The sequence below is a fragment of the Actinoplanes cyaneus genome (assembly GCF_016862095.1).
In the GTDB taxonomy this organism is placed as follows: domain Bacteria; phylum Actinomycetota; class Actinomycetes; order Mycobacteriales; family Micromonosporaceae; genus Actinoplanes; species Actinoplanes cyaneus.
Genome location: NZ_BOMH01000048.1, coordinates 56,026 through 112,857 on the forward strand (window position 1 = coordinate 56,026; position 56,832 = coordinate 112,857).

Genomic DNA, 56,832 nt, shown 5'->3' on the forward strand with positions numbered 1-56,832 from the left:
GCTCGGCGAGAGCATGGAGGACTGCGCCGTTCGCGAGCTCTGGGAGGAGACCGGGCTCAAGGCGACGTCCCTCACGCCGTACGCGTTCTACACCGCCTACACGTACACCAACGACTACGGCCACACGTACCAGCAGGTCCTGATGTCGTTCGTGGTGCACACCTGGGAGGGCGAGCTGCTCCGGCAGACCGACGAGAGCGTGGACGCCGGCTGGTTCGCCCTCGACGACCTGCCCGGCCCGAAATCGTTCGTGCTGGACGAGGCGCTGGCCGACCTGGAGACGTTCAACACAACCGGTCGCCTGGTGATGAAGTAGCCGCCTTCGGCAGGATTGCTGATCATGGCCGACCGTAAACGCCGACTGAGCGTGGATCTCACCCCGTTACGTACGTCCCGGGACTTCCGGCTCGTCTTCCTCAGTGGCGCGGTGACCAGTTTCGGGTCGTTCATCAGTTACGTCACCATTCCGTACCAGGTGGCGAAGCTGACCGACGACCCGCTGATGGTCGGCCTGATCGGGGTCTGCGAGCTGGCCCCGATCCTGATCATGGCGTTCGTCGGTGGCGCGCTCGCCGATTACCTCGACCGGCGCCTGCTGGTCCGGGGCAGCGAGGCAGCGCTCGCGCTGATCTGCGGGCTGCTGCTGATCAACTCGCTCTCCGACGAGCCGCACCTGTGGCTGCTCTACGTCTGCGCATTCCTCACCGCCGCGTTCGCCGGCCTGCAACAGCCGGCCATGGGCGCGATGCTGCCCCGGCTGGTGAAACCCGAGGAACTGCCGGCCGCGATGGCGCTGAAGTCGCTGAGCATGCAGTTCTCCCAGCTCATCGGGCCTTCCCTGGCCGGCATTCTGATCGCCACCATGGACCTGGCCTGGGTCTACACGTTCGACCTGCTCACGTTCGCGGTCTCGCTGGTCCTGCTGACCATGGTCAAGGCCGTGCCGCCGCCCCCGGCCGCCGATCGCCCATCGCTGAGCAGCGTGGTCACCGGCCTCAAGTACGCCAAGTCGCGCCCCGAGTTGCTCGGCACGTACCTGGTCGACATCAACGCGATGTTCTTCGGCATGCCCTCCGCGCTCTACCCGTTCCTGGCCGACCGGCTCGGCGGCCCCGAGGTGCTCGGCCTGCTCTACGCCGCGCCGGCGGTCGGCTCGATGCTGGCCACCGTCGGTTCCGGCTGGACCGAACGGGTGCACCGGCACGGCCTCATGGTGATCATCGCGGCAGCGTTCTGGGGCGTCGGGATCGTCGGCGTCGGCCTGTCCCACATGCTCTGGCTGACCCTGTTCTGCCTGGCCTTCGCGGGTGCCGCCGACATGGTCTCGGGCCTGTTCCGCATGATCATCTGGAACCAGACCATCCCCGACCACCTGCGCGGACGCCTCGCCGGGATCGAGATGCTCTCCTACACCACCGGCCCGCTGCTGGGTCAGCTCCGTTCGGGCCTGATGGCCCGCACGTCACTGGGCGTCGGCGGGTCCATCTGGGTCGGCGGCGCGCTCTGCGTGGCCGGCAGTCTCGCGCTGGCCGCCGTGCTGCCGAAGTTCGTCCGCTACGACGGCGAGCACGGCCTGGCCCTCAAACAGGCCGCCGACGCGGAGTGGGCGGCCTCGGCGGAAGCTCGGGCGGCCTCCGCCGGATAGCGCGCGGGAGCTCAGCCCAGAGCGGGCACCAGCACCTGCTCGCACCACGTGCGGAACGTCGTCGGCGTCGTGGTGCGCGGTGTCCGCGGCTCGGCGCTGTCCAGGCCGGCCGCCTTGGCCGCCATCATCTCGGCCATCCCGCGCGCGACCGCCTCGGACATCCCCGCCTGGGCGACCAGACTCTCCCGGAACGCGTCCATCGGCACGTGCTGGAAGCGGATCGGCCGCCCGAGCACCTCGGTGAGGATGCGCGCCTGGTCCTCGTTCGACAGGTCCTCCGGCCCGAGCACCGGAACCTCCTCGAACCCGGTCCAGCCGTCGTCGAGCAGCTCACGCGCGGCCACCGCGGCGATGTCGCGGGTGGCGCACGTCGGCAGCCGGAGGTCACCGGGGATCGGCGAGAAGAACATCCCGTTCCGCAGCGCGCCGACCTGCCCGAGCAGGTTGTCCATGAAGGACGGCATGGTCAGCGCGCGGTAGGCCACACCGCCGGCCGCGATCCGGTCGTCCATCTCCAGCGAGTAGGTGACGTGCCCGGCGTTCGCCGCCCACGGCGTGCCGCGGCCGAGCGCGGAGACCCCGACGACCCGGGACACACCCCGCTTGGTGAACGCGGCCAGCGCCGGCGCCACGAAGTCGAGGTAGACGCTGCGCAGGTCGTCGGTCCGGTCGTTCGGCGGCGCCAGCCAGAAGACCGCCTCGGCTCCGTCGAACGCGCTGTTCACGACGTCCGCGTCGCCGTGCGAGCCGCGCACGACCTCGACGCGGTCACGGACCTCCGGCCGGATCCGGCTCGGGTCACGGGCGATCACGCGGACCTCGGCGCCACCGTCGAGCAGCCGGTCGAGCAATTGCGATCCGATGGTGCTGGTGGGCGCGGTGACAACGATCATGACGATTTACCCCAATTTCCCGGTACGGGTGACTTGCTGATCAGTCAACCGCTGAGCTCGCCGATCGTGAAGGACCGATTCGGGCGCGATTGATACCGTGGCGGTATGAGTGACCTGGAAGTGCGGCAGCTCCGGTACTTCGTCGCCGTCGCCGAGGAGTTGCATTTCGGCCGTGCCGCCGCGCGCCTCGGCATGGCCCAGCCCCCGCTGTCGCGGGCGATCAAGGAGCTGGAGCGGCAACTCGGCGTCCCGTTGCTGGAGCGCACGACCCGTCAGGTCACCCTCACCCCGGCCGGCGAGTCCCTGCTCCACGACGCCCGCGTCGCGCTGGACGCGATCACGGCAGCCGCCCGCCGGGCCCGCAACCTCGGCCACCCCCGACCGGCGCTGCGCGTGGCCCTGAAGGCGGACTACGACGCCGGCATGCTCCCCCGGATCCTCGAGGAGTTCCGCCGCGATCCGGCCGCACTCCCGGCCGAGGTGCTGCTCGGCGGCCGTGGCGACCAGGTGGCCGCGCTGCGCGACGGGCGGGCTGACGTGGCGTTGCTGCCGGCCCCGTTCGACGATCGCGGCCTGGATGCCGAGCCGCTGCTGACCGAGCCCCGATTGGCCGCGCTGCCGGCGAACGATCCGCTCGCCGCGCACACCGAGTTGCGCCTGGCCGACTTCGCCGGGCGCACCCTGCCGAACGGCGCGCCCGCCGACCGGCCGGACGCCGGCGACGTCACGCCGGCCCGCCAGCTCGACCTGTCACAGATCTTCAACCTGATCGAGATCGGCAGCATGGTGCTGTTCACGCCGGGCTCGGTGGCCCGCCGGCATCAGCGTTCGACGATCGCCTACCGCCCGGTGCGTGACCTGACGCCGAGCACCCTGATGGTGGCCTGGCCGCAGGAGAGTCACTCCCCCGCGGTCGCCGCTTTCGTCCGGATCTGCGCCTTGGTGGCCGCCTCCACCTCGGATCAGCCGACAGGCAACCTGCAGCATGGCACTCTGTCTGCTGGCGATCAGCCGGATGGCGTGCTTGACTTGTTTCACAGAGCTACGCGGGCGGATGCGGCTACACGAGCAGATGCGTAGTGGGGAGCAGTTCGGCACCCGGCGGCAACCGGGTGCCGGTTCCATTTCCGGGGTCCATTCGATCAGGGCGCGTTCGGGTGCGGGCGGCAAACCGCACCCGGCGTGCGGTTGTCACTACCGTGCGCTTGCATCGGCTGTTCTGATAGGACAGTAATAGGAGTTGACCCCTGCGGGCGCCCGCCCGCCGATCACCACGATGAAGGACACATGCCTGAGGGCGATTCACCCACCGTCGCACGCCGGCGCGTCCGGCTCGCGATCCGCGTGGCGCGCGAGCAGGCCGACCTGACCCAGGCCCAGGTCGCCGAGGAGATGGAATGGTCCCTCAGCAAGGTCATCCGGATCGAGAACGGCGATGTGTCGATCTCTCCGAACGATCTGCGGCCGCTGCTGTCCTACCTCGGCGTCAAGGACAAGTCCGCCGTCGCCGCGCTGGTCGCCGACGCGCGCATCGCCCGCACCCGGCAGCGGCAGGCCTGGTTCCAGACCCCCGAGTTCCGGGAGAACCTGACCGACGCCACGCGCAAGCTGATCGAGTATGAGCACGAGGCGTCACGGATCAAGTCGTACGCGATCTACTACGTCCCCGGGCCGCTGCAAACTCCGGACTACGCGAAAGCGCTGATGACCCGGTTCGAGGAGGAGTTGACCCCCGACCAGATCAGCCGCCGCATCGAGGCCCGCAAGCTGCGCCGGGAGTCGCTGCTCAGCCGGGCCGAGTCCGGCGAGGTGACCATCCTGGTGATGCTGGACGAGTCAGTGCTGCGGCGCACCATCGGCGGCCCCACGATCTTCGCGGCACAACTTCGTGAGCTGCGCGAGCTGATCGCCAAGGGCACGATCACCGTGCGGATGGTGCCGTTCTCCCTGGACGCCGCGGTCACCAACAACGCCAGCTTCGACCTGCTCACCCTGGGCGAGGGTGAGGTCCTCTACCGGGAGACCGGGCTCGGCGACGAGATGCTGGAGGACCGGGACGCCACCGGCAAGCACCGCGCGCGTTACGCGCGGGTGTGGGAGGAGGTGGCCGACGAGGCGACCACGCTCGCCTTCATCGACCGCCAGATCGGCCTGCTCGAGAATCCGGCGTGAGCCGCCGTCTTCGCTGTCAGTACTCGCGGGCTCCGGTGGCAGCGCGGGCGAACGCCGGGGTGTGGCCGTTGGCGAGCTGACCGGCGAACCAGGCGCCGAAGATCGCGAGGGCGAGAGCGAGGACCTCGATCAGGAACACGCCACCGCCGGCGACCCGATCGGTCGCCCGCACCCGGACCATCATGATCACCGCGAACGCGACGAGCACCCCGAGGTTGATCAGCGTGCGCAGCGCGCCCAGCCGGCGGGCCTGGGGGCGGCGCAGGAACATCACGTCGGCCGCGCTTGCCACGGCCACCAGTGTGCCGATGACCAGACCCGCGACGATGTTCCAGTAGGCCAGCGCGCCAAGAATGGTAGGACCACCGAGCAAATCGGCGAGATCGAACAAAACGGCCATCGCGAACAGGCCCAGCGGGAACATGATCAGCACGGGTTGCACCGTCTGCCCCGCGACACTCAATCGGCTCTCCATCCGGATTCGCCCTTCCTACCTGCGAAAACGCAGGATTGTCGCGGCTTCATCGGTTGGCTTGCCCGGTACTTCCAGCGATGAAACTCCATCGACGGTGCCGAGTGCCACACGTCCGGTCCGTCGCCGGGTTCCCCGTAATCTGCAACATGGCAGTTAGCCCTGTGGCGGAGCGATACGTGGCGTGCTTCACTGAGCGTAGAGCACCAAGGGCGGAGTTGGAGGGAGAGACAAAACAACGGCACCCGGCGGCAAACGGGTGCCGTTGTCCTCTCTCTTCAACACCTATCCCACTGTCCGACGTTCCCATCGCGACCGTTCAGTGCTTCATGAGCGAGTCCAGTGCTTCACGAGCGAGGCGGGTTGGCTCCAGCGCCAATGGTGTCCCGGTCTTCTCCTCCTCGCAAGGTAACGCGAGAAGGAGTGCGCCATGAGCACACGCGGCCTACGCACCTACTACCTCGGGTCGGACGCTGAAGTCACCGAAGCGCTCTTCACCTGGCACACGTCCCCGGAATCACTGAGCTTCGCCGTCGCCGAACTCCGGCACGTCGGGCTGGTGCAGACCCCGGCGCGGACCCGCCCCTACGCTCCCCACCTCGCCGCCGGCGCGCTGCTCTCGGTCGCCGCCGGATGGACCCTGCTGGCGAATCCGACACTCTATGTAATCGCTTTCCTGGCGATCGCCGGTCCGGTCCTGGCCTACTTCTGGCGTCTGCCACGGCGCTGGGAACTCCACGCGCAGTACCACGGCACCGCTGTCGTGCTCTATTCGTCCGCCGACGTGCGCGTCTTCAATCAGGTCGGCCGGGCGTTGCGCCGGGCCATGGAAGACGGCCGTCGTACTCCTTGGGGTTATGGATTGGCCGCGGCCTGACCGCTTCGGATGGAATTTCCTAACGGGTGACCCCGGCAAATCCAGCCAAAACCCCACCCGCCGACTTTCGTTCTGATAAGACGGTACTAGGATGTCCGCGACCTCGCTGGTTGCCACTTCGCACTCAGCGAGGTAGCAAAGTGACTAGGGCTCCATCGCAGACTCGGTTCGACCACTTCAACGATGAAGGTCCCATGGCTGAGGGTGACACACCCACTGTCGCGCGTCGGCGCGGCCGGCTCGCGTTCCGCGGAACGCGTGACCGAGCCGCTCTCCCGTCGTTCCGGGACACATCGTCGGCCGGCGCCTCGGTCGCGGAGATCCGAAACGTCCCGTCCGATTGCGACGCGACGGTCACCAGCAATGCCAGTTCCGGCCCTCTCGCCGCAGGCGGGAGGGCAACGCTGTGCCGGGAGACCCGAATCGGTGACGGAATGAATCAAGACCGAGAAGCCATCGCGAAACAACGCGCACGTGCCAATGCGGTCTGGCACGAAGCCGCTGACGATAAAGACATCATCTTGATGCGGCAGCAGCGAACGGCCCGGGAGCACGGGAACCACAACCGGCCGCCTCGGGCCCATAGACAACCAATGAGCCCGCCCACTCACGGGCGCGGCGAGAAAACCGTGGAGAGTCCCCAGATGGAGAACATGAACGCGCCCGCATGGCGGAAGAGCAGCCGCTGCGGCACGTCGACCTGCGTCGAGGTCGCGAAGATCGACGACACCTACCTGGTCCGCGATTCCAAGAACCCCGAAGCCGCCGCCCTGTCCTTCACGAAGGCCGAATGGGACGCGTTCGTCGAGGGCGTCAGCGCGGGCGAGTTCCGTTTCTGAAGACTTCTGAGCGGCCCGCTCCGACAAGGAGCGGGTCCGTCAAAGTACTCGCAAATTACATATTTATATACTAATCCACGCCGCATAGCTCACAATTAGTGAGATAAGCGGCGTCCTTTCTTTTTCACTCATGCCGGTGACCTTCCGCATTCTTCGTCATCACTTACCGTGGAACCGAACCGTCACGGAGGTGCACAGACATGATCAAGATGACCGGTGAATCGATCTGGCGACGGAGCAGACGCTGCGCCAGCGGGGCCTGCGTCGAGGTCGCGAGGAACGGCGAGCGTTTCCTGATGCGGGACTCCAAGAATCCCGAGGGCGTTCCGCTGGACTTCGATCGGGACGCGTGGGAAGCCTTCCTGGCCGCAGTCAAGTCCGACGAGTTCAGCAACGCGTGAAACCGGCGCCACCGGAGCGCCTGGGTGCCGCGGGCCGAGCGCGGCATACTGCTCTGGTGGACGTCAACCGGCACGCCACCGAACCCGACCGCGTCACCACGTTGCACGAGGCGGCCGACACCCTGCTGGACGAGCTGACCGAGCGCTACCAGGTGGAGCGCCGGGAAAGCAAGGAGCCGCCCGGGCTCGACGAGGCGCTCGCGCGGACCGTCCGGCTCATCCCCCGCACCCCGGCGGCCGCGCCGCTGGGCATCCGGTTCACCGACTCCGGCCTGCACCTGCACTTCGGCCGGTGGTGGCGGGAAAGCCTGCCGCTGTGCGGGTGCGACGCCTGTGACGACGAACCCGGACAACTCGCCGAGCAACTGCGCAGCCACACGTCCGCGCTGGTCGAGGGCGGTCTGTGGGAGCGGGTCCGGCGCGGGCTGACCGGGTCCTGGTTCGAGGCCAGACTGATCGGCGCGGGCGTGCGCGCCGATCAGGAAGGCCCGCTCTCACAGGCCGGGGCCCGCGAGGCACGGCGGGGCGGATTCGCTGCCCCGGTGCAGTGGGGCCCATGGCAGGTGCGGGCCTGACCCCTTCCGTCGACCGGCAGCCGGCTCGACCTGCGCCGGCCGCCCCACCGGCAGCCGGCCGGGCCTGCGGCGGCCGTCAACCAGTAGCCGGCTGGGCCTGCGCCGGTCGGCTGCCGAGCAGACGCAGCGCCGCCTTCACCGCCGGCCGTCCCAGGGCGCCGGCCATCGAGAAGTCACCCCGGCAGAAGCCGCTGAACGCGCGCCAGCCGACCCCGCTGGACATCACGGTGTGCACCATCGACGGGTGCCGGGCGAAGACGCCGAGCAGGCGACGGCCGGCGACCATCTCGGGCTGGAGCTCGGCGGCGATCCTCAGGTCGTACGCGCAAAGCTCCTGATTGCCGGCAGCGACCTCGCCCGCCCACGACCCGGACCGGATCGCATAGCTGATGCCCTCGCGGGTCCACGGCTCGAGCAGGCCCGCGGCGTCACCGGCGACCAGCACGCGCCCCTTGCGCACCGGTGACGTGGCAGCACGGCAGCGCGTCAGGTGCCCGGAGTCGCGGAGCACCGTGCGGCCGGACAGTCCCAGGCGCTCGACGAAGTCGTGCAGGTAGCGCTTGGTGTCCGCGCCGCGGCCCTTCTCCATGATCACGCCGACGGTCAGCTCGTCACCCTTCGGGAAGAGCCAGCCGTACGACCCCGGGAACGGCCCCCAGTCCAGCAGCACCCGTCCCCGCCAGCGCTCCTGATCCTCCGGCGTGGCCGCCAGCTCGACCTCCAGGCCGAGGTCCTGCTGCTCGAAGACGACACCGACGTGCCGGCTGGTGACACCGGCCGAACCATCGGCGCCGATCGCGACCCGCGCGGTCACCGTCGCGCCGCTCGCCAGCGTGATCGTGACCCCGTCCTCGTCCTGCGACAGCGCGCGGACCTGGGTGTTCTGCCGGACGACAGCGCCCGCCCGCTTCGCCGCCTCGGCCCAGGCGTGATCGAAGTCGTCGCGGCGGACCAGCGAGAGCAGCGGCTGCGCCGAGCTCCGGGTGAACTCGCGGCGCCCGTCCAGGGTGAACGTCAAGCTCGTGATGGTGTCCCGCACCGGCACCGTGGCCAGGCGTTCCGTGCTCAGCCGCAGCGAACTGCCGAGCAGACCGCCCCCACACGTCTTGTAGCGCGGATGCTCGGCCCGCTCCAGCACCACGACCCGCGCGCCCTCGGACGCGGCGGCGTGCGCGGCCGCGAGCCCGGCGGGACCCGCCCCGATCACCGCGACGTCCCACTCCGGCTCCACCAGCACGGAAGGATTCTAGAGCCCGGTAGCCTCGGGGCAGTGATCACCACCAGCGACGGCGATCTGCGCGCCACCACCCGTGCGGTCTACCTCGCCTTCATCTTCCTGGGTGTGGCGATGGCCAGCTTCGCCGCCCGCATCCCGCAGATCCGCGACTCGCTCGGGCTCAGCCCCTCCCGGCTCGGTCTGGTGCTGCTGGCCACGGCGGTCGGCTCGATCACCTCCCTGCCGCTGGCCGGGCACATCGTCGGACGGTTCGGCTCGCGGCGGACGGTCACCGTGATGGCGCTGGTCCTCGGGGTGGCGATGAGCGCGGTCGGGGTCGGCTACCAGTTCGGGGTGCTGCCGGTCGTGATCGGGCTCTACGTCTACGGGTTCGCCACCGGCGCGTGGGACGTCGCGATGAACGTGCAGGGCGCGGTCGTCGAGCAGCGGCTCGGGCGGGCGATCATGCCGCGGTTCCATGCCGGGTACAGCGTCGGCACCGTGGCCGGGGCCCTCATCGGAGCCGGGGCGGTGGCCGTGGGGATCTCGGTCACCGTGCACATGGTGATCATGATTGCCGCGTCCGCGGTGATCGTCGCCGTCGCCGTGCAGCGATTCGGCCCGGACAGCACCGCCGAGGCCCCCGTCGAGGACAAGTCCGGCTTCATGCGGTTCTGGCGGGAGCCGCGCACGCTGCTGATCGGGGTGTTCGTGCTGGCCTTCGCGTTCACCGAGGGCGCCGGCATCGACTGGATCAGCATCGCGCTGATCGACGACTACGGAACCTCGGCATCGCTCGGGACGCTCGCCTTCGCCGTCTTCCTGGCCGCGATGACTATCGGCCGGTGGTACGGCCCGGGGCTGCTCGACCGGCACGGCCGGGTCCCGGTCGTCCGCGTGCTCGCCGTGATCGGGCTCGGCGGGCTGCTGCTCTTCGCGTTCGGCTCACACCCGGTGGCGGCGTTCGCCGGGGCGTTGCTCTGGGGTGTCGGCGCCTCGCTCGGCTTTCCCGTCGGCGTGAGCGCGGCGGCCGACGACCCGGCCAAGGCGGCGCCCCGGGTCAGCGTGGTCGCGTCGATCGGCTACATCGCGTTCCTCGGCGGGCCGCCACTGATCGGTTTCCTCGGTGACCACGTCACGGTGAGCCGGGGTCTGCTCGCCGTCGGCGTGCTGCTGATCCTCTCGATCCTGCTGTCGCCGGCGCTCGCCCCGATGCGCGCAGCGGCGGCGGCACCAGCCGGGTCACCGCCTCCGCCGGTCGCGAGCAGCTAAGTGGAAGTCGTATTCAACTTGGAATTCCTCTTCCGCTTGGCTACGGTCGTGACGTGACCGATGCCGTCCCTCCGCTGCGGCGCGACGCCGAACGCAACCGTCAGCTGCTGCTTCGTGCCGCGTACGAGCTCATGGCGGTCAACGGCCTGAACGTGCCGTACGAGGACATCGCCCGCGCCGCCGGCACCGGTATGGGCACGATGTACCGCCGCTTCCCTCAGCGGCAGGACCTGCTGGACGCCCTGTTCAGCGAACACATCGACACCGTCATCCAGCTGGCCGAGCAGGCCGCGGGGAACGAGGACGCCTGGGCCGGGCTCGCCTGGTTCCTCGAGCGGCAGCTCGAGATCGAGGCGCAGAGCCGTGGGCTGGGCGAGCTGCTCCGCAGCCGGAGCCAGGCCACCGCACTGGTGCAGCGGGCCCACGAGCGGATGACCCCGCTGGTCGCCGGCCTCATCGCCCGGGCCGTCCGCGCCGGCCAGCTCCCGCCCGGCGCGACCCCGGCCGACTTCGCCGCGGCGCACGTCATGGTCGGCAGCGTGATGGACGCCTCCCGGGATCACGCACCCCGGTTGTGGCGCCGCGCCTTGGCGGTCGCCCTGGCCGGTCTGCGCCATGCCGATCTGCCCGGCGACCCGCCGGACGAGACAGCCATCGACCTCCTCTACAACGACCACAGATGAAGGATCAGCTCCCCATGGCCCTGCCCGACGCACTGCTCGAAGTTCTCCACGCCAAGCCGATCTGCTTCGTGACCACCCTCATGCCCGACGGTTCGCCACAGATCTCCCAGACCTGGGCCGGCACGGACGGCGAACACGTCCTGATCAACACGGTCGACACGCACCAGAAAACCCGCAACATCAAGCGCGACCCCCGGATCGCCATCGGCGTCGCCGACCCGGCGGCGCCGTCGCGATACTGGGCGTTGCGCGGCCGGGTCGTGGACGCCACCACCGAGGGCGCCCGGGAGAGCATCGACGAGCTCTCCCAGAAGTACCTCGGCCGCCCCTACCCCGGCTTCGGCGGCAGCAGCGAGCAGCAGCGGGTCCTGCTCAAGATCGAGATCGACAAGGTGCACACGCCCTGAAGCGTGCGACAAAGGCTCACGGCCGGACGCCGACATGATTGCCGGGCCGGACTCCTCGTTCGGCCCGGCAATCGCTGGTCAGGTTCCGCTGAGCGCCTCGGAGGGCATGAGCCGGGCGGCTCGCATCGCCGGGTAGGCGCCGGCGACCGCCCCGATCAGCGCTGCTCCGCCGAGGCCGGCCAGCGTTGCCGCGGCGGGGATGACCACCGGCCAGTTCTGCGACCACGCGTATCCGGTGGTCGCGGTGATGCCGAGCAGGGTTCCGCCGATGCCGCCCAGCGCGGACAGCACGACCGCCTCGGTGAGGAACTGGGCCCGGATCTGACCGCGGTGGGCACCCAGCGCGCGGCGCAGCCCGATCTCGGCGCGCCGTTCCAGGACCGAGATCACCATGGTGTTGGCGACACCGATGCCGCCGACGAGCAGAGCCACCGCGGCCAGGCCGAGGAACAGCGCCGAGAAGCTGGTCTGGGTGGCCCGCTTGGCGGCCAGCGCGTCGGACGGGGCGGTGACCCGGACGTCGGACGGGTGCTGCGGGTCGACGGTGGCGGGTAGCACGGCCCGGACGGCCTCGATGTAGTCCTCCTGAGCCTGCAAGTAGATCACCGTGGGATGACCGTCGAAATGCAGCAGCGTCTGGGCGGCGTTCCAGCCGATCAGCACCGCGCGGTCGATGTCGGGGTTCAGCGCGACGCTGTGCAGGATGCCGATGACGGTGAACCACTGGTCGCCGATCATCACCTGCGGCTTGGTCGTACCGGCGGGCAGGTCGCTGAAGCCGAGCCGGGTCGCGGCCACCGAGCCGAGCACCACCATGGGCAGTCGTTCGCTGGTGGCGTCGAGGAAACGACCGGTACGGACGGTGCCCTTGAGGGTGGTCAGCAGGTTGCTCTTGCTGGCCAGGACGGTCAGGCCGAGCCCGTCCTGGGCATCGGTACGATCGTTGCGGCGGATCACCGTGTGCGTGTTGGCCACGGCACTGGCGGTGAGGACCGGTCCGATCCGCGCCACCATGGCGGGCGCGCCCTCCGGCAGCGTCACCGGCGGGTCGCGATCGACGGGTGCCGCCTGCAAGGTGTTGGTGCCCAATGCCGACAGGGTCCGCAGCAGATCCGCCTGGCTGGAGGCCGGGATGCCGGTGACCACGACCATCGTCGCGATGCCGATGGAGATTCCCAGCGCCGACAGCAGTGCTCGCATCTTGCGGGTACGGATGCCGATCAGGCCGACACCGAGCAGGTCACGAGGGCCGAGCCGGCTCATGCGGCACTGCCCGGCGAGAGTACGTCCGCGATGAGGCGTCCATCGCGCATGTGTACCTGTCGTGGTGCCCGGGCGGCGATGTCCCGGTCGTGGGTGATGAGCGCGATGGTCGTGCCTTCCGCATTCAGCTCGGTCAGCAGTTTCAGTACGGCCTGGCCGTTGGCCGTGTCGAGGGCACCGGTCGGTTCGTCGGCCAGCACCAGGGCCGGACCGTTCACCAGGGCTCGGGCGATGGCCACCCGCTGCCGTTCCCCGCCGGACAGCTCGTGCGGCCGGTGGGTGATTCGATGGCCGAGCCCGACCCGGTCGAGGGCTTCCTCGGCCATTGCGCGCCGGTTGCGCCGCGGTATGCCGGCGTAAAGCAGGCCGGTGGCGACGTTCTCGGCGGCGCTCAGCCCGGCGGTGAGGTGGAACTGCTGGAAGATGAAGCCGAGCCGTCGGCCGCGAATCTCGGACAGGTCGCGGTCGGAGAGCCGGGTGACGTCCTGACCGAGAATCTCGATCGTGCCGGAGGTGGGCCGGTCGAGCGTGCCCATGATGTTCAGCAGAGTCGACTTGCCGGAGCCGGACGGGCCGACGATGGCCAGCATCTCGCCCTGGTCGATCCGGAGGGACACATCGTCGAGAGCGGTGACCTCCGGGGCGTACCGCATGCTTGCCCGGCACACCGACAGCACCGTGCTCACGACGTCGTCACCACGGTCATGCCCTCCTCGACGCCGGCGCCGCTGACCTCGACCTGGCCGTCGGCGAAGATGCCGGTCTTGACGGCGATCAGGGCGCCGGCCGGTGTCTGCAGCGCGTACCCGCCCTCTTGCAGCGCGAGCAGCGCGCTGATCGGGGCGGTCAGGACCTGTTTGTGGGTCTGCGCCGCGAAGGAGACCTGCAGATCGGCGGAGTCGACCTGCTTGAGCTTCGACGGCTGGTCCAGGACGAGGGTGATGGTGAGTTTCGGGCTCGACGGGTCACCGCCGTCCTGGGTCTGCAACGCCGTGCCCACCGAGGTCACTCTGGCCGGCGTGGTGGTGCCGTCGGAGAGGGCCACCGTGGCGTGATCGCCGTTGTCGATGGCGGCGGCTTCACTCTGGTCGGCCAGCACGGTGATCACTTTGCTCGTCGACGTGGTCGACAGCAGATCTCCCGTGGCGGGGGCGCCGACCTGCGCCGAAAGCGCACTGACGCGGACCGCGGCCGGGAGCACCAGGACCGAACCGACTGTGAGCTCGCCGCTCGCCGGGAGCTCGAGGCGCCGCTGCCAGGCCTTGATCGCCTTGATCAGGGCCGCCGTCAGGACCGCTTCACCGTCGCGGACCGTCCTCCTGACTGCCCTGGTCTGCGGCTGCGTCCAGGTGGTGCTCGCGCCCTCATCCGTCGTGGCAGCCGGCGAAGGAGCGCCCGCGGGCGCCGCGGGCGTGGCAACGGACGAAGGTGATGAGTCCGCCGAGTCTGCGGTGGACGGGACGGGCTCGGTAACGACCGTTCCCGGTGAAGGTTGTCCACCTACCTCGTAGCCCAGGGCGCGCAGGTTGTCGAACACCATCCGCACGTCGCGCCCCACCGTGCCCTTGGTGTCCAGGTCCCGGAACAGGGGGATCTTGCCGTAGAACAGCGGTACGGATCGGTCGTTCACCGCGTACACCCGCTGTCCGCGAGTGATCGTCGTCCCGGCGGCCGGCAGCCACGTGATCACTCCGTTCCCGCTGCCGCTGACGACGTGGGTAGCGCCGTAACCGAGAGTTCCGGAAATGCTGCGGCTGGTGGAGATGTCACCCCTGGTGACCGTCGCGGTCGCCGTCGGGGTGACGATTTCCGCTTTCTGGTCGGCAGCGTCGGCTCGACCGGCCCACCGGGCGAAGCCGAGACCCAGACCCACGACGGACAGGGCCACGATGACACAGACGATGACGACAAGACGGCGTCGGCTGCGGGATCGACCCGGCTGGGGTGCCGCCGGGATGGCCGATCCGGCGGGCACGGATCGAGGGATCATTCGCATACCGGCAGGCTGCCGGGCGATTGTCGGGAAACTGTCAAGGAAAAACCGCACATTTGGCGACGGCGACCGGTGGCGGCTTATAGTCCGCCGGGTATGCGCAAGGCCGACCTGGCTGCTGTCCGTGTACGGCCTCGGATACAAGTTCACCGATCCGTCCGTCGCACCGAAAGACGCCGATGCGCTCTCCTGACCTGCCGTGGCATCGTAGTTTGATCGTTCGGCTGCTGGCGACGTCGATCGTGATCGCCATCGCTGCGATCGCGGCGACCGCGTGGTTCACGGTCAAGACGACGACCCGGGCCATCGCGCAGCAACAAGGTCGCTCGCTCGCCGATGACACGCTGGTCTACGACACTCTGATCGGATTCTCCGCCACCCACTCGAGCTGGGACGGTGTCTCGCCCACCATCGAGGAACTGGGCAGACGTACCGGCCATCGGGTCACCCTGCTCACCGGGGACCGCCAGCCGATCGCCGACTCGTCGGCAGGACCGAGCCTGCAAGGCGCCCGGCCGTCGGCCGTCGTCGACCCGCTCCGGGTCAACCCCGGCAGCAACGATGCGGATAAGGCAGTCATCGATGCTCGCGCGGTCGGGCCGTACCTCCTTCCTGCTCGCGAGCGCGAGGAGCTGGACGACCCTCCTGGTCGGCACCCGTCTGGTCCGGCCGCTGCGGCGGCTCACCGCGTCCGTCCGCCGCCCGGTCGACCAGCAGGGCCGGGTCCCGGTCGGCGCCCGCGACGAGATCGGTTACCTGGCCGTGGCCCTCAACGATCTGTTCGACCGGCGGGAAACCATGGAGGCGCAACGTAAAGCCCTGGTGAGCGACCTGGCCCATGAGCTTCGCACGCCGCTGACCAACATCCGCGGCTCCATCGAGGCCGCCCAGGACGGTATGACACCGACCGACGCCCAGCTGCTGGAGGTGCTGTTCGAGGAGACGTCCCTGCTGCAACGCGTGGTGGACGACCTGCGTGACCTGGCCGCCGCGGACACCGGAAACCTGCGGCTCCATCCCGAGTACGTGTACCTCAACGACGTCCTGACGCAGGTCGCCGACGCACACCGCGGGATCGCCGAGTCTCAGCACGTACGCCTCTCGACCGATTTCACCGTCGACCCGCAGCTGTCGGTGGACCCGGTCCGGCTGCGCCAGGTCGTCGGCAATCTGGTCTCCAACGCCATCCGGCACACCGGCGAAAACGGTGTCATCACCCTCCGGACCGCCGCAACCCACGATCAGTTCACCATCGAGGTCGCGGACACCGGAACGGGCATCGCACCCGCAGACCTGCAACGAATCTTCGACCGTTTCTGGCGCGCCGACTCGTCCCGCAGCCGCACCACCGGCGGCAGCGGCCTCGGCCTGGCAATCGCCCGCAAACTCATCGAGGCCCACGACGGCCGGATAACCGCGACAAGCCGACTCGGCGTCGGCAGCACCTTCACCATCACCCTGCCCCGGGCCCGTCAAGCGCCAACGTAACCCGGTCGCCGGTAGACAGGGACCGCCGAGCGCCGCGAGACGCCGGGCAAGTGCTCGATCAAGGGATCGCGAGACTGACCAGAGCCAACAAGCCTGCCTCGGGATCCCGACAGTTCGCTGACATTGCACCGTGAGAATCCCGGCATGTCCATCATCGGCTTTTCCCGTTCGCGTAGCGCGGCAGTGGTTGTCACCGCCGCCGTCGCCTTGACTCTCGCCGCCGGCTGCAGTGGTGCTGCCAAGACCGACTCCTCGCCCGGCGCCCAGGGCACCACGGGTGTCGCCAGCATCCAGAAGCCGTCCGCCGCCGCCTCCGCTGAGGCCGTCGCAGCGGAGCGTCCCCTCATCCGGCTCGACGCCTCCCCCGAGGAGGCCAAACGCGCGTCGGATGTCTTCGCCGACTGTCTGCTGACGAATGGCCTTCCCAAGGCAGCGGTCATGAAGGGCGGGCGCACGATCGATCCCGCCAACATCTCGGATGTTTGGGGCCCCTTGTCCGACAAGGTGCGGGCTGACCTCAAGAAGAATTGCGCGTCGAAACAACCCGAGATGGCGCGGGACCGTGCCAGGCGGCTCGACCCGGCGTACGCCGATCACATGCAGGCGTTCATCAAGTGCCTGAATGACCACGGCATCAAGGCTGTCCTCGAGGACGGCGAGTTGGGTTCGGTCGACGAAATGCCCAGTGGGAGCAAGGCTCATTGGATGCAGGACTGTGAACAAGAGGGCTTCGCCAGCTATTACTCGACGTTGAAATGATTGCGGGGCCGGACTTCTGGTCCGGCCCAGGAATCCGCCGGCTCGCATCGCCGGGCAGACCGGCCGAGACCGGCCAGCTACAGCGCCGATGACTACCGGCGCCCTCAGGTGAGTCGTCGTGCCCGGCCCGATCCCGAGCCCCTCAGGCTCTCGGTCGCCTCGTCGGGTCCGCCCCCTGCTCGACTGGTACGAGGGTGCGCTGACGACCTGGATCGCATCGGAGACGGTGCGGAGCAAGCGCGCCGGACCGGCCGAAAAACAACGGCCCTGACCAAGATAAACCCTGGTCAGGGCCGTTCTCTGAGCCGCCTGACGGAATCGAACCGTCGACCTACGCATTACGAGTGCGTCGCTCTAGCCGACTGAGCTAAGGCGGCAACGAGATCTAAGTGTACGGCACCCTTCTCCCACCGATCGCTCGGGTCGCACCAATCGGGACTGCCGATGTCACGCCGCGGCACTAGTGTGCCTTTTGTGACGGACGATCAGTCGAAGCCTGTCATTGCCCCATCCCCGCCATCCGGGGCGGAACACACCGTGCCGACCCGCCCGACCAGCCTCGACCCGCAGGAGCTCGGCTTCACCCGGCGCAAACCGATCGGCTGGCTGGCGCCCCTGCTGCTGCTCAGCACCGGTCTGCGCGCGCTGCTCGCTATTCTCTTCGGGGCGTACCTGGACAAGCGCGAGCTGCAGAACGCGATGGACGACGACTACTTCGACCATTCGCGGACAGCCGACGGCGAGATCTGGCTCGACTACGTCGCGGACCTGGGCGACGGCTTCGACGCGACCTACTCGATCGCATGGCTGCTGGCCCAGCCGTCGCTGGCGGTGGACGGCGCGGCGCTGCCCCGTGGGCGGCTGCTGCTCATGGGCGGGGACCAGGTCTATCCGCTGGCCAGCGGGGACGGTTACGAGAGCCGGATGAAAGGGCCGTACCGTGCCGCGCTGCCCGAGGCGCCGGCCGGCGAGCCACGGCCGACACTCTTCGCCCTGCCGGGCAACCATGACTGGTACGACGGCCTGACCGCGTTCCTGCGCCTGTTCGCGCGCCGGAAGGACGGGCACATCGGTGGCTGGCGTACCGAACAGCAGCGGTCGTACTTCGCGGTGAAACTGCCGAACAACTGGTGGCTGTTCGCGGTGGACGAGCAGTTCGGGGCGTACATCGACGACCCCCAGCTGCTCTACTTCGAGAAAGCCGCCGGCGGGATCGGCGCCGACGATCGGGTCATTTTGATGACGCCGTCGCCCACGTGGGTGAAGGCGAAGGACGATCCCGAGGTCTACGACGCGGTCGACTACTTCATCCGTACGATCCTGGCACCCACCCAGGCGCAGGTCCGGGTGCTCGTCTCCGGCGACCTGCACCACTACGCGCGCTACACCGGCGAGGAGCGCGAGCTGATCACCTGCGGGGGCGGTGGGGCGTACCTGCTGGGCACGCAGAATCTGCCGCCCACGCTGACCGTTCCGCCGAAGGAGACGCTGACCCGCAGTCGCAGCCTCAGCCGCGAATACCGGCTGGCCGCCCGCTTCCCCGATGCTCCGGCGTCCCGCAAGCTGAGCTGGGGCGTCTTCCACCGGGTGCCGCGGCGCAACGCCGGGTTCGCCACCATGCTCGGCATCATCCACACGCTGACCATGCTGCCGATGGCCAGCGCCGTCCGGCAGCCCGACGACATCAAACGCCTGTTCAGCATCCCGCTGCTGCTGATGGTCACGCTGATCCTGGTCGGCACGGTCCTGTTCGCGAGACCACCCGGCGCGGCCTCCTCGAAACACGCCCGGCACTGGATCCTCGGGCTGTCGCACGGCGTGGCGCAGATCGCCCTGGCTGCCGGCGGAGCCTGGGTGTGGCTACACCTGTGGTTCCACCACTGGCCGTTCCCGGCGCCGTTCGTGGCCGCGGCCGTCATCTACGGCCCGGTGATCGCCATCCTGGCGACGCAGTTGGTCGCGCTGTATCTGCTGGTGGCGGGCAACTTCGACGTCAATCTCAACGAGCTGTACGCGGGTCAGGGCATCGAGGACGCGAAAAGCTTCCTGCGGATCCACATCGCGGCGGACGGCACCCTGACCATCCACCCGCTCGGCGTGGACCGGGTCTGCCATCAGTGGTCCGCCGACCCGGACAGGGAGCCGCACGCCCCGTGGGTGCGCCCGGAGACGCCGTTGTCGGTTCGCCGCATCGAGCCCCCGATCGTCCTCACCGACCTGCCCGCTCCGCGTTTCTGATCAGATTGGGTCGCACGGCTCTGGTTTGGGGCTGACCGCGCCCACCCACGGACATCGCCCTTCCGGGCTTTGCGCTCTGGGCCGGCCACGGCCCTGCAACGCCCGGGAGGGTCCCCGCGGGAGCGACGATCTGGACCACAGCGGAGATCGGCAAAGAAGAATTTGATCTTCGGGATGGGTGTTCTCAGGCCGTCGGGTCCGGGTTGTACTGGGCGTCGTGGGCCTGGCGGGGGCCGCAGACCGAAGCCCGGGAGCAGGAGCAACGCGAGCCGTCGGCGTCGAGGCGGACGACGACCGAGTCTTTCGGGACGCTGTGGGCGACCACCCGGCCGTCGCCTTCCGGGGTGGTGACGCGGCTGCCGATGGCCGGGGCCGTGGCCTGGAATTGCTGGTACAGCGGGTGTTCGTATTTGAGGCAGCACATCAGGCGGCCGCACGCTCCGGAGATGCGCAGCGGGTTCAGCGGCAGGTCCTGGTCTTTTGCCATGCGGATGGTGACCGGCTCGAAATCGGTCAGGAACGTGGCGCAGCACAGGTCGCGGCCGCAGGAGCCGATGCCGCCCTGGACACGGGCCGAGTCGCGGGCGGAGAGCTGGCGCAGCTCGACCCGGCAGTGCAGGGTGGCGCCCAGGTCGCGAACCAGGGAGCGGAAGTCGACGCGGTGCGGAGCGGTGAAGTAGATCGTGGTGCGGTCGCCGCTGCCGCTGTCCTGGTCGAGCACGTGGTCCACGGCGACGACCTTCATCGGCAGTTCGTGCGCCTTGATCAGTTTCTTGGCGGCGACCTTGGCCTCGGCTTTGCGTTTGCGGAGCGTCTCGTCGCGGCGCAGATCGTCGTCGACGGCCATGCCAGCGATCTTGGGGAAGCCGTCGGTGTCCTCGCTGACCCATTGCGGCGCCCAGACGCACTCCGCCACCTCGGGACCGTCGTCGGTCGGGACCAGCACCCGGTCGCCGACGGACGGGGTGAACTCACCCGGGTCGAGGTAGTAGAGACGGCCATACCGGTTGAAGCTGACCGCACACAGCATGCCCATGGGAACAACCCTACGACCCAGCGGCGGTCCTGACGAGCCGTACCAAATGCCGGTTTTGAACTACCCGCGCGGGTTGTCGCATAGATGCTGCGCAACCGCCCTAATCGACCTTCGTTGGCTAGTCCCGTAGACGCCGCCGCGGCGGCCCGCGTCGAAAGGAACCGCCATGACACCTGTTCGGTCGCTGGCCGCCGGCATCGCTGCGCTCGGATTCGCGAGCACGCTCACCGTCTCGCTGCCCGCCCAGGCCGCCTCGCCGTTGCACCGGGCGCCGGCACCCTGCGAGCGGACCGGGCGGTACGCGGCCCAGTCGGAAGCGGAGTTCCTGCGGATCGAGCGGCTCGACCTTCGGGGCGCCCGGAAGCGGGAGCACGGGGCCGGGGTGACGAAGCGGGACAGCGGGGAGCGGCCATCGGTCTCGGCCCCCGGCTCTCCCGAGCGGGCCGGCGGAGACGCCCCGGCGGACGAATCAGACATTGCTGTGGGTGGGAGTGGGTCGGCCCCGGCTGCGGGTGGGAGCGCAGCCGGGGCCGCCCCGGATACCGGCGGAGACGACGGCCGGGCCGGCGGGCAGACCGGCAGCCAGAACACCGACGACCAGAGCCCGGCTGGTACGGGTCCTCACAGCGGGACGAAGGCGCCGGAGTCGGCCACCCGACCGCGGGGCCTGTTGAGCGGCGTCGGTGATCTTCTGGGCGGCCTCGTTCCGGCCGCATACCGGGCCCGTGACGACGACCGGACGGAGCCCGCCGAACCGAGCGCCACCAGCGACGGGGACGGCACCCGGGTGATCAGCGGCGTCGGCGTCGGCGACTCCCGCAGCGTCATGATCGCGGACGGGCCGGTCAAGTCGGCGGCTGCGGGACTCCTGCTGGACGGGCGCGTCGCCGGAGCGCCCGCGGCCGAGCAGGTGTTGCAGCAGGCGCCGCCGTCGCACGGCACGCCGCTCGAGCAGCACACCGGATCGAAGCGGTTCGGGCCGATCCAAGTCGGCGCCGGGGCGATGTCCGCGCACGCGCGCTGGAATCCGGCGATGCGATGCGCGGCCGCCGACGGGGAGACCTCGCGTTCGGTCACCCGGGCCGAGCGGATGACGCTGGGTGGTGGGCTCGTCGACGTACCGGGGACCTTCTCGGCCACCAGCAGCACCGCGCTGAGCGGGCACGGGAACGGCGCGCTGACGGTCGCCTCGTCGACCATCAGCGCCGGGCAGTTCACCCTGGCCGGGGGCGAGGTGCGGGTCCGGGTGCTGCGGGCGCCGACCCTTCGGGTCAGCATGTCCGCCACCGCCGGGGGCGAGGTTCGCTACCGGCCCGCGGTCGTCGAAATCTCGGGACCCACCATTTCCCGTACGAGGTTGAGCACCGGCAGTGACCACGTAGACGTGACGGTGAGTGACATTGGCCAGGTCACCGAGTCGTCGGCGGTTACGCTCCTGCCGTCGCAGGGATCGCCAGTGCCGTCGATTCCCGGGCTCCCCGCACCGTCGGGCGGAAGCGGCGGCGGCGCACCGGCCCGGGCGAGCGCCCCTGCGGACGGCAAAACGGTCGTTCGAGTGTCGCTCGGCGATGTCCGGCAGGCGTCCAAGGGCCATGCGCTGGCTGCGCGGGCCACCGCGATCAAGGTTGCCGTGGTGCGACCGGCGCCGGACAAGGGGCGAGGCAAGGCCGGCTACGCGTCCACTGCCGTCGTCGCCGACCTGGGGATCGGGGTGCTGGAGGCCGCCGCTGTCGCACCGGAGCACGGTAAGCGGGTCGTCGAGTCAGGAGTCCGGAATGGAACGCTGCCGATGACCGGGCCGCGGATCGCCCCGATGCTGGTCATGGGTGCGAGCTTGCTGGTCGGCGGCGTGCTCGCCGTGCTGCTGAGCGCCCGCCGCCGCCGGGCCGCCTGACGGCCGGAACTCGGAACCCGCGCACCTCGCGGAACTCGGATCTCGGCACCGTGCCGGCGCCGGGATCCGGACATGCGGTGGTCGCCTGTCGGCCGGATCGGGCCGGTCCGACAGGCGACCACCAGCGGACGTGGGTCACCGGTACGGCTTCGGGGCAGGCCGATGGTCTACCGACAGCCCGGGCTGATCCGGCTTGGACCACAGTGGATCACTCGTCGTCGCGCCGCCAGAACTGACGCGGGGCATAGCCGTCGCGGCGGAGCCAGTGCTCGGTGTAGACGATCCGGTCCGGTTCGATGACCACCAGAGTTTCAGGCGGCGGCTCGGTGACCGGGCGGCCGCGTTCGACGTGCTCGTTCTCCCAGCGGAACGCCTCCCAGTACGGCGCCTGCGCCGGGTCGTCCGGCCCGAGCACCCGCGCGCGGCCGAAGATCTGCGCGCCGCGGCTGCTTGCCAACCCGGTCAGTGGCGCGAAAACACCGGCGGAGACCCGCGGGTCAGCCGCGATGTTGCGCATCTTCGGCGAGCGCGGCGACGCGGTGAACATGATGGCGAACTCCAGCGAGTAGTACCGCACCGGCGTGGCCGCTGGACCGTCCGCACCGGACGTGGCCAGCACACACATGTTCTGACCGGCGAGCAGATTCAGGATTCGTTCCTCCAGCCGGTCCCGGGTCAGACGACGGGTCGGCGCGGGCTCGGCCAGCCAGGGGTTGTTCAACGGCATCGACGAACAATAACGGCGGCGCGCGGCCGGTTTCGTTACACGGGAGTCGACTGAGCGGTTTCGCAGTGCGGCCGCGCTGTCAGCCGACCGGTTGCGGGGACGTCAGGGTCGAGGCGTCGTCCAACAGGTCTTCGGCCTGGTCGTAGCTGTCGCCGACGGACCGCAACAGGATCGTGGCCACCTCGGCGGCGGCCCTCGCCTCCTCCGGCTCGGGGAAGCCGGCGCCCGCGACCAGCGTCAGGGCCTCGGCCGACGTGAGAACGCCGGCCAGCGTGCCGGCCAGCCCGGCCCGGGTGCGGATCATCCACGCGGCCAGGCCGTCGGCCAGCTCGGCGGTGGCGGTCATGCGGTGGGACAGACTGTCCTGACCCAGATTCAGCTGCTCGGCAGTGCGGCGGCGGGCCGACTCATACGCCTCCGCGGCGTGGCCCGACCATGTCGTGGCGAGCGGGAGGGCGCCGGCGGTGTCAGCGCAGGCCTGCGCCTGGGCACGCAACTCGGGAACGGCCTCGGCGATCGCGGCCGGGTGCAGCGCGGCGACCGCCCGCGCGGCGTCACCCGGAAGCAGGCGCACCCGTCGCAGCTCGAGCCAGACATCGTGGCCCGCCGGGGCGCCGGCCACGGACAGCACCTGGTCGACGCGAGTCAGCAGGGGGTCGGCCGCGGTCAGGACCTGGTCGAGGCGGTCCATCACAGCCCTTTCAGGAAGCGGCGGCGGACCGTTTCGTCGGTCTGCGCATAGTCCCGCGCATTGCTCCGCACCGAATGGGCCAGATCGGACAGTCGCGCGGAGATCCCGGCCGCCTCCTCGGCGCGCGCCTGGAGCACCGCGGTCCAGCTCTCGTGCAGTTGCCTGCCCAGCCGGCCCGGGCGGCCGGTGTCGTCGGCCCCGAACGCAGCCGCGCCCGGCAGCAGTTGCGGCACGCGCCGGTCAATCGTGGTCAGCGCGGCGGCCGCCTGATCGAGCTGATCAGCGAGCCGGTCCATCTCAGAAACCCTCCAGCGAACGGAACGAGCCGAAAACCTCGGCGTGCAGCTTTTCCCGCGCCCAGCGGGCCGCCTCGGTCGCGCTGGTGACGACGGCCTTCAGCTGGCGGGAGAACTCGGCGGCGTCACGCCGGTCGAGGCCGCCACGGACCCGGACGTCGACGATGTCGCCGGCCGCGGTGACCACCACCTCGATCGACTGGTCGGGCGAATGCACCGAGACCTGGTGCGCCGCCACGGCCTTGTCGAACTCGGCGCGCAGATCCTCGACACGCTTGTAGCGATCGATCGCGTCATCGATCCACGCCTCGTCGATCTCCCGGGCCATGCACCAGGCTCCTCACCACGCGTCATGTCGCCGTCGCGTTCGGCAGCCCGAATCTACCGGCATCTCGAGGCCCTTGGTGTCCTCTGTGGATAACTTTCCTCGCTGGACGGAGCGTTACTGAGATCACCGTTGATCATTACGCTGAGTCAGGGCAGGTCACAGTGAAGGGGCTGCTGGATGCCGTTCGCGGAACACTGTCGGAGGGGGCGCCGGCGGCACACGGTAACGACGAACGGCGGCACGGAACTCGCGGTCGCAGAGGCGCCGGTGGTGGCGCGGACGGCGCGGCGCAGCGGACCGCGCAGGGCCGGCGGGATGACGCGGGCCGACGGGTCGACGTGGGCGCGCGGGGTGACGCGGCGGGCCGGCGCCGGGCAGGGCGGGAGAGGTCGTCCTGGGAGTTGTCAGGGGTGGGCAATACCATCGTCGGGTGAGTCCGGATGGGGTGTTCGCAGACCTGGTGGGTCAGGACGACGCGGTGGCCACGCTGCGGCAGGCCGCCCGGGCAGCCGCTCATGTGGTCGCCGGGGAGCAGACCGGCGGTGGGGCGATGACCCATGCCTGGATCTTCACCGGCCCACCCGGGGCGGGGCGGACGCTGGCCGCGCGCGCGTTCGCGGCCGCGCTCGAGTGTGAGCGGGCCGGCGCCGGGTGCGGTGAGTGCCACGGCTGCCACACCGTGCTGGGCAAGACCCATGCGGATGTCCGGTTCGTCGCGCCGGAGGGCCTGTCGATCGGCGTCGGGGAGATGCGGGCGCTGGTGTTGCGGGCCGCGACTGCCCCGTCCGGCGGGCGGTGGCAGGTCGTGGTGATCGAGGACGCTGACCGGCTCACCGAGGCTGCGGGCAACGCGCTGCTCAAGGCCATCGAGGAGCCGCCCCCGAGGACGGTTTTCCTGCTGTGCACGCCGTCGACCCACCCCGACGACATCTCGGTGACGATCCGGTCCCGGTGCCGGGTGGTGGCGTTGCGGCAGCCGCCGGCCGACGCGGTGGCGGCGGCGCTGGTGGAGCGGGACGGTCTCGCCTCAGACACTGCCGTCTGGGCAGCCGCGGCGGCGCAGGGCGACATCGTGCGGGCCCGGCTGCTGGCCGCGGATCCGGAGGCCCGTGCCCGGCGGGAGGCGGTGCTGTCGGTGCCGAAACGGCTGACCGGCGTCGGCGCCTGCTTCGACGTGGCGGCGGCGCTGGTCGCTGCGGCGAAGGGAGAGGCCTCGGCGAGCGTGGTGGAGTCCGATGCGGCTGAGCGTTCGGCGCTGGAGCAGGCACTCGGCGCGGGCGGCACCGGTCGCGGGGCGGCCGGGGCGATGCGCGGCGTCGCCGGTCAGATCAAGGATCTGGAGAAGCGGCAGAAGTCCCGGACCACCCGGGCTCAGCGGGATGCGCTCGACCGAGCCCTGGTGGATCTTGCCGGCTTCTATCGGGATGTGCTGATCACCGCGTTGCGGGCGCCGGTCCCGGTCGTGCACGGGGATGTCTCCCCGCAGTCCGAGGCGGCGGCACGGAAGTGGACTCCGGAAAGTGCGCTGCGCCGGCTGGAGGCGGTGCTGGCCTGTCGCGAGTCGATCAACCTGAACGTCAAGCCGGAGATCGCGGTCGAGACGATGATGCTCAATCTCTGGAAGGGCTGATCCCGGGCAGGCCCGGCGTGCCGGGTGCGTGGTGGTGAAGAGGCTGCGCCGGCGGACGGTGCCGGCGCAGCCTGGTCTTCATCGGGATCCGCGGTCAGCGCCGGACCAGCAGGAAGGTCTCCCGCAGAGTGTCATAGGCCGGTTTCGGCTGCAGATTCTCGTCGAACGGCGTGGCTGAGCCTTCGCCCTCGAAGACTCCCGGCACCCACGAGTATTTGTCGGTGAATCCCCACACGGTGTACGAGACACAATTCTTCGCGATGAGGCAAGCCCGCAGGAGCAATCCGAATCCTTCGGCCTGAGCCTGCACCTTCGCGGTGTCCGACGGTAGTTGCATTCGCACGTCGACTTCGGTGAACGCGGTTTTCACGCCGAGCCGGTCGAAGCGCCGGACATTCTCGAGGACGTCGCCGGGCAGGTTGTACTGCAGAGCGAGGTGGCCCTGCATGCCGTAACCCTGTACCGGCACGCCGGCCGCGCGCAACTTCTTGGTCAGCGCGTAGTAGGCGTCACTCTTCGCGTTCACGCCCTCGTTGTTGTAGTCGTTGAGGAACAGCAGCGTCTTGGGATCCGCCTGGTGAGCCCAGCGGAACGCGTCGGCGATGTAGTCGGGGCCGAGCGCTCGCAACCAGATCGTGTCACGCAGCGTGCCGTCCTCGTTGAAGACCTCGTTCGCGACGTCCCACGCCCAGACACGGCCCTTGAAATGGCCGACCTCGTCGAAGATGTGCTTCTTCAGCAGGGCCCGCAATTGCGCGGGGGTGTAGTTGGCCTCGGTGAGCCAGGCCGGGTTCTGACTGTGCCAGACGAGCGTGTGCCCGCGGACGAGCTGCCCGTTGCGGCGCGCGAAATCGACGAGCTGATCGGCGGCGGCCCAGTCATAGACACCGGGCTGCGGCTCGACCACTTCCCACTTCATCACGTTCTCCGGCGTGACCGTGTCGAATTCACGGGCGACGGCCGCCTTGTACGGGGCGTCGGCGGCGAGCGCTGCCATGTCGACGGCGGTCCCGATGTGCACGCCGGAGCCGCGCGCCGCGGCCCGCAGTGAGCCGTCGTCGTGGCCCGGGGATGGGTGTGCGCTGGCCGGCGCGGAACCGGCCACGGCAAGGCTGACCGCGAGGAACGCGGCAATACGACCAAATCTCATCTGTGGTGCCTCCGAAAGTTTCGAGGACAGGCCGAAACGTTATGCACAGTGACCGGCGACGGTCAACGCTGTCCATCGATGAACATCGGAGCGTTCGCATGGTGCGCCAGCCGGTGTTCCACCCTTGACGCCATAGATCGACGGCTCTACGTTACGGAGATCTGTCCCGGAGATTTCCGAAACTTTCGGAGCGTGCCATGTCCACCAGACGCCAGCTCCTCGCTCTCTCCGCCGGTGCCGCAGCCGCCGGCGCGCTCCACCAAAGTCCGGCCCAAGCCCGCGCCAAGCGGTGGATCGCCAGCTGGGCCGCGGTGCCGACGAGCATCCCGCCGACCCCGCCGCTGGTGCTGGAGAACCAGACCGTGCGCCAGGTCGTGCACCTGAGCGCGGGCGGCGACCAGGTGCGGATCCGGCTGACGAACGAATTCGGGGACACGCCGCTGAGGGTCGGCGAGGTGCACGTGGCGCGACGCTCGGGCAGCGGCGCCAGCACCGACGCGGTGTCCGGGACTGATCATCGGGTGACGTTCGGCGGGCGTAGGGCGGTGACCGTCCCGGCCGGTGCGCCGATCGTCAGCGACCCGGTCGGCCTGCGCGTCGGCGGCGGGACGGACCTGGTGATCAGCGTTCACCTGCCGGAGCGGACCCCGGTCACGACGCTTGCCGCGTTCGCGTTCCAGGACAACGTGATCGCCGCCGGGAACGTCACCGGCGCACGCACGGTCACGCCGACCAGCACGATCCAGCAGTACCTGTTCCTGTCCGGGGTGAGCGTGCGCGCGTCCGGCGGAGCGATCGTTACCCTCGGCGACTCGATCACCAACGGCGCGAACACCGTCGCCAACGCCAATCACCGCTGGCCGGACCTGTTGTCGGCGCGACTGGGATACGACCTCGGGGTGGCCAACGTCGGGGTCTCCGGCAACCGGCTGCTGCACGACCCGAACCCGCCCGCCGGGAGTCCCGCGGTGGGCTACGCGGCGTATTTCGGTCAGAGCGCGCTGCGGCGCTTCGATCGGGACGTGGTGGCGCAACCCGGCGCGGCGTTCCTGGTGGTGCTGCTCGGGGTGAACGATCTCGGACACCCGGGGACGTCGGCGCCGCCCGACGAGGTGGTCACGGCGGACGATCTGATCTGGGGGCACCGGCAACTGATCGCGCGGGCGCACGAGGCGGGACTGCGGGCCTACGGTGCGACGGTGCTGCCGTTCAAGGACGACACGCTCGGGTTCTACAGCGTGGAGAACGAGCGGAAGCGATCCGCGCTGAACCGGTGGATCCGGCAGTCCGGGGAGTATGACGGCGTGATCGACTTCGACGCCGCAGTGCGGGACCCCGGGGACCCGTTGCGGTTGCGGGCCGCCTACGACAGCGGCGACCACCTGCACCCCAACGATGCTGGGATGGCTGCGATGGCCGCCGCGGTTCCGCTGCGCCTTTTCAGGATTTAGGCGATTCGTCCAATCCGAACGCGTCGGCCATCTCCTCCAGCGCGGACTCCTCCGCCTTCGGCGACGACCGATTCGCGCGTACGGAGGAAGCGGCGCCGGACGTGGTGGCAGCCGCCCCCGAAGGTGGCGCCGCAGGCGCGGTGTCAGGTGCGGCAGCCGTCGCGGACGCGGTACCGGGCGTCGCGCCCGCGGTTGCGGGGCCGGCAGGCGTGACCTCGTCCTGAGCCGGGTCCGGCGAGGGCCCGGTCGTCTCCGAAGCGGGCGCGGGCAGCACGTCGACGAGCCGGGCGGTCACCATCCCCGCGAGCTCCTCGGCCGGCCGGGCCGCGTCCAGCACCAGATACCGTTTCGGATCAGCCGCGGCCAGGTCGAGGAACGCGTACCGGACCCGATCGTGGAACGCCTTCGACTCACTTTCCAGCCGGTCGGTTCCGGCGCCCCGGGCACTGACCCGGCCGAGCCCGACCCCTGGGTCCACGTCGAGCAGCACGACCAGGTCCGGCTTGAGGCCCCCGGTCGCCCACGAGGAGAGCCAGGAGATCTCCTGCACGGGAAGGGTCCGCCCGGCGCCCTGATAGGCGAGGGAGGAGTCCACGTACCGATCGCTGATCACGACCGCGCCGCGGGCGAGGGCCGGCCGGACGACGGTGGCGACGTGATGGGCGCGGTCCGCCGCGTAGAGCAGCGCTTCCGCCCGCGGTGACGGCCCGTCCTCGGAGTGGTCGAGGACCAGCCCGCGGATGCGCCCGCCGAGCGGGGTCGCGCCCGGCTCCCGGGTGACGACCACGTCCTGGCCCTGCTCACGCAGTGCCTCGGCGAGCAGGGTGAGCTGGGTCGACTTGCCGGCGCCCTCACCACCCTCGAAGACCACGAACAGCCCGCTGCGGACGAACTCCTCCGGCGGGGCGAGCGGCCGCCCGCGCACCGACCCGATCAGGTCGGCGAGGACGGGCACGCCCTTCTTGTCGTCCATCTGACGGAACGCGCCGATGCCGACCCAGATCCCGACCGCGCCGGCGACCAGCAGCAGCACCCGGGTGGAGGAGACGTCGAGGTGCACCGAGCCCAGCTCGACCCGGCGCGAGCTGCCCAGGCCGACCAGCACGCCGGCCAGGGTGATCGCGGCGAGCAGGACCATCCGGACGCCGATCTGCACGACGGCGAAGACCCGGCCGCGGACCGCGTCCTCGACCTCGCCGTAGAGCAGGGTGGTGCCGGCCAGGAACGCCATGCCGGCGCCGGCGCCGACGAGCAGCGCCCCGAACAGGGCCATGGACAGGTGGAAGGCCAGGCCCAGGAACATCACCGAGCCGCTGGAGAGCACGATGCTCATGCCGAACCAGCGACGCCGGGAGAGGTCGCGGACGATCATCGGGCCGAGGCCGATGCCGCACGCCAGGCCCAGGAAGATCACGCCGAAGAGCAGCGAGAACGCCGCCTCGCCGGCACCGAGGGAGACCGCGTACGTCTTCGCGGCGCCGATCACCACGCCACCGGCCGCGAACGCGCCGAAGATGCCGAGCACCAGGCCACGGACGAGCGGGGTCTTCCCGATGTACTTCCAGCCGTCCAGGAACTGGCGGGTCATGGTCTGCTCGGTGGCGGCATGCTCACGCTCGGCGCTGCGACCGCCGATCTCGCGGATGCCGAAGAACACGACGAGCGCGGTGGCCAGACGGGACAGCGCGTTCAGATAGAGCGCGATCTGCACCGGCTGCGCCCAGTCGGGCAGGGAGGCGCCGGACTGCTGCAGACCGGCGGTCATCGCGGAGAGGCTCAGGGCCGCCAGGATCGGCGTGATCCCGTACGTCGTGACCAGCGTCAGCTGGTTGGAGACCTCGATCCGGGATTTCGGGATGAGGTTCGGAACCGCCGCTTCCTTGGCCGGGATCCAGATGAGCGTGATCGTCTCGCCCAGCAGGGTGGCAACGGTGGCCCAGATCGCGGTCAGGCCGGGTGATCCACCCAGGAGCGGGACCAGCGGGATCGACCCGTAGATCACGAATCTCAGCAGGTCAGTGATGATCATCGTCCAGCGGCGGTCGAACCGGTCCGCGAAGACGCCGGCGATCGGGCCGAGGAACAGCGCCGGCAGCAGGCGTACGGCGATCGTGGCGCCGAACGCCACGCCCTGCGCCGCCGGCTGCTTGAACTGCGCGGCGGTGAAGATGCTGGTGGCGAGCAGACCGATCCAGTCGCCGAACGAGGCGGCGCCGAGCACCAGCCACAGGCGGCGGAACGGACGGATCCGGAGAACCGAACGGAGCGCGGCCGCGCCCGATAGGTCGACCGGAGCGGTCTCCTGGCGGCTTTCCGTGTCGATGGCCCTTACCTCCCCGTGGTCACTGCTCGGAGCACTGTATCCGGCCCGCCCAGGTCATCGGGGGTTCGCACCATCGAGTGGAGTAGAGATGAATGTCTTTCGCGTTGCTCGGGATCGGGATAGCGTGCCGATGTGCTCACCGACCGCAACGCCTTGCGCCAGCGACTGGAGAAAGCCACCGACCACCTGGAGACCCCGATCGCGGTGGTCGACCTCGCCGCGTTCGACGAAAACGCGGACCGCCTCACCGCTCGCGCCGCGGGCAAACCGATCCGGGTCGCGACCAAGTCCGTGCGGTGCCGGGAACTGCTGGAACGGGTTCTGGCCAGGCCCGGCTGGGGCGGTGTGATGGCCTACACACTCGCCGAGGCCATCTGGCTGGTCCGCTCCGGTGTGACCGACGACGCGCTGGTGGCCTACCCCACCGCGGACCGGACCGCGCTGCGCGAGCTGACCGGCGACGAGCGGCTGGCCGCCGCGATCACGATCATGGTGGATCACCCGTCGCAGCTGGACCTGGTCGATCAGGTCGCGGCGCCGCGGAGCCGCCCTGCTGTCCGGCTCTGCATGGACCTGGACGCCTCGTGGAAACCGGCCGGGCCGCTGCACGTCGGCGTGCGCCGCTCCCCTGTGCACTCCGCCGCCCAGGCCGGCACGCTGGCTCGCACCATCGCCACGCGGCCCGGGTTCACGCTGGTCGGGATGATGTCCTACGAGGCACACATCGCCGGCGTCGGCGACAATCCGCCGGGCCGGGCGGTGCTGGCCCGAACGATCCGGATCATGCAGAGCCGCGCCTTCCCGGAGCTGCTCAGCCGGCGCGCGGCAGCGGTCCGGGCGGTCCGCGAGCATGCCGATCTGGAGTTCGTCAACGGCGGCGGGACCGGCAGCATCGCCGCGACCAGCGCCGACCCCGCGGTCACCGAGGTCACCGCGGGTTCCGGGCTCTACGGCCCGACCCTCTTCGACGCCTACCGCAACTGGCAGCCGACCCCGGCCGCGTTCTTCGCGCTGTCGGTGGTCCGCCGGCCCGCGCCCCGGATCGCGACGGTGCTCGGCGGCGGCTGGATCGCCTCCGGGCCGGCCGAGGCGTCCCGGCTGCCCCAGCCCTACCTGCCCGAGGGCTTGTCGTTCAAGGGCGACGAGGGGCCGGGCGAGGTGCAGACGCCGCTGCTGGGCGCGGCCGCCGAGCAGTTGCGCCCGGGTGATCGGGTCTGGTTCCGCCACGCCAAGGCCGGCGAGATGTGCGAACACGTCAACGCGTTGCAGCTGATCGACGCGAGCAGCACCACGCCGGCCCTGACGTACCGGGGAGAGGGCCATGCGTTCCTGGGCTGAGTCAGGCCTGGACGTGGCGGTGCAGGTACTCCCTGATCAGGGCCTTGACCTCGGTCAGCACCGCCTCGTCACCCGTCGGATCGCGCCGGAACGCCAGCTTGATCAGCGCGTCGGCCGCCTCCACCGAGATCTGCAGGGCGAACCGGACCCGGTTGCGGTCGACCAGGCGGAACTGGTCGGTCAGCAGCTCGGCCAGACGCTCGGCGATGACCGCGTTGTTGTCCCGGTCGGAGTCGAGCAGGTGCAGGTCGACGACGTCGCCGAAGTGCAGCGTGCGGAAGCCCGGCACGCTGCGGTGCATGTGGATGTAACCGTCTATGGCCGCATCCACCGCGTCCCACCAGTGCTGGAACGTCTCCGCCGCGAACCGGTCGGAGAGGCTCTGCAGGTAGGCGTCCATGTTGCGCAGAGCCAGGGCCTGAACGATGGCCCGCTTGTCCGGGAAGAACTGGTAGACCGAGCCGATGGCGACCTCGGCCCGCTCGGCCAGCAACGTAGTGGTCAGGCCCTCATAGCCGACCTCGTCCACCAGCTCGGCGCACGCATCGAGCATGCGCTGGACCCGGGCAACGCTTCTGCCCTGCACCGGAACCCGCCGCAGCGGTCCGGTGCTGACGGTTGGTGTCGACACGCGTCGCCACTCCCTCTCAGCAGTGAGACCTGTTCACGACGGCGGAAACCGCGCATGGTCATGAATAGATCTCAGTGATAAATCGAACGTTACTCGGATCAACGAGCGAGGCGCATCGACGGGACGCCAGGTGGTGGTGTCCGCTCGGACGGAGGACAAAAGCCGGAATGACTACACCCGTTAACTCGCGTCGGTGGACCAACTGGGGACAGAACCAGCAGTCCGTCGCGGAGGTGCTCACCCCCGGAAGCCTCGACGAGGTCGCGGCCATGATCACCGCGTCCGCGGAGGCCGGACGCCGGATCAAGACGGTCGGGAGCGGGCACTCGTTCACGGCCATCGCGGTCGCCGACGACCAGCGGATGGTGCTGCACCGGCTGAACCAGGCGGTCTCGGTGGAGGGCGACCTCGTCACCGTTCAGGCCGGCATGCGGCTGTCCGCGCTCAACGCGTTGCTGGCCCGCAACGGCCTGGCCATGCCCAACCTGGGTGACATCGACGCACAGACGGTCGCCGGCGCCATCTCGACGGCCACGCACGGGACCGGGATCGGGCACGCGACGCTTGCCTCCTGCGTCGAGGCGGTCACGCTGGTCACCGGCAGTGGCGCCATCGAGCGGTACGACCGTGGGTCGCCCGAGTTCCCGGCCGCGGCCGTCGGCCTGGGTGCGCTGGGCGTGCTCGTCGAGGTCACGCTGCGCTGCGTGCCCGAGTTCGTCCTGCTCGCCGACGAGCGGCCGATGTCGCTGGCCGACGTGCTGGCCGGGATCAACGACTGGATCCCGGCCAACGATCACGTGGAGTTCTTCTGGTACCCGTACACCGACCGGGCCAGCCTGAAGATCAACAAGCGGGTCGCGGAGAACGATCGGCCGCTCCCGAAGTTCCGCGGCTGGCTGGATGACGACTTCCTGTCGAACACCGTTTTTCAGGGTGTCTGCACAATCGGGCGCAAGTTCCCCGGTGTGGTGCCGGCCGTCAACTCGCTCGCCGCTCGCGCACTGAGCGCCCGCAGCTACACCGGCCCCTCCCACGAGGTCTTCTGCAGCGCGCGCCGGGTGCGATTCACCGAGATGGAGTACGAGATCCCGCGCGCCGCTCTGCCCGAGGTGATCGACGCGCTGCCCCGGCTGATCGAGTCGCTGCCGTTCAAGGTGCAGTTCCCGGTCGAGGTGCGCTTCACCGGGCCGGACGACCTGTGGCTGTCGCACGGCTACGGGCGCGAGTCCGCCTACATCGCCGTGCACCAGTTCCAGGGCGTGCCCTACGAGCCCTACTTCAAGGGCCTCGAAGCGCTCTGCGAGCCACTGGGCGGGCGGCCGCACTGGGGCAAGCTGCACTACCGGACGGCGGACGACCTGCGTCCCGCGTACCCCAGATTCGACGACTTCCTGGCCGTGCGGGACAGCCTCGACCCGGCCCGGATCTTCACCAACGAATACCTGGACCGGGTGCTGGGCTGAGCCTGATTGCTCTGCTCGTGACCGATGAGATGGCAGTCGGTTCTCCGCCGGCCATCTCATCGGTGACGCATCACTCTGTGGTGGCAGTCGCCTTCTTCGGGGCAGCCGCCTTCTTGGCCGGCGCCGCCTTCTTCGCGGCGGCGGTCTTCTTGGCCGGCGTGGCCTTCTTCGCCGCCGTGGTCGTCTTCGTGGCGGCCTTCTTGGCAGGCGCCTTCTTGGCGGTCTTCTTCGGGGCCGGACCCTTCGCCCGCTTCTCGGCGATCATCTCGATCGCCTCGGCCAGGGTCAGTTCCTCCGGCGTCTGACCGCGACGCAACGTCACGTTCGTCTCGCCGTCGGTCACATAGGGCCCGAAGCGGCCGTCCTTGATCAGCAGCGGCTTCTCCGACACCGGGTCGACGCCCTCCAGGTCGCGCAGCGGCGGCTTGGGCGCCCCGCGCTGACCCCGGAGCTTCGGCGCGGCCAGCAGGGCGAGAGCCTCGTCCAGCGTGACGGTGAAGAGCCGGTCCTCGCTCTCCAGCGAGCGCGAGTCCTTCAGGCGGGAGATGTACGGCCCGTAACGCCCGTTGCGCGCCACGATCTCGTTGCCCTCGGGGTCCTTGCCGACCACCCGCGGCAGCGTCAGCAGCTGCAACGCCTGCTCGAGCGTGAGGGTCTGCGGCGACTGCGAGGCGAACAGGGACGAGCTGCGCTCGCCGGACTGCACATACGCCCCGTAACGGCCGGACTTGACCACCACCGGCTCGCCGGTCGCCGGGTCGTTGCCGAGCTCCCGGTCCCCGTTGCCGGCCAGGAACAGCTCCGCCACCTTCTCCGGGGTGAGCTCGTCGGGGGCCAGGCCCTCCGGGATCGACGCGCGATCCTCGGCCGGCTCCTCCTCGCCCTCGGCCGGCTGGGCGTGCTTGCGCTGCAGGTACGGCCCGAACTTGCCGACCCGGACGAGCACCTGCCGGTTCTCCTCGTCGGTGAAGAGCGGGATCGAGTTGACCTCGCGCGCGTCGATGGCGCTGAGGTTCTCGGTCACCATCTTCTTCAGGCCGCCGGCCCGGGCGATGTCGTCGTCCGCGCCGGGCGCCCGGCTGCCGAAGTAGAAGGAGGTGAGGAAGTCCAGCTGGGTGCCGTCACCGGCGGCGATGTCGTCGAGCTGACCCTCCATGGCGGCGGTGAAGTTGTAGTCCACCAGCCGTGGGTAGTGCCCCTCGAGCAGGGCGATCACCGCGAACGCCAGGAACGACGGGATCATCGCCTGGCCGCGCTTCTCGACGTACCCCCGATCCTGAATGGTCTGCATGATCGAGGAGTAGGTGGAGGGGCGGCCGATGCCGAGCTCCTCCAGCGCCTTGACCAGCGAGGCCTCCGTGTAACGGGCCGGCGGCGAGGTGTGGTGACCCACCGCGTTCAGCTCGTCGGCGGTGAGCGCCTGGTCCTTCACCAGGTTCGGCAGGCGGCGCTCGGCGTCCTCGGCCTCGGCGTTCTCGTCGTCGGAGGACTCCACATACGCCCGGAGGAAGCCCGGGTCCGTGATCGTCTTGCCGGACGCCGAGAAGTCGGCCTCCTCGTTCGAGGTCGAGATCGCGCGGATCCGGACGCTCACCGAGTTACCGACCGCGTCGGTCATCTGCGACGCGATCGTGCGGCGCCAGATCAGCTCGTAGAGCCGGAACTCGTCGCTGCTCAGCTCCTTGGCGACCTCGCCGGGGGTACGGAAGTTGTCCCCCGCGGGACGGATCGCCTCGTGCGCCTCCTGCGCGTTCTTCGCCTTCGTGGTGTAGCGGCGCGGCTGCGGCGGCACGTTGTTCGCCCCGTAGAGCTCGGCGATCTGCCGGCGGGCTGCCGCGATGGCGGTCTCGGAGAGGTTCACCGAGTCCGTACGCATATAGGTGATGTAGCCCTTTTCGTACAGGCTCTGCGCGGTACGCATCGTCTGCGCCGAGGAGGTGCGCAGCTTGCGGGCCGCCTCCTGCTGCAGGGTGGAGGTGATGAACGGCGCGTAGGGCTTGCGCCGGTACGGCTTCTCCTCGACCCGGGTGACCGTGAACGGGCGGCCCTCCAGACGGGCGGCCAGCCCGCGGGCGCCGTCACCGTCCAGCTGGACCGCGCCGGAGCCGGTCTTGAGCTGCCCGGTAGTGGGCTCGAAGTCCTTGCCGGTGGCGATCCGGTCGCCGTCCAGCGCGATCAGCGTCGCCTGGAAGGACCGGGCGCCCTCGGCGGGGCCGGCGATCGAGAGCTGGGCCAGGATGTCCCAGTACTCCGCGGAGCGGAACGCCATCCGCTGGCGCTCACGCTCGACCACGATGCGGGTGGCGACGGACTGCACGCGGCCGGCGGAGAGGCCACGCATGACCTTCTTCCATAGGACCGGGCTGACCTCGTAGCCGTAGAGCCGGTCCAGGATGCGGCGGGCCTCCTGCGCGTCGACCAGGGAACGGTCGATGTCGCGCGGGTTCGCCACGGCCGCCTGGATGGCCGGCTTGGTGATCTCGTGGAAGACCATCCGCTTGACCGGCACCTTGGGCTTGATCGTCTCGATCAGGTGCCAGGCGATGGCCTCGCCCTCGCGGTCCTCATCGGTGGCGAGGAAGATCTCGTCGACCTCCTTGGCCAGCCTCTGCAGCTTGGCGACCTGCTGCTTGCGGCCCTCGGAGATCACGTAGAGCGCGTGGAAGCCGTTGTCGACGTCGACGCCGAGGCGGGCCCACGGCTGACCCTTGTACTTGGCCGGCACCTCGTCGGCGTTGCGCGGCAGGTCACGGATATGGCCGACGGAGGCCTCGACCAGATAGTCGGGCCCCAGATAACCGGCGATCGTCTTGGCCTTCGACGGAGACTCGACGATGACCAGACGGGTCGTCCTGGCTTCACTCGGCACGGCACTCCCAGTTGTTTCGGTCCTCGGCGCTCCCCGTCGTCTCACCCGGCGAGGCACAGATGTTCAACGTAACGCGCCGGACGAGCACTCATTCCCGGGAGACCCCGCAGTCGGATGGTAACGGTCCGGCCACCGCATGCGTCCGACCGCGACACCGTACACCGGGAGGACACTGTTATGTCGGACACAATCCGGGAAGATCACGCACCCGCGCTGCCGGGCCACATCTCGGGCGGGGCCGCGTCGGGCCGCTCCCCGACCAGCTCAGCGAGCCGGGTCAGCCGTCGGCGGCCGACGATGAGATATGACCGTCCGTCATCCGACACCCGGCCGGCCAGACCTGCCCGGACCAGCGCGGCGTCCACCTCGACCGGGTCTTTCGCCGGATCGAGCCCCAGCCGGAAGCCGCCGGGACGGGGCAATCCGGCGGCGGCGACCCACAGGCGCAGGCGGGGACCGGAGAGGAACAGCTGGGCGGCCGCCTCCGGCCACGCCTTCGCGAGACCGTTCAACCTCCGGGAGTACGCCGTGCGCACCTCGAACCGGGGCGGGGGCGGTTCCTCGGGAGTGTCCGCGGGCTGAGGCGGCTCCTCGGGAGTGTCTCCGGGCGGCGGCGGCTCCTCGGGAGTGTCGAGGATCTCCTCCGTGGGATCGGGCGGCTCATCCCGTACGCCAGGAAGAGCCTGATCTTGGGGTGGCTCCTCGATGACCGGAGCCCAGGTGGCGGTCAAGCCGCGGGCGACGAACTCGGCGACCAGGACGTGCACCCGCCAGGCGTCGCCGACGATCACCGAGACGCGGGCCGTCCCGCCCATCCGGCCCAGCTCACCCGGCCCGGCGAGCAGACCGGCGAGATCCGCCGGGGAGGGCTCGATCGTCTCCGCGCCGAACATCGTGAGCTGACGCCCGTCCGCCCGGCGGGGCGCGTCACGCCGGTGAGCCCGCCGCTCCACCGGAATCGGCGGAGGCAGCGTCTCGCGCGGGATCAGCGGCCACCCGGTCTCGGTCATCGCATCACTGGCATTCGGGCAGCGACTCGAAAGCGTCCCTCAGCTCCACCGAGTCGAGTTTCGTGGTGTCCAGGCCACTCTTCTCATACTCCTGGTTGAGCCGGTCGACGACCTTGCCGACCTCGGTGTAGAACGTGTTGGTCGGTGTCGTGGCCAGGGCCTCGACGCCGTCGTGCGCGGTGCCGTAAGCGTCGCGCATGCCGGCCAGCGAGCCGACGAACGTCGCGGCGATCTTCTTGCCGTCGGTGACGTCGGGCACCCCGGCCCGCTCCACGCCCGCCCGCGCCGCCTCGCTCGCCGAGCGCGCACCCTCGAAGAGGCGGGCGAGATTCTCCCGCGCCTGACCCGGTGTGGTGCGCGTGGTCATCTGCTGCTGGGTGCGGGTGGTCAGGCTGCTGATCTCGCTGCGCCACGGGACCAGGGCGGTGCACACCGAGGCGGCCCAGGCCTCCGCGTTGTGCCCGGAGGAGCAGGCGGCCACCGGTCCGGCGAGCACGAGGACGAGAGCGAGAGAGATCGTTCGGACCGCGCGCATGGGAGCAGCGTACGGCCTCGGTAGGACACTCCACACACCTCGATGGGTGCAAAAGAACGGGCACCCGGCGCGTGCCGGGTGCCCGTCCTGGACGGATCGGGGCTCAGCCCACGTTGTCCTTGATCCGCGACTGCGCGGCCGCGTCGCGGTGCTGCTCGTCCTGAGCGGCCTTCGCGGTGTCGGCGGCGCCGGCCGCGGCCGCCACCGCCGGCTCGTCGCCCATCGAGATCGGCTTGCGCTTGCTCCAGACCACCGCGGCGGTCACGATCGCCACCGCCACCAGCGCGATGGTCACCCGCAGCGGGGTGTTCTGCTCGGAGCCGACGTTCCAGGCCACCACGGCCGGGGCGATCAGCAGCGACACCAGGTTCATGACCTTGAGCAGCGGGTTGATCGCGGGGCCGGCGGTGTCCTTGAACGGGTCGCCGACGGTGTCGCCGATGACCGTGGCGGCGTGCGCCTCGGAGCCCTTGCCGCCGTACGAGCCGTCCTCGACCAGCTTCTTCGCGTTGTCCCACGCGCCACCGGAGTTGGCCAGGAAGACCGCCATCAGCGTGCCCGCGCCGATCGCACCGGCCAGGTACGCCGCCAGCGCGCCCGCGCCCAGGCCGAAGCCGACCGCGATCGGCGCCATGATCGCCAGCAGGCCCGGGGTGAGCAGCTCACGCTGCGCGTCCCGGGTGCAGATGTCGACCACCCGGCCGTACTCGGGCCGCTCGGTGCGGTCCATGATCCCGGGATGCTCGCGGAACTGCCGGCGCACCTCCATCACCACCGCGCCCGCCGAGCGGGACACCGCGTTGATCGCCAGGCCGGAGAAGAGGAACACCACCGCCGCGCCGATCAGCAGGCCGACCAGGTTGCGCGGGTTCGCGATGTTCAGCAGCTGGTAGATCTCGGTCTGCACGTCGGCGATCCCGGCGTCGGACAGCGAGCTGGCCAGCGTGTTCGTGTACGAACCGAACAGCGCCGTGGCGGCCAGCACCGCGGTCGCGATCGCGATGCCCTTGGTGATCGCCTTGGTCGTGTTGCCCACCGCGTCGAGCTCGGTGAGGATCTTCGCGCCCTTCTCGTCGATGTCGCCGGACATCTCGGCGATGCCCTGCGCGTTGTCCGAGATGGGGCCGAACGTGTCCATCGCGACGATGACACCGACCGTGGTGAGCAGGCCGGTTCCGGCCAGCGCCACGGCGAACAGCGACAGCGTCAGCGACGAGCCGCCGAGCAGGAACGCGCCGTAGACGCCCGCACCGATCAGCAGCGCGGAGTAGACGGCCGACTCCAGGCCGACACTGATGCCGGCCAGCACGACGGTCGCCGCGCCGGTCTGCGACGACTTGCCGATGTCCTGCACCGGACGCCGGTTGGTCTCGGTGAAGTAGCCGGTCAGCGCCTGGATGGCGGCCGCCAGCACGATGCCGATCACGACCGCGCCGATCGCCACGAACTGCGGGTTGCGCCCGCTGTCCACGATGTCCCTCGCGATCCCCGCGTCGCCGAAGCCCGCGAAGGTGTCCGGAAGGTAGATGAAGCTGACCACGGCCACGGCGATCGCCGAGACGGCCGCGGAGATGTAGAAGGCCCGGTTGATCGCGGTCAGACCGTTCCGGTCGGACGGGCGCAGCCGGGTGATGAACACCCCCAGGATCGCGATCACCACACCGACCGTGGAGACGATCAGCGGGAAGATCAGGCCGTCCTGGCCGAACGCTGCCTGCCCCAGGATCAGGGCGGCGACCAGGGTCACCGCGTACGACTCGAACAGGTCGGCGGCCATGCCGGCACAGTCACCGACGTTGTCGCCCACGTTGTCGGCGATCGTCGCGGCGTTGCGCGGGTCGTCCTCCGGAATGTTGTTCTCCACCTTGCCGACCAGGTCGGCGCCGACATCAGCGGCCTTGGTGAAGATGCCGCCGCCGACCCGCATGAACATCGCGAGCAGCGCGGCGCCGAAGCCGAAGCCCTCCAGCACCGTCGGCGCGTCGCTCCGGAAGATCAGCACCACCAGGGCGCCGCCGAACAGGCCCAGCCCCACGGTGAGGAAGCCGACCACACCACCGGTGCGGAAGGCGATGCCCATCGCGGTCTCCCGGCCACCCGGACCGCCCGCCGCCGCGGCGACCCGCAGGTTGGCGCGCGTCGCCAGGGCCATCCCGGCGCCGCCGATGAACGAGCTGAAGACCGCTCCGACGATGAAGAAGAGCGACCTGCCGATCTTCACCCAGGTCTCGTTGTCGGTGTCGTGCACCGGCAACAGGAACAGCAGCACCACCGCGATCACCACGAAAACGGCGAGCGTGCGGAACTGCCGGATCAGGTACGCCGAGGCGCCCTCCTGCACCGCGCCGGCGATCTCCTGCATGTTCTTGGTGCCCCGGCCGGCGCGCAGCACCGACTGGACGAACATCGCGGCGAAGCCCAGCGCGATCAGGGCGAACACCAGAGCGACGATGACGAAAACGACGTTGGATCCGCTGAGGGACGCTCCGCCGCCCTCGGCGGCGAGGTCTATCGAGGTCCCGGACATCAATGTCCTCCTACACACACCGACCGCACCCGGCAGCGGACGAGACCACCGGGCGCGCTCCCCGGGGAGCCGGGGAACGACGACCAGACCCGCGGTCGCGGGTCCAGTGAGTAGCTGATAACTCGCGTACTGTATAGGTCGCGCGTGGCGATCGTCACATGGCGACCCGGCCGTGTCGCGGTGATGTTTACCGCTGTGTTAGCAGAGCCGCCAGCGGGTATCCAGGATGGTTGATCTTTTGCCTGGTGGGCGCAGCCATTCGGAAATTTGGCGAAATGCCGGAATTGAGGATAGGGGCGAAAGCGGAGATCGTTTGCCGCACGCGCCGCGGTGGTCGGGGTTTCACCCTGAAGATCAGATTCTTGAGGTCCTACGTCCGCTGTGGTCCCTCGCCGCTGCTCCCGCGGGGACCCTTGCGGGTTTCGCAGGCCGTGGCCGGCCAGAACGCGAAACCCTCCAGGGCGACCTCCGTGGCGGGTCAAGGTCACCCCTCAGATCAACCCCAACCCGCCCCGCCCGCCGTCCGCCCCGTCCCGCACCGCCCAGTCCCGCCCAGTCCCGCCCGGTCCCGCCCGGTCCCGCGCCGGGCTCGCGCCCGTGCCGGCCTGCGCGGGGCCCGCGCGGGGTCGAGCGCGCAGCGCGACTCGCTGTTTCGAGCTGGTGCTCATGGACGTTATTCGTCCCTCATAACGTCCATGAGCACCAGCCGAGGGCGTGACGCGCGCCGCATGCCCAGCCACGCGCGGACTTCGCGCCAGTCGGGCTCGCAGCGCGACTCGCCGTTTGCCGGGCTGGTTCTCATGGGCGTTATTCGTCCCTCATAACGCCCATGAGAACCAGCCCGGACTCGGGCGCGCGTCGCGGAGCCGGCCACGTGCGAAGCCCGCGTCGCAAGCACACGCGTCACGTACCCGGCCACGTGCGAAGCCCGCGTCGCAAGCACACGCGTCGCGGAGCCGGCCACATGCGAAGCCAGCGTCGCAAGCTCGAACCGCGACGGCAGGCGCGTAACGCCGCCAGGGTCAGCGGCGGGTCACGGGCCAGACCATGCGGACCTCGGTGCCGGGGCCGTCCTCGACCGGGCGGACCTGCAGGTCGTCCACGAAGCCCGCGAGCAGGGCGAAGCCGACACCGGTGGTCAGGTCGTCCTCGGTGAGGGACTCGGCGGCTAGCTCGTCGGGCGGAAGCTTGGTCAGGCCGATGCTGGCCTCGATCGGGGCGTGGTCGATGACCCGGACGGTGTACGACCCGGAGTCGGACATCTCCACCGTGACCAGCTCGGTCAGGCCATACTGCCGGTGCAGGGCGACAGCCCGGGTGCAGGCCTCACCGATCGCCAGGCGCACCTCGTCGAGCAGCGCCTCGTCGACGCCGGCCCGACGGGCGACCGCCACGCCGACCAGCCGGGCGGTGCGCACATGCACCGGCGCCGGCGAGAAGGACAGCCGAACCGTAGCCATCACGAAGCGGGGCCGGTGCCGTCGCGTTCCGTGGCGGCCTCGACGGTCGGGAAGATCGGGAACACCTGATCCAGCGCGGTGATCCGGAAAATCTTGAGAAGTGGCTCCTTGGCGCAGACCAGGCCGAAGGTGCCCTGCGCGGTCCGCAGCCGTTTCAGCGCGCCGACGAGCACGCCGAGACCGGTGGAGTCGAGGAACTCGACCCGCTCCAGGTCGACCACCACGTCCCGGGCACCGGCGTCGACCAACTCGATCAGGCGCTCGCGCAGCCGTGGAGCGGTGTAAACGTCGACTTCACCACCGACTTCGAGCACCGTGTGCCCGGCGACGGTCCGAGTCGCCAGCGACAGCTCCATCGGTCCTCCTCCCTGATCTCCCCCGCGAATCTAACCACCGACCGACAGCGGGCGACGCGTGGCACCCACCGTCCTACCCGTTTGGGCTCTCCATCATCCCGTTGTCCCGTTCCGAAACCGGCACGGGGCTTCCCGGTCCACGTTTGGGTTCGATGGTCCACCGGTGTCAGAGTGCTTGGCGTGACTGCCACCGCTTTCGGCCCCGCTGAGCTGCTGCACCGGCTGCGCGCCCGGAGCAGCTTCGCCGCGCAGTCGCCGATCACCCACGTCGAGCAGGTCACGGCACGCGAGGGCCGGGTCGCCGGGTGGCCGGAGTGGGCTGCTCACGACGTACGGGAAAGCCTGGTTCGGCAGGGAATCGAGGCACCCTGGGAGCACCAGGCCACCGCCGCGACGCTGGCGTGGGAGGGCTCGCATGTGGTGCTGGCCACCGGCACGGCCTCGGGCAAGTCGATGGCTTATCAGTTGCCCGCGCTGACCAGGCTGGCGGACGACCCCCGGGCGACAGTGCTCTACCTCGCGCCGACCAAGGCGCTCGCCGCTGATCAATTGCGGGCACTGACTCGGCTCGGGCTCGACGGCGTCCGGCCCGCGACGCTCGACGGCGACACGCAGCGGGAGGAGCGCGAGTGGATCCGCCAGCACTCCCGGTTCATCCTGACGAATCCCGACATGGTGCACCACGCGCTGCTGCCCGCGCACGCGCGCTGGGCGACATTCTTCCGACGCCTCTCGTACGTCGTGATCGACGAATGCCATGCGTATCGCGGCGTGTTCGGGTCGCACGTGGCGCACGTCCTGCGCCGAATGCGAAGGATCGCCGCGCGGTACGGCAGCTCGCCGACGTTCGTGCTCGCATCGGCGACCTCGGGTGACCCGGCCGGCAGTGCGTCGCGGCTGATCGGGGCTCCGGTGACAGCCGTGACCGAGGACGCGTCGCCACGCGGGGCGATGACGTTCGCGCTGTGGGAGCCGCCGCTGCTGCCGCCCTCCGAGGACGACCCGGAGGACGCCGCACCGGTGCGGCGGTCCGCGCTGCGGGAAACCGCTGACCTGCTCACCGACGCGGTCGTGGCCGGCACCCGCACGCTGGCGTTCATCCGCTCCCGGCGCGGGGCCGAGGTCGTCGCCACGGTCGCCCGGCGCTCGCTGGACGAGGTGGTGCCCGGGCTGGGCGCGCGGGTCGCGGCATATCGGGGCGGCTACCTGCGGGAGGACCGGCGGGCGATCGAGCGTGCGCTGCTCTCCGGCGAGCTGCTCGGCCTCGCCTCGACGAACGCGCTCGAGCTCGGCGTCGACCTGGCCGGGCTCGACGCGGTGCTGATCTGCGGCTGGCCCGGCACCCGGGCGTCGCTGTGGCAGCAGGCCGGTCGGGCCGGTCGCGCGGGCGGGGAGGCGCTCGCGGTGCTGATCGCCCGGGATGATCCGCTGGACACGTACTTGGTGCATCACCCGGAGGCGCTGTTCGGGCGGCCGGTGGAGGCGACGGTGCTGGACCCGGCCAACCCGTACGTGCTCGGCCCACAACTCTGCTGCGCCGCCTCCGAGGCGCCACTGACCGAAACTGATCTGGAGCTCTTCGGCGGGGCCGCGGCCAGGGCGACGGTCGAGGCGCTGGTCGGGCAGGGCGCGCTGCGGAAACGGCCGACCGGGTGGTACTGGACCGAGCGTGGCCGCCCCGACGTCGACCTGCGCGGCACCGGCGGCGCACCGGTCCAGGTGGTGGAGGCGGCGACCGGGCGACTGCTGGGCACCGTCGACCAGGGGTCGTCGCACGTCATGCTGCACGAGGGCGCCGTCTACCTGCATCAGGGCGTGACGTATCTGGTGGACGAGCTCGACCTGGAGGACGCGATCGCCCTGGTCCACCAGGAGGAGCCGGACTGGACCACGCACGCACGGGACGTGACCGACGTCGCGGTGGTGCAGGTCCGGTCGTACGTGGACGCCGGCCCGGTCGGCCTGTTCCTCGGCGACGTGGACGTGACCAGCCAGGTCGTGTCGTACCAGCGTCGTCGCCTGGGCAGCGGCGAGGTGATCGACACCCGGCCGCTGGACCTTCCCGTCCGCGAGCTGCGGACCGTCGCCGTCTGGTTCACCGTCTCGCCGCAGGCGCTGGCCGCGGCCGGCGTCGAGTGGGCCGACGTGCCGGGGGCGCTGCACGCCGCCGAGCACGCCGGCATCGGGCTGCTCCCGCTGATCGCGACGTGCGACCGGTGGGACATCGGCGGGCTGTCGACCGCTAACCATCCGGACACCGAGGCCCCGACCGTTTTCGTCTATGACGGGCACTCCGGAGGCGCCGGTTTCGCCGAGCGCGCCCACGCCACCGCCGCGGCCTGGCTGCGAGCGACCCGGGAGGCGATCGTCTCGTGCGGGTGCGAGAGTGGTTGCCCCTCGTGCGTGCAGTCTCCCAAGTGCGGGAACGGGAACAATCCGCTCGACAAGGCCGGGGCGGTCCGGGTGTTGACGACGGTGCTGGGCGCGCTTCCGCCCGAGTAGTCCCGGATATCCACACGCCCGGTCCATCATCTGCTCGACCTGCTGTCTGCTGAATCCGGCGGCTGCTGGACCCGGCCGCCTGCTGGACCCGGCGTCTGCTGGACCCGGCGTCTGCTGAGCCGGCGTCTACTCGACTTCGGTGTCTACTCGACCGGTCCGGCTCGCGCGGCGGCCGTGGCCCGCAATGTCGACGAGCGCACCGGCACCTCCGCCCGCACCACCACCTCCAGGCCGCTGACCTCGCATGACGTGAGCCGTGCCGCATTCGCCTCCGCATACCGCCGAGCCGCCGCGCATGCCGCCTGCGCCCCCTCGATCGCGTGGGTCGCCCCGGCGAGCGCCGCCAGGTCGGCGGCGTTACGCGCCGCGTGCCGGGCCACCCGCGCGGACGCCACCATCGCCCCGGCAATCCCGGCGCCGACCAGGAACAATCCGATCGCCAGCACGAAGATCGACGCCGCGCCCCGATCTCGGGTGCGCTGTGCCATCAGCCCACTCCGGGCTCTCGGGCCGCGACTGCGGTGGCCGTCACCGCGATTCCCGGCAGGTGGCTGCCGAGCACGCTGACCCGTACGGACACCGTCGCTGTCACGCTCTCGCGATCTGCGCTCACCTCGATGGAAGCCCCGTCCGGCGCGATCCGGGCCGCCACCGACGACTTCCCGCCCCGGGCCTCGGCCAGCGCCGCCTCCCGGGCCGCGTCCAGGCACTGCGCCTTGGCGACCACCGACGAGACGGCCGTGATCCCGGCGAAGAGCAGCAGCATGAGCGCCGGCAGCCCGGCGGCGAGTTCGGCGGTGAACGCACCCCGGTCCCGGCCGGGCCGCCGGCGCCGTCTCACCTCAGGTCCTCGCTCACATCGAGGCTTCTCGCGATCACTTCAGGGACCTGGTGATCAGCGCGGTCAGTGCGGTCTGCACCCCGTTGCTGTTCACCACTTTGTAGAGGAGGGTCGCGAAGGCCGCGGCGGCGAAGGTGCCCACCGCGTACTCCGTGGTGCTCATCCCGGCGTCCGCCGCTTCGGTGCGCAAACGCCGGAACGCTGCGACGAGTAGATGCACGTGATCCTCCTAGTTGTCCGGACGCGGCCCGACACCGCGCCCTCGTTCCTCCCCGGCCGGCGTGAACCAGTAGCGGGGCTCCGGCAGTGACGCGGTTCGCGCCCACCGATTTCGTGCACGACGCGGAGAACACGCCGCACACCGCTTCCTGGGCCGTGCGCGCAACGACGCCGACCCGTGTGTTCATGGGCGACCCGACGACGCCGTGCCGGGGTGCCAGGCGACGCGCATCCACGCCATCTCCTGTTCCAGGCCCGTCCCGGGTCGTGCCGCGCGGTCTCACAGCACGCGGTCTCACAGCACGCGGTCTCACAGCACCTCGTCGAGCACGCCGACCAGCACCGGCATCAGCCCGGCCAGCAGAAACGCCGGCAGGAAGCAGAGTCCGAGCGGCAGCACGATCAGTACCCCCGCGCGCTGCGCCGCCGCCTCGACGGCGACCGAACGGTCCGCCCGCAGGTCACCGGCGAGCCGTTCGAGCGCCCCGGCGAGCGCGCCACCGCTCGCACTGGATCGCATCGCCGCCGCGGTCAGCCGCTCGGCCCCGGTCACGTCGGCCAGGTGCGCCCACGCTTCGGCCGGTCCCCCGCCGAGCTGCAGCGACCGGGCGGTCCGCTGCATCCGCGCGCCGAGCGGCCCACCGAGCGCGTCGGCCACCGCGGCTGCCGCCCGATCGACCGGCGCACCGGCTCGTAGCGCGGCGGCCAGCAGGTCCGCACCGAGCGGCAGATCTTCCAAGGCTTCACGGCGTTCCCGGCGGACGTCGGCCGGCTCCTGGCGGCGCAGGAACCGATAAGCAACGAATCCGGCGGCCACCCCGACCGGCACGCCCCAGAAGCTTCCGATCAGCCCGGCCACGCTCGTCCCGGCGAGAGCCGCGATCAGGATCTGGTTCCGCCGGTCAGGTCGTCCCGGCGACGCCCTCACCGCCTTTCCGGAGGTCATGCCGATCCGGCCCAGCCGGCGCCCGGCCCGTCGGCGAGGTAGCGCCGGCATCATCAGCAGAAGCACCGCCACCAGCACGAGGATCACGATCAGGGCCATGCCCGGACCACCTCCACGGGCCGCGACGGGACCAGCGGTCGTGGATCATCCAGCGCCTCGCACCCGCTCGACGAGGACCGGGCCCCGACCAGCGCCGCCACGCAGCACTCCCGCAGCGGCACCCGCACCGGCCCACCCGGCCGGAGCACCGCGGCCGCCCCGCACGCCGACTCCATCAGCGCAGCCCTTCGACCAGCCGGCGCGCCCACAGCAGCCCGGCGCACTGCAACAGCAGTGCCGCGATCGCACAGGCCGCGCCCAACGGCGTACGCAGAAGGATGTGAAGTGGATCCGCCCCGATCGAGTAACCCAGGCCGATCCCGCCCAGGGGTAACGCCGCCAGCAGCAACGCGGTCACCTGCGCGCCGGCCGCCTGCGCGGAGGCGGAGGCCGCCGCCCGGTCCGCGGCCCGCGCATCGGTCTCGATCCGCTCCAGCAGATCCGCCGCCGGGGCTCCGGTGCGCTCCGCGAGCTGCCACACCGCCCCGGTCAGCCGGGTGATCCGCCGGTCCCCAGCGAGCAGCGTGCCCCTGTCAGGGGACGCGGCGGAGAAGAGCGACCGGCCTGTGTCCAGCGGCCCAGCGGGAGGAGCCGGCCCGGAGGAGACGAACGGACCTTGGGAGGCCAGCATCGGTGGCAGCCCCGCCCGCAGATCCGCGACCAGCCCGGTCAGCCCGTCCAGCGAAGCGGCGCGCGCCACGGCGACCTGTTTGCGTCCGGCCCGGCGCACCCACTCGGCCGTTCCGAGCCCTGCGTAGACCGCCCCGACCAGCGCCGCCACCGGCCCGCCCAGCAGCAGGCCGGCCAGGGCGGCCACCGCGGCGGCACCGAGCACGCCCCGCCGCCCCAGCGCGTGCACCGGCATCCGGAGCCGCGGCAGCCCACCGAGCCGGAACGCCGGACGGTGACCGGCGAGCCGCGTCAGCGCCCCGGCGCGCGGCCACGCGAGCGTCACCACGCAGCCGAGCAGGCATGCGACCAGCACCGCGATCACGACGCCCCCAGTACCGCGGGCACCCGGACCCCGCGGTCGAGCAGCATCCGGCCGAGCACCCGGGCTCCCGCACCGGCCCCGGAGTGCAGCTCCCAGGCCGGCACCACGGTCGTCAGCCGGGACTCACCGGACGGCACGAGCACGCTGACCGATTCCAGCACCCGCCCGTTCGCGGTCCGCCGCAGTTGCAACACCACCTGCAGCGCGGCCAGCACCTGCGCGTGCAGGGCCGCCCTTGGCAGCCCGCCGAGCATCCCGAGCGCCTCCAGCCGGGCGGGCACGTCGCCGGGTGCGTTGGCGTGCAGCGTGCCGGCCCCGCCGTCGTGCCCGGTGTTGAGCGCGCCGAGCAGGTCGACGATCTCCGCGCCGCGGCACTCCCCCACGACCAGCCGGTCGGGGCGCATCCGCAGTGCCTGGCGGACCAGATCGGTCAGCCCGATGACCCCCGCACCCTCCACGTTGGCGGTCCGCGCCTGCAGGGCGACGACGTGCGGATGCACCGGCCGCAGCTCGGCGGCATCCTCGACCAGGACGATCCGCTCGGTCGGCGGCACCAGCCCGAGCAGGGTCGCCAGCAGGGTGGTCTTGCCGCTGCCGGTGCCACCGGTGACCAGGTACGCCAGTTTGGCCGCGACGATCGCCTCCAGCACCGATGCCGCGGCAGGCTGCACCGTCCCGTGCGTGACCAGGTCCGCCAGGCTGAACGGACGTTGCCGGAACGTGCGCAGCGACAGATACGGCCCCTGGGTCGCGACCGGTGGCAGCACAGCGTGCAGGCGGGTTCCGTCGGGCAGGCGGGCATCCGCGTACGGCTGACCGTCGTCCAGTCTCCGCCCGCATGCCGCGACGAGTCGCTGGGCGAGCCGGCGTACGTCCTCGGGCTCCCCCAGCCGCACCGCCGCCCGCTGCAGCCCCGTACCGCGGTCCACCCACACCTGAACCCCGTTGACCAGCACGTCAGTGACCTCGGCGTCGGCAAGTAACGGCGCCAGTGGCCCGGCTCCGATCAGCTCGTCGCGCACCTGGTCGGCGAGGCGTAACACGGCCCGGTCGCCGAGCACCCCGCTCTCCCGCCGGACGGCGTTGACGACCCCGGCCGGGGTGGCGTCGACTCCGTCGTACGCGAATTGCCGCCGCACCCGATCCACCACGTTCACGCCGTCACCGCCCGGGTGCTCATCAGCTCGTCGATCAGCCGGCGGCACAGTTGGGCGAGGTGCCCCTTGGCGTCCGCCGTCGGCGGTTTGCCGAGTTCGAGGCCCTGGCACATGGCCGGCTCCGGGCGCAGCGAGCCGGCCAGTGGCAGCCCGAGCGAGTGGGCGATCTGCCGGGGTCGCAGCCGGCCGGGCGCGGGCCCGCGGACCACCACCGAGACCTCGTCGCAGTGCGGCCGGATCTGGGCGAGAGTCCGGGCGGCCGCCGCGGTGGCACGCAGCTCGGCCGGCACGACGAGCAACGTGCGGTCGGCGGCCTGCAGGGCGAGCACGGCGGCGTCGTCGAGTTGCCGGGGCAGATCGGCGACGATCACGTCGCGGCCGCGCTGAGCGGCGTCCAGGGTGGCGGCCATCGCCTCGGCGGGCACGCCGCTCAACTCCTTGCGATCGAAGGAGAGCAGCACCAGATCGCCGCGGTGTGGCAGGGCGCCGAGCAGCGCGGGTGGGTCGACCCGCCCACCGGCCTGGGCCAGCCCGGGCCAGCGCAGGCCGCTCACCTCCTCCCAGCCGAGGACCAGGTCGAGGCCGCCACCGAGCGGGTCGGCGTCGATCAGCAGGGTCCGGTGCCGCGCGTCGACGGCCATCGCGGCGAGCCCGGCGGCGAGGATGCTCGCGCCGGCACCGCCTCGGCCACCGATGACCGCGAGGGTGCGCGCCACGACGGGCGGGCGTGGCCGGCCGGCGAACTGCTCGATCAGCCACGGCTCAGCCTCGGGCAGCATGACGATGTTGTCGGCGCCGAGCTGCTCGACGGCGGACCACACCTCGTCGGCGGGCGCTCCGCGGGCCACGACGATCACCCGGGACCGCCGCGGCAAGCGGGCACGCAGGCAGGGAACGGCCTGGTCGGCGCCGATCAGCGCGAGCGGCGCGAGCAGGAATCGGGGCCGCGCGGCGGCCGGATCGGACGCCACCTCCACCTCGCTGCCCGCGGCGGCGGCCAGCCGGAGCAGGTCGTCGAGCAGGTCGGAGTCGGCGGTGACCAGCAGTGGGCGGGACGGCAGGGGCATCGCGGTCTCCCATGAATGCGCACGATTGGGCTCGCCCAACCTCCCGGCCCGGCCCACGTCGCGGCAATCGGTCGCGGTGCCGCTGTGGATAACTTCGGACGCTGTGGAGAACCCCCGGGCGGCGACTGGATCTGTTACGCCTGTCTCGTGGCCGGTCAGGGCCGCCGAGGTATGGAGCGGGCCGGGTTGGGTATGTTGTGCCGACACGGACCGATGGAGTTGGCATGGGTAACTCGATCCGGACCACACTCGCGGACGACGGCACGGTCACTGTCACGGTGATCGGCGAGGTCGATTTCTCCAATGCCGACGAGGTGGCCGAGGGCATCCGGGATGCCATCACCGACTGGTCGCCGCCGACCATCCGTGTGGATCTGCGCGCCGCGTCCTTCATCGACTCGACCGGGCTCGGCGCATTGATAGATGGCTATCGTTCCGCCACGGAGAGCGACATCCAGTTCTTGGTGATCAACCCCAGCCCGACCTTCCGGCGTGTTCTCAGCGTCACCGGGCTCAGCGAGTTCTTCGGTCTGATCGAGGCCGTCGGCACCGAGGCCGGGACCGAGGCATCGCAGGCGACCGGGGCGTGAAGGGAACGACCCCCGCCGGGGGAGACGGGGGTCGTCCTGGGATTCGGCTCCGGGGGGGTCGAGCCGAATCACTCGGTGGTACCGCGGGGGGCGCGGCCACCGAGGGCCATTTCATCTAGCTCTACGGATGTGGCGCCTTGGAAAGCCGGGGCAGTGGCACTATTCCCACTTGCAAACACAAGTCTGCCTCAGACTGAGGCGGCAGTCGAGTACCGAATGTAACTTGCTGCAAGCTCCCTGCCCGTCTGACCGTTTTCACTGCGCGTCACGGCGATCGGGTGCCCGGGGGCGAGCGCCTTGCGGCTACACTTTCGGCCCGTGGGCCCCAGCGCCGCGTTTTTCGACCTAGACAAGACCGTCATCGCCAAGTCCAGCGCACTGGCCTTCGGACGGCCGTTCTATCGCGATGGCCTGATCAGCCGGCGTGACGTGGTGAAGTCCGCCTATGCCCAGCTGATGTTCCGGCTCGGCGGCGGCACCGACGAGCAGGCGATGGCGCGCACCCGGGATTATCTGGCCGCTTTGTGCAAGGGCTGGCGGGTCGAGCAGGTTCAGCAGATCGTCGCGGAGACGCTGAACGAGCTGATCAATCCGTATGTCTACGCCGAGGCCGCCGCGCTGATCGCCGAGCACCAGGCGGCCGGCCGCGACGTGGTCCTGGTCTCCGCCTCCGGCGACGAGATGGTCCGCCCGATCGGTGAGCTCCTGGGCATCCGCGACGTGATCGCCACCCGCATGGCGATCGTCGACGGGCGGTACAGCGGCGAGGTGGAGTTCTACTCCGCCGGCCCGGCCAAGGTCGTCGGCATCCGCGAGCTGGCCGCCACGCGGGGTTACGACCTGAGTCAGTGTTTCGCATATTCGGACTCCAGCAGCGACCTGCCCATGCTGGAAGCGGTCGGCCATCCCAGCGTCGTGAATCCGGACCGCGCCCTGCGCCGCATCGCCGTCGAGCGCCGCTGGCCGGTGCTGGAGTTCCGCCACCCGATCGCCCTCGGCAAACGCCTCCGCGACCGCCCGGCCGTCCCGATCACCGCCGCCGCCCTGGGTGTCGGCGTGGGCGTGGCCATCGGGTTCGCTCTCTACGGCCGCCACCGCCGGTCTCGCGCCGCTCTCGCCTGAAGATCAACCCCCTGCTTGGGTACGTCGTGAGGCCCCCCAACCGCAATCACGCGGCCCCGTGACCCTCACGCGCGACGCCACCACCCCCACCAGCCCCAGCCGCGACCCCCGCCCTCCGGCTGGTGCTCACGGTTGTTTTGCGCCCGGATAACAACCGTGAGCACCAGCCGACCAGCGCGAGCTGCGGCCGCAACGCCAGCACCAGCACCGGTGCCGGCCGCGGCCGGGGCGCGGCGTCCGGCTGGTTCGGCGGGCGGGTTGGGGTTGGGGTTGGGGTTGGGGTTGGGGTTGGGGTTGGGGTTGGGGTTGGGGTTGGGGTTGGGGTTGGGGTGAGCTTGACCCGCGACGGAGGCCGCCCTGGAGGGTTGAGCGTTTTGGGCGCCCCGCGCCCTGCTCAGCCCGGAAGGGTCCCCGCGGGAGCGACGGTCCGGACCACCGCGGAGATCGGACATGAAGATCTTGATTTTGATCTTCCAAAGCAATGACCAGCGCAAATGCCATCGGTCTGAGTAATGGGGATACGCCAGATTTGCTGGCTGAAAGCTGGCGATCATGCCGCGAGCGGCGTAGAAAAGAGGCACGGAGCCAACGAGAAATCGGCCCAGCCGATGTGATCGGGCGCCGTGCACGGCCACCGGGAACCCACGCGCGATCAGCCACGGCAGGCACGTTGCGACGGGACCTCCACCACAGGTGGTGCTTCCGCCTTCATGGGGATCATCGCCACCAGGTTGCTGGACTGTCGACAACGACCCAGGTGCACGCTTGTTAACCCGGTCCGGACGCGCGAAGCCGGCGCCCCCGCGAGGGACGCCGGCTCTTTACTGTTCGGACGCGGCGGTGCCGGTTGCGGATCTGCTCTTTACTGTTCTGACGCGGCGGTGCGGTGCCGGTTGCGGATCTCCTGGTAGACGGCCCGGAACACGGTCGGGCGGGCGTGGAAGTCCACGCCTTTCTCCCAGAGCTCGGTGTTCACCGTCTCGCCGTTCAGCCGCTCCAGCAGCACGGTGTTGCCGCTCTCGATCTCCCAGGGGCCGAGCCGATGCCGGGTCCGCTGGAGGCGCACGCCGCCGATCTCGCGCCAGCGCATCACCCGCGATCGCAGCAGGCCGCGGATCAGCACGCCTTCCGTGCTGATGTAGACGCCGAGTTGCAGGATCCGCCAGGCGCCGACCACCCAGACCGCGGCGAGCAGGCAGGCAACCACCCGCACGCCGTGCCCCATCAGGTCGAACTGCCGGACCGTGGCCCAGCTCAGCATCGCCAGCGCGACGGCCTCCCACGCGATGACCAGCCAGCGTCCGGAGCCGGGCTCGTACGGACGCACCCAGTTGTCAGCCACCCGCAAAGTATGCGACGCCGAATTGATCACAGGTCAGACAGTTGCCAATACCTGGTCACCGATAGTAGTGATCTCCTCCGCGCCGGCCGTGATCGCCGCGGCGTAGTGCCGCAGCCACGAACGGACCCCGTCGGGCGTGCCGGTGGCGTAGGCGCCTGCGGACCCCACGTACTCCGGCTCGCGCGCGAGGTGACCCACTTCGACGCCGACCAGGCCACGCGGGTCGAAACCGCGCCCGATCAGGGTGAGCCGGGCGGCGGCGCGAGCCACCACACCGGCCGGCCCGGCGAAGGGGCGCAACGTGATCAGCTCCGCGTGCACGATCGCGGCGAGCAGCAGCGGCGGGGTCTCCTCGTTGCCGGCGACCAGGCCGGCCAGCGCGTCGATCCGCTCGGCGGCGCCGGTGAGCCGGCCGAGGTGATCGGCGTGGACGACGCCGCGGGCGGCGAGGATGTGCAGCTTGGCGAGCACCTGGCGGGGTGCGCGCGGCCAGAGGTCGACGAGGCCGCCGAGTCCTTCGGCGACGCGCAGCGCGCCCTGCAGGACCGGATCGGTGACCGTGCCGGCGCGGACGTCGTCGAGATCGTGAACATTGCCTTCGAGGGCGGCGCTGGCGACGGCGGCGCGCAGGCTGGCCTCGGCGGCGACCTGGCCGCCGTGCCGGCGCAGGGCACGGTGCCGCATCGCGGTGTCGACGCTGTCCCGGGCCGCGGCCAGGGCCGGAGCGACGTCAGCAAGATCGAGCAGGGGAGCTAGTGGATCCACCCGAACACGGTAACCGGTAAGACGACGGAAACACGGGGTGCACAAACGAGAGTGGAACTGGCAAGATTCGCGCAGGACCGATCACGTACGCGTCATTCGGCGCGCGCCTGACACCGCCCAGCGCGCAGCCTTCGCCGGGCACTCCGGTCGGAACTAGTGTGCAACAAAGAGACCCCGGTCACGGCAGAGGAGCCGCCCTCATGAGTGAGACCCTGGAGAACTTGTCCACCGAGACGCGGAAGTTCCCGCCGTCCGCGCAGCTTGCGGCCGCCGCCAACGTCAAGGCCGAGGCGTATGAGGAGGCAGCGGCCGACCGCCTCGCCTACTGGGAGCGCCAGGCCGAGCGGCTGGCCTGGGCGAAACCGTGGGATCAGGTGCTGGACTGGTCCAACCCGCCGTTCGCGAAGTGGTTCGTCGGCGGCGAGCTGAACGTGGCGTACAACTGCGTCGACCGGCACGTCGAGGCCGGCAACGGGGAAAAGGTCGCCATCCACTGGGAGGGCGAGCCGGGCGACACCCGGACCGTGACGTACGCGGATCTGCTGAAGCTTGTCTCGCAGGCCGCGAACACGCTGACCGAGCTCGGCGTGGCCGCCGGTGACCGGGTCGCGATCTACCTGCCGATGATCCCGGAGGCCGCGGTCGCGATGCTGGCCTGCGCCCGGATCGGCGCGACGCACAGCGTGGTGTTCGGCGGCTTCTCGGTCGACGCGCTCGCCACCCGCATCCAGGACGCCGACGCCAAGGTCGTGATCACCGCCGACGGTGGTTACCGCCGCGGCAAGCCGTCCGCGCTGAAGCCGACCGTCGACGAGGCCGTGGCCCGCTGCGAGAGCATCGAGCACGTGCTGGTGGTCCGCCGCACCGGGCAGGACGTCGCCTGGACCGAGAAGGACAAGTGGTGGCACGAGACCGTCGAGCAGGCCGCCCCGGAGCACCAGGCGCAGCCGTTCGACGCCGAGCACCCGCTCTTCATCCTCTACACCTCGGGCACGACGGGTAAGCCGAAGGGCATCCTGCACACCACCGGCGGTTACCTGACGCAGACGTCGTACACGCACAACGCGGTCTTCGACCTGAAGCCGGAGACCGACGTCTACTGGTGCACGGCCGACATCGGCTGGGTGACCGGCCACTCCTACATCGTCTACGGCCCGCTCTCCAACGGCGCGACCCAGGTGATGTACGAGGGCACGCCGGACACCCCGGACCGCGGCCGCTTCTGGCAGATCGTCGACAAGTACAAGGTGTCGATCCTCTACACCGCGCCGACGCTGATCCGCACGATGATGAAGTGGGGCGACGACATCCCCGCGAAGTACGACCTGTCCTCGCTGCGGGTGCTGGGCAGCGTGGGTGAGCCGATCAACCCCGAGGCCTGGATGTGGTACCGGGAGCATGTCGGCCACGAGCGCACCCCGGTCGTCGACACCTGGTGGCAGACCGAGACCGGCGCCGTGATGATCTCTCCGCTGCCCGGTGTCACCGAGGCCAAGCCCGGCTCGGCGATGACCGCGCTGCCCGGGATCGCCGCCGACGTGGTCGACGACACCGCGACGCCGGTGCCGAACGGCGGGGGTGGCTTCCTCGTCCTGACCGAGCCGTGGCCGTCGATGCTGCGCACGATCTGGGGCGACGACCAGCGCTTCCTCGACACCTACTGGTCCCGTTTCGGGGCCGGCGCCGGCAACGGCGACAAGTGGATCTACTTCGCCGGTGACGGCGCGAAGAAGGACGAGGACGGCGCGCTCTGGCTGCTCGGCCGGGTCGACGACGTCATGCTGGTCTCCGGGCACAACATCTCCACCACCGAGGTGGAGTCGGCGCTGGTCTCGCACCCGTCGGTGGCCGAGGCCGCGGTGGTCGGCGCGACCGACCCGACGACGGGTCAGGCGATCGTCGCGTTCACCATCCCGCGCGGCAGCGTGGCGACCGATGGCGACGCCGGCGAGGAGCTGATCAAGGAGCTGCGCAACCACGTGTCCAAGACGCTCGGCCCGATCGCCAAGCCGCGGCAGATCATGCTCGTCACCGAGCTGCCGAAGACCCGCTCCGGCAAGATCATGCGGCGGCTGCTGCGCGACGTGGCCGAGAACCGGTCGCTGGGTGACGTCACGACACTGCAGGACTCGGCCGTGATGGACCTGATCAGTTCCGGGATGAAGTCGGCGAAGTCAGAAGACTGACGTCCTTCTATAAGGGCTGGTAGCGCATGCGCTACCAGCCCTTTTGTCCTTTATGCATATTGGCGCGATATGCCAAGGTCATATCACGTAACCG

Annotated in this window: 52 protein-coding genes and 1 tRNA gene (1 of these 53 only partly in view); 23 read left to right on the top strand and 30 right to left on the bottom strand. The window is 70.4% G+C overall.

Annotated features, from left to right (window positions below; all coding sequences use genetic code 11):
* Both Acy02nite_RS31490 and Acy02nite_RS31495 read left to right on the top strand, forming a co-directional pair.
* Positions 1–316, top strand: partial view of an NUDIX domain-containing protein gene (locus Acy02nite_RS31490; protein WP_203748266.1) — the 3' portion only. Its footprint begins 173 nt before the window's first position; 316 of the gene's 489 nt are visible here — the last part of the coding sequence; its start codon lies beyond the left edge, outside the window; the stop codon is at positions 314–316.
* Positions 317–340: 24 nt separating this feature from the next.
* On the top strand, positions 341–1,645 hold the full coding sequence (locus Acy02nite_RS31495; protein ID WP_203748268.1) for an MFS transporter: 1,305 nt from the start codon (positions 341–343) through the stop codon (positions 1,643–1,645).
* Between the two features lie 11 nt (positions 1,646–1,656).
* On the opposite strand, the gene Acy02nite_RS31500 is transcribed toward Acy02nite_RS31495, so the two are convergent.
* Positions 1,657–2,538: an NAD(P)H-binding protein gene (locus Acy02nite_RS31500; protein ID WP_203748271.1), complete on the bottom strand. Its 882-nt coding sequence runs from the start codon at positions 2,536–2,538 to the stop codon at positions 1,657–1,659.
* Between the two features lie 105 nt (positions 2,539–2,643).
* On the opposite strand from Acy02nite_RS31500, the gene Acy02nite_RS31505 reads away from it, so the two are divergent.
* Positions 2,644–3,618 (top strand): LysR family transcriptional regulator, encoded by a 975-nt coding sequence (locus tag Acy02nite_RS31505; RefSeq protein WP_203748274.1) that lies wholly within the window; start codon positions 2,644–2,646, stop codon positions 3,616–3,618.
* Between the two features lie 207 nt (positions 3,619–3,825).
* Complete coding sequence (locus Acy02nite_RS31510; protein ID WP_203748290.1) at positions 3,826–4,710, top strand: helix-turn-helix domain-containing protein; 885 nt, start codon at positions 3,826–3,828, stop codon at positions 4,708–4,710.
* Between the two features lie 16 nt (positions 4,711–4,726).
* Here Acy02nite_RS31510 and Acy02nite_RS31515 read toward each other — a convergent pair whose 3' ends face one another.
* The gene (locus tag Acy02nite_RS31515; protein WP_203748293.1) at positions 4,727–5,185 is read right to left on the bottom strand and encodes a DUF2231 domain-containing protein; all 459 of its coding nucleotides are present in this window, start codon (positions 5,183–5,185) and stop codon (positions 4,727–4,729) included.
* Positions 5,186–5,612: 427 nt separating this feature from the next.
* Here Acy02nite_RS31515 and Acy02nite_RS31520 point away from each other — a divergent pair, with 427 nt between their 5' ends.
* The 4 genes from Acy02nite_RS31520 (at position 5,613) to Acy02nite_RS31535 (ending at position 7,874) form a co-directional block, all read left to right on the top strand.
* Entirely contained in the window at positions 5,613–6,059 is a 447-nt protein-coding gene (locus Acy02nite_RS31520; protein ID WP_203748296.1) for a DUF6232 family protein, read from the top strand.
* 644 nt (positions 6,060–6,703) lie between these two features.
* Positions 6,704–6,898: a DUF397 domain-containing protein gene (locus Acy02nite_RS31525; protein WP_203748299.1), complete on the top strand. Its 195-nt coding sequence runs from the start codon at positions 6,704–6,706 to the stop codon at positions 6,896–6,898.
* 200 nt (positions 6,899–7,098) lie between these two features.
* Positions 7,099–7,299: a DUF397 domain-containing protein gene (locus Acy02nite_RS31530; protein WP_203748302.1), complete on the top strand. Its 201-nt coding sequence runs from the start codon at positions 7,099–7,101 to the stop codon at positions 7,297–7,299.
* Positions 7,300–7,355: 56 nt separating this feature from the next.
* Positions 7,356–7,874, top strand: coding sequence for a DUF6226 family protein (locus Acy02nite_RS31535; RefSeq protein ID WP_239175394.1), 519 nt, complete (start codon positions 7,356–7,358; stop codon positions 7,872–7,874).
* Positions 7,875–7,950: 76 nt separating this feature from the next.
* On the opposite strand, the gene Acy02nite_RS31540 is transcribed toward Acy02nite_RS31535, so the two are convergent.
* A complete protein-coding gene (locus tag Acy02nite_RS31540; RefSeq protein WP_264653347.1) occupies positions 7,951–9,111 on the bottom strand; it encodes a geranylgeranyl reductase family protein in 1,161 nt (386 codons plus the stop codon).
* 33 nt (positions 9,112–9,144) lie between these two features.
* On the opposite strand from Acy02nite_RS31540, the gene Acy02nite_RS31545 reads away from it, so the two are divergent.
* Genes Acy02nite_RS31545 through Acy02nite_RS31555 form a run of 3 tightly spaced genes read left to right on the top strand, consistent with a single transcriptional unit; the run spans position 9,145 to position 11,452 of the window.
* A complete protein-coding gene (locus Acy02nite_RS31545; RefSeq protein WP_239175395.1) occupies positions 9,145–10,362 on the top strand; it encodes an MFS transporter in 1,218 nt (405 codons plus the stop codon).
* Positions 10,363–10,415: 53 nt separating this feature from the next.
* The gene (locus tag Acy02nite_RS31550; protein WP_239175396.1) at positions 10,416–11,045 is read left to right on the top strand and encodes a TetR/AcrR family transcriptional regulator; all 630 of its coding nucleotides are present in this window, start codon (positions 10,416–10,418) and stop codon (positions 11,043–11,045) included.
* 14 nt (positions 11,046–11,059) lie between these two features.
* Positions 11,060–11,452: a PPOX class F420-dependent oxidoreductase gene (locus Acy02nite_RS31555; protein ID WP_203748308.1), complete on the top strand. Its 393-nt coding sequence runs from the start codon at positions 11,060–11,062 to the stop codon at positions 11,450–11,452.
* A gap of 78 nt (positions 11,453–11,530) precedes the next feature.
* Here Acy02nite_RS31555 and Acy02nite_RS31560 read toward each other — a convergent pair whose 3' ends face one another.
* From Acy02nite_RS31560 to Acy02nite_RS31570, 3 genes are read right to left on the bottom strand one after another with little or no spacing between them, the layout of a single operon-like run.
* Positions 11,531–12,715, bottom strand: coding sequence for an ABC transporter permease (locus tag Acy02nite_RS31560; RefSeq protein ID WP_203748311.1), 1,185 nt, complete (start codon positions 12,713–12,715; stop codon positions 11,531–11,533).
* Positions 12,712–13,368: an ABC transporter ATP-binding protein gene (locus Acy02nite_RS31565; RefSeq protein WP_203748517.1), complete on the bottom strand. Its 657-nt coding sequence runs from the start codon at positions 13,366–13,368 to the stop codon at positions 12,712–12,714. The genes Acy02nite_RS31560 and Acy02nite_RS31565 overlap by 4 nt, the downstream gene beginning before the upstream one ends.
* Positions 13,369–13,397: 29 nt before the next feature.
* A complete protein-coding gene (locus Acy02nite_RS31570; protein WP_203748313.1) occupies positions 13,398–14,603 on the bottom strand; it encodes an efflux RND transporter periplasmic adaptor subunit in 1,206 nt (401 codons plus the stop codon).
* Between the two features lie 687 nt (positions 14,604–15,290).
* On the opposite strand from Acy02nite_RS31570, the gene Acy02nite_RS31575 reads away from it, so the two are divergent.
* Together Acy02nite_RS31575 and Acy02nite_RS31580 are read left to right on the top strand one after the other, a co-directional pair.
* Entirely contained in the window at positions 15,291–16,196 is a 906-nt protein-coding gene (locus Acy02nite_RS31575) for a sensor histidine kinase (RefSeq protein WP_239175397.1), read from the top strand.
* A gap of 144 nt (positions 16,197–16,340) precedes the next feature.
* A complete protein-coding gene (locus tag Acy02nite_RS31580; protein WP_203748316.1) occupies positions 16,341–16,955 on the top strand; it encodes a hypothetical protein in 615 nt (204 codons plus the stop codon).
* A 303-nt stretch (positions 16,956–17,258) separates the two neighbouring features.
* Here Acy02nite_RS31580 and Acy02nite_RS31585 read toward each other — a convergent pair.
* Positions 17,259–17,332: transfer RNA gene (locus Acy02nite_RS31585), tRNA-Thr, on the bottom strand.
* A 67-nt stretch (positions 17,333–17,399) separates the two neighbouring features.
* Between Acy02nite_RS31585 and Acy02nite_RS31590 the strand changes: the two genes are divergently transcribed.
* Complete coding sequence (locus tag Acy02nite_RS31590; protein WP_425548224.1) at positions 17,400–19,193, top strand: metallophosphoesterase; 1,794 nt, start codon at positions 17,400–17,402, stop codon at positions 19,191–19,193.
* Positions 19,194–19,377: 184 nt separating this feature from the next.
* Here Acy02nite_RS31590 and Acy02nite_RS31595 read toward each other — a convergent pair whose 3' ends face one another.
* Positions 19,378–20,229, bottom strand: a complete 852-nt coding sequence (locus Acy02nite_RS31595; RefSeq protein WP_203748334.1) for a PSP1 domain-containing protein — start codon at positions 20,227–20,229, stop codon at positions 19,378–19,380.
* 166 nt (positions 20,230–20,395) lie between these two features.
* Here Acy02nite_RS31595 and Acy02nite_RS31600 point away from each other — a divergent pair, with 166 nt between their 5' ends.
* Entirely contained in the window at positions 20,396–22,123 is a 1,728-nt protein-coding gene (locus Acy02nite_RS31600) for a hypothetical protein (protein ID WP_203748337.1), read from the top strand.
* Positions 22,124–22,331: 208 nt separating this feature from the next.
* Here the strand turns inward: Acy02nite_RS31600 and Acy02nite_RS31605 are convergent, their stop codons facing one another.
* The 4 genes from Acy02nite_RS31605 to Acy02nite_RS31620 form a co-directional block, all read right to left on the bottom strand.
* A complete protein-coding gene (locus Acy02nite_RS31605) occupies positions 22,332–22,850 on the bottom strand; it encodes a pyridoxamine 5'-phosphate oxidase family protein (protein WP_203748340.1) in 519 nt (172 codons plus the stop codon).
* A gap of 79 nt (positions 22,851–22,929) precedes the next feature.
* A complete protein-coding gene (locus Acy02nite_RS31610; RefSeq protein ID WP_203748343.1) occupies positions 22,930–23,541 on the bottom strand; it encodes a hypothetical protein in 612 nt (203 codons plus the stop codon).
* Entirely contained in the window at positions 23,541–23,837 is a 297-nt protein-coding gene (locus tag Acy02nite_RS31615; RefSeq protein ID WP_203748346.1) for a type VII secretion target, read from the bottom strand. The genes Acy02nite_RS31610 and Acy02nite_RS31615 overlap by 1 nt, the downstream gene beginning before the upstream one ends.
* A 1-nt stretch (position 23,838) precedes the next feature.
* Positions 23,839–24,165 carry a YbaB/EbfC family nucleoid-associated protein gene (locus tag Acy02nite_RS31620; protein ID WP_203748349.1) on the bottom strand — a complete coding sequence of 109 codons (327 nt, stop codon included), beginning with the start codon at positions 24,163–24,165 and terminating at the stop codon, positions 23,839–23,841.
* 430 nt (positions 24,166–24,595) lie between these two features.
* On the opposite strand from Acy02nite_RS31620, the gene Acy02nite_RS31625 reads away from it, so the two are divergent.
* On the top strand, positions 24,596–25,795 hold the full coding sequence (locus Acy02nite_RS31625; RefSeq protein ID WP_203748352.1) for a DNA polymerase III subunit delta': 1,200 nt from the start codon (positions 24,596–24,598) through the stop codon (positions 25,793–25,795).
* A 94-nt stretch (positions 25,796–25,889) separates the two neighbouring features.
* Here Acy02nite_RS31625 and Acy02nite_RS31630 read toward each other — a convergent pair whose 3' ends face one another.
* Entirely contained in the window at positions 25,890–26,945 is a 1,056-nt protein-coding gene (locus Acy02nite_RS31630) for an endo-1,4-beta-xylanase (protein WP_203748355.1), read from the bottom strand.
* A 197-nt stretch (positions 26,946–27,142) separates the two neighbouring features.
* Between Acy02nite_RS31630 and Acy02nite_RS31635 the strand changes: the two genes are divergently transcribed.
* Positions 27,143–28,396 (top strand): SGNH/GDSL hydrolase family protein, encoded by a 1,254-nt coding sequence (locus Acy02nite_RS31635; protein ID WP_203748358.1) that lies wholly within the window; start codon positions 27,143–27,145, stop codon positions 28,394–28,396.
* On the opposite strand, the gene tmk is transcribed toward Acy02nite_RS31635, so the two are convergent.
* Positions 28,386–30,617 (bottom strand): dTMP kinase, encoded by a 2,232-nt coding sequence (gene tmk / locus Acy02nite_RS31640; protein ID WP_203748361.1) that lies wholly within the window; start codon positions 30,615–30,617, stop codon positions 28,386–28,388. The two genes, Acy02nite_RS31635 and tmk, sit on opposite strands and share 11 nt — an antisense overlap.
* A 234-nt stretch (positions 30,618–30,851) precedes the next feature.
* On the opposite strand from tmk, the gene Acy02nite_RS31645 reads away from it, so the two are divergent.
* Positions 30,852–32,057 carry an amino acid deaminase/aldolase gene (locus Acy02nite_RS31645; protein WP_203748364.1) on the top strand — a complete coding sequence of 402 codons (1,206 nt, stop codon included), beginning with the start codon at positions 30,852–30,854 and terminating at the stop codon, positions 32,055–32,057.
* 1 nt (position 32,058) lies between these two features.
* On the opposite strand, the gene Acy02nite_RS31650 is transcribed toward Acy02nite_RS31645, so the two are convergent.
* On the bottom strand, positions 32,059–32,688 hold the full coding sequence (locus Acy02nite_RS31650) for a TetR/AcrR family transcriptional regulator (RefSeq protein WP_203748367.1): 630 nt from the start codon (positions 32,686–32,688) through the stop codon (positions 32,059–32,061).
* Positions 32,689–32,855: 167 nt separating this feature from the next.
* Between Acy02nite_RS31650 and Acy02nite_RS31655 the strand changes: the two genes are divergently transcribed.
* Positions 32,856–34,151 carry a D-arabinono-1,4-lactone oxidase gene (locus Acy02nite_RS31655; RefSeq protein WP_203748385.1) on the top strand — a complete coding sequence of 432 codons (1,296 nt, stop codon included), beginning with the start codon at positions 32,856–32,858 and terminating at the stop codon, positions 34,149–34,151.
* Positions 34,152–34,221: 70 nt separating this feature from the next.
* Here the strand turns inward: Acy02nite_RS31655 and topA are convergent, their stop codons facing one another.
* From topA to Acy02nite_RS31685, 6 genes are all read right to left on the bottom strand, one after another.
* On the bottom strand, positions 34,222–37,020 hold the full coding sequence (topA, locus tag Acy02nite_RS31660) for a type I DNA topoisomerase (RefSeq protein ID WP_203748388.1): 2,799 nt from the start codon (positions 37,018–37,020) through the stop codon (positions 34,222–34,224).
* Positions 37,021–37,220: 200 nt separating this feature from the next.
* Complete coding sequence (locus Acy02nite_RS31665; protein WP_239175400.1) at positions 37,221–37,913, bottom strand: hypothetical protein; 693 nt, start codon at positions 37,911–37,913, stop codon at positions 37,221–37,223.
* Positions 37,914–38,034: 121 nt separating this feature from the next.
* On the bottom strand, positions 38,035–38,565 hold the full coding sequence (locus Acy02nite_RS31670; protein WP_203748394.1) for a hypothetical protein: 531 nt from the start codon (positions 38,563–38,565) through the stop codon (positions 38,035–38,037).
* 103 nt (positions 38,566–38,668) lie between these two features.
* The gene (locus Acy02nite_RS31675; protein ID WP_203748407.1) at positions 38,669–41,092 is read right to left on the bottom strand and encodes a sodium-translocating pyrophosphatase; all 2,424 of its coding nucleotides are present in this window, start codon (positions 41,090–41,092) and stop codon (positions 38,669–38,671) included.
* 1,022 nt (positions 41,093–42,114) lie between these two features.
* Positions 42,115–42,555, bottom strand: coding sequence for an ATP-binding protein (locus Acy02nite_RS31680; RefSeq protein WP_203748410.1), 441 nt, complete (start codon positions 42,553–42,555; stop codon positions 42,115–42,117).
* The gene (locus tag Acy02nite_RS31685) at positions 42,552–42,908 is read right to left on the bottom strand and encodes an STAS domain-containing protein (protein WP_203748413.1); all 357 of its coding nucleotides are present in this window, start codon (positions 42,906–42,908) and stop codon (positions 42,552–42,554) included. The genes Acy02nite_RS31680 and Acy02nite_RS31685 overlap by 4 nt, the downstream gene beginning before the upstream one ends.
* Positions 42,909–43,079: 171 nt before the next feature.
* Here Acy02nite_RS31685 and Acy02nite_RS31690 point away from each other — a divergent pair, with 171 nt between their 5' ends.
* Complete coding sequence (locus Acy02nite_RS31690) at positions 43,080–45,410, top strand: DEAD/DEAH box helicase (protein ID WP_203748416.1); 2,331 nt, start codon at positions 43,080–43,082, stop codon at positions 45,408–45,410.
* Between the two features lie 143 nt (positions 45,411–45,553).
* On the opposite strand, the gene Acy02nite_RS31695 is transcribed toward Acy02nite_RS31690, so the two are convergent.
* The 7 genes from Acy02nite_RS31695 to ssd form a co-directional block, all read right to left on the bottom strand.
* Positions 45,554–45,898 carry an Rv3654c family TadE-like protein gene (locus Acy02nite_RS31695; protein ID WP_203748419.1) on the bottom strand — a complete coding sequence of 115 codons (345 nt, stop codon included), beginning with the start codon at positions 45,896–45,898 and terminating at the stop codon, positions 45,554–45,556.
* The gene (locus tag Acy02nite_RS31700; protein WP_203748422.1) at positions 45,898–46,251 is read right to left on the bottom strand and encodes a TadE family type IV pilus minor pilin; all 354 of its coding nucleotides are present in this window, start codon (positions 46,249–46,251) and stop codon (positions 45,898–45,900) included. Before Acy02nite_RS31700 ends, Acy02nite_RS31695 begins: the two co-directional genes overlap by 1 nt.
* A gap of 34 nt (positions 46,252–46,285) precedes the next feature.
* Complete coding sequence (locus Acy02nite_RS31705; RefSeq protein ID WP_203748425.1) at positions 46,286–46,471, bottom strand: DUF4244 domain-containing protein; 186 nt, start codon at positions 46,469–46,471, stop codon at positions 46,286–46,288.
* A gap of 309 nt (positions 46,472–46,780) precedes the next feature.
* On the bottom strand, positions 46,781–47,515 hold the full coding sequence (locus tag Acy02nite_RS31710; protein WP_203748428.1) for a type II secretion system F family protein: 735 nt from the start codon (positions 47,513–47,515) through the stop codon (positions 46,781–46,783).
* Between the two features lie 175 nt (positions 47,516–47,690).
* On the bottom strand, positions 47,691–48,509 hold the full coding sequence (locus Acy02nite_RS31715; protein ID WP_203748431.1) for a hypothetical protein: 819 nt from the start codon (positions 48,507–48,509) through the stop codon (positions 47,691–47,693).
* A complete protein-coding gene (locus Acy02nite_RS31720; RefSeq protein ID WP_203748444.1) occupies positions 48,506–49,666 on the bottom strand; it encodes a TadA family conjugal transfer-associated ATPase in 1,161 nt (386 codons plus the stop codon). Before Acy02nite_RS31720 ends, Acy02nite_RS31715 begins: the two co-directional genes overlap by 4 nt.
* A complete protein-coding gene (gene ssd, locus Acy02nite_RS31725; protein WP_203748452.1) occupies positions 49,663–50,733 on the bottom strand; it encodes a septum site-determining protein Ssd in 1,071 nt (356 codons plus the stop codon). Before ssd ends, Acy02nite_RS31720 begins: the two co-directional genes overlap by 4 nt.
* Positions 50,734–50,957: 224 nt before the next feature.
* On the opposite strand from ssd, the gene Acy02nite_RS31730 reads away from it, so the two are divergent.
* Both Acy02nite_RS31730 and Acy02nite_RS31735 read left to right on the top strand, forming a co-directional pair.
* The gene (locus tag Acy02nite_RS31730) at positions 50,958–51,323 is read left to right on the top strand and encodes an STAS domain-containing protein (protein WP_203748455.1); all 366 of its coding nucleotides are present in this window, start codon (positions 50,958–50,960) and stop codon (positions 51,321–51,323) included.
* 318 nt (positions 51,324–51,641) lie between these two features.
* Positions 51,642–52,445 (top strand): HAD family hydrolase, encoded by an 804-nt coding sequence (locus Acy02nite_RS31735; RefSeq protein WP_203748458.1) that lies wholly within the window; start codon positions 51,642–51,644, stop codon positions 52,443–52,445.
* A gap of 862 nt (positions 52,446–53,307) precedes the next feature.
* Here the strand turns inward: Acy02nite_RS31735 and Acy02nite_RS31740 are convergent.
* Positions 53,308–53,787 carry a PH domain-containing protein gene (locus Acy02nite_RS31740; protein ID WP_203748462.1) on the bottom strand — a complete coding sequence of 160 codons (480 nt, stop codon included), beginning with the start codon at positions 53,785–53,787 and terminating at the stop codon, positions 53,308–53,310.
* Positions 53,788–53,820: 33 nt separating this feature from the next.
* Positions 53,821–54,552: a Fic family protein gene (locus Acy02nite_RS31745; protein ID WP_239175398.1), complete on the bottom strand. Its 732-nt coding sequence runs from the start codon at positions 54,550–54,552 to the stop codon at positions 53,821–53,823.
* Between the two features lie 200 nt (positions 54,553–54,752).
* Here Acy02nite_RS31745 and acs point away from each other — a divergent pair, with 200 nt between their 5' ends.
* Positions 54,753–56,738 carry an acetate--CoA ligase gene (gene acs / locus Acy02nite_RS31750; protein ID WP_203748468.1) on the top strand — a complete coding sequence of 662 codons (1,986 nt, stop codon included), beginning with the start codon at positions 54,753–54,755 and terminating at the stop codon, positions 56,736–56,738.
* The last annotated feature ends 94 nt before the right edge of the window (positions 56,739–56,832 follow it).

Excerpts from the sequence above, each read along its gene's own strand:
- Acy02nite_RS31615 (WP_203748346.1), bottom strand. The coding sequence starts at position 23,837 with ATGGACCGGCTCGCTGATCAGCTCGATCAGGCGGCCGCCGCGCTGACC.
- Acy02nite_RS31575 (WP_239175397.1), top strand. The coding sequence starts at position 15,291 with ATGCTCGCGCGGTCGGGCCGTACCTCCTTCCTGCTCGCGAGCGCGAGG.
- Acy02nite_RS31730 (WP_203748455.1), top strand. The coding sequence starts at position 50,958 with ATGGGTAACTCGATCCGGACCACACTCGCGGACGACGGCACGGTCACT.
- ssd (WP_203748452.1), bottom strand. The coding sequence starts at position 50,733 with ATGCCCCTGCCGTCCCGCCCACTGCTGGTCACCGCCGACTCCGACCTG.
- Acy02nite_RS31655 (WP_203748385.1), top strand. The coding sequence starts at position 32,856 with ATGACTACACCCGTTAACTCGCGTCGGTGGACCAACTGGGGACAGAAC.
- Acy02nite_RS31605 (WP_203748340.1), bottom strand. The coding sequence starts at position 22,850 with ATGCCGTTGAACAACCCCTGGCTGGCCGAGCCCGCGCCGACCCGTCGT.
- Acy02nite_RS31635 (WP_203748358.1), top strand. The coding sequence starts at position 27,143 with ATGTCCACCAGACGCCAGCTCCTCGCTCTCTCCGCCGGTGCCGCAGCC.
- Acy02nite_RS31695 (WP_203748419.1), bottom strand. The coding sequence starts at position 45,898 with ATGGCACAGCGCACCCGAGATCGGGGCGCGGCGTCGATCTTCGTGCTG.
- Acy02nite_RS31520 (WP_203748296.1), top strand. The coding sequence starts at position 5,613 with ATGAGCACACGCGGCCTACGCACCTACTACCTCGGGTCGGACGCTGAA.
- Acy02nite_RS31500 (WP_203748271.1), bottom strand. The coding sequence starts at position 2,538 with ATGATCGTTGTCACCGCGCCCACCAGCACCATCGGATCGCAATTGCTC.
- Acy02nite_RS31590 (WP_425548224.1), top strand. The coding sequence starts at position 17,400 with ATGTCACGCCGCGGCACTAGTGTGCCTTTTGTGACGGACGATCAGTCG.
- Acy02nite_RS31630 (WP_203748355.1), bottom strand. The coding sequence starts at position 26,945 with ATGAGATTTGGTCGTATTGCCGCGTTCCTCGCGGTCAGCCTTGCCGTG.
- Acy02nite_RS31675 (WP_203748407.1), bottom strand. The coding sequence starts at position 41,092 with ATGTCCGGGACCTCGATAGACCTCGCCGCCGAGGGCGGCGGAGCGTCC.
- acs (WP_203748468.1), top strand. The coding sequence starts at position 54,753 with ATGAGTGAGACCCTGGAGAACTTGTCCACCGAGACGCGGAAGTTCCCG.
- Acy02nite_RS31620 (WP_203748349.1), bottom strand. The coding sequence starts at position 24,165 with ATGGCCCGGGAGATCGACGAGGCGTGGATCGATGACGCGATCGATCGC.
- Acy02nite_RS31505 (WP_203748274.1), top strand. The coding sequence starts at position 2,644 with ATGAGTGACCTGGAAGTGCGGCAGCTCCGGTACTTCGTCGCCGTCGCC.
- Acy02nite_RS31565 (WP_203748517.1), bottom strand. The coding sequence starts at position 13,368 with ATGCGGTACGCCCCGGAGGTCACCGCTCTCGACGATGTGTCCCTCCGG.
- Acy02nite_RS31670 (WP_203748394.1), bottom strand. The coding sequence starts at position 38,565 with ATGCGCGCGGTCCGAACGATCTCTCTCGCTCTCGTCCTCGTGCTCGCC.
- Acy02nite_RS31665 (WP_239175400.1), bottom strand. The coding sequence starts at position 37,913 with ATGTTCGGCGCGGAGACGATCGAGCCCTCCCCGGCGGATCTCGCCGGT.
- Acy02nite_RS31530 (WP_203748302.1), top strand. The coding sequence starts at position 7,099 with ATGATCAAGATGACCGGTGAATCGATCTGGCGACGGAGCAGACGCTGC.
- Acy02nite_RS31510 (WP_203748290.1), top strand. The coding sequence starts at position 3,826 with ATGCCTGAGGGCGATTCACCCACCGTCGCACGCCGGCGCGTCCGGCTC.
- Acy02nite_RS31560 (WP_203748311.1), bottom strand. The coding sequence starts at position 12,715 with ATGAGCCGGCTCGGCCCTCGTGACCTGCTCGGTGTCGGCCTGATCGGC.
- Acy02nite_RS31610 (WP_203748343.1), bottom strand. The coding sequence starts at position 23,541 with ATGGACCGCCTCGACCAGGTCCTGACCGCGGCCGACCCCCTGCTGACT.
- Acy02nite_RS31525 (WP_203748299.1), top strand. The coding sequence starts at position 6,704 with ATGGAGAACATGAACGCGCCCGCATGGCGGAAGAGCAGCCGCTGCGGC.
- Acy02nite_RS31595 (WP_203748334.1), bottom strand. The coding sequence starts at position 20,229 with ATGGGCATGCTGTGTGCGGTCAGCTTCAACCGGTATGGCCGTCTCTAC.
- Acy02nite_RS31600 (WP_203748337.1), top strand. The coding sequence starts at position 20,396 with ATGACACCTGTTCGGTCGCTGGCCGCCGGCATCGCTGCGCTCGGATTC.
- Acy02nite_RS31710 (WP_203748428.1), bottom strand. The coding sequence starts at position 47,515 with ATGGCCCTGATCGTGATCCTCGTGCTGGTGGCGGTGCTTCTGCTGATG.
- Acy02nite_RS31580 (WP_203748316.1), top strand. The coding sequence starts at position 16,341 with ATGTCCATCATCGGCTTTTCCCGTTCGCGTAGCGCGGCAGTGGTTGTC.
- Acy02nite_RS31515 (WP_203748293.1), bottom strand. The coding sequence starts at position 5,185 with ATGGAGAGCCGATTGAGTGTCGCGGGGCAGACGGTGCAACCCGTGCTG.
- Acy02nite_RS31555 (WP_203748308.1), top strand. The coding sequence starts at position 11,060 with ATGGCCCTGCCCGACGCACTGCTCGAAGTTCTCCACGCCAAGCCGATC.
- Acy02nite_RS31685 (WP_203748413.1), bottom strand. The coding sequence starts at position 42,908 with ATGGAGCTGTCGCTGGCGACTCGGACCGTCGCCGGGCACACGGTGCTC.
- Acy02nite_RS31495 (WP_203748268.1), top strand. The coding sequence starts at position 341 with ATGGCCGACCGTAAACGCCGACTGAGCGTGGATCTCACCCCGTTACGT.